The 42,610-nt window shown below is 72.8% G+C and carries 35 protein-coding genes and 1 pseudogene; 21 read left to right on the forward strand and 15 right to left on the reverse strand.

Features of this window, described 5'->3' with window-relative positions; all coding sequences use genetic code 11:
• The coding region (locus AB0N17_RS40115) for an NAD(P)/FAD-dependent oxidoreductase (RefSeq protein WP_366016610.1) at positions 1 to 1,668 on the reverse strand (1,668 nt) is incomplete at its 3' end.
• A gap of 215 nt (positions 1,669 to 1,883) precedes the next feature.
• Here AB0N17_RS40115 and AB0N17_RS40120 point away from each other — a divergent pair.
• A complete protein-coding gene (locus AB0N17_RS40120; RefSeq protein WP_366016611.1) occupies positions 1,884 to 2,840 on the forward strand; it encodes an LLM class F420-dependent oxidoreductase in 957 nt (318 codons plus the stop codon).
• Positions 2,841 to 2,938: 98 nt separating this feature from the next.
• On the opposite strand, the gene AB0N17_RS40125 is transcribed toward AB0N17_RS40120, so the two are convergent.
• On the reverse strand, positions 2,939 to 3,358 hold the full coding sequence (locus AB0N17_RS40125; protein ID WP_366016612.1) for a phage holin family protein: 420 nt from the start codon (positions 3,356 to 3,358) through the stop codon (positions 2,939 to 2,941).
• Between the two features lie 82 nt (positions 3,359 to 3,440).
• Here AB0N17_RS40125 and AB0N17_RS40130 point away from each other — a divergent pair, with 82 nt between their 5' ends.
• A complete protein-coding gene (locus tag AB0N17_RS40130; protein ID WP_366016613.1) occupies positions 3,441 to 3,788 on the forward strand; it encodes a VOC family protein in 348 nt (115 codons plus the stop codon).
• 5 nt (positions 3,789 to 3,793) lie between these two features.
• Here the strand turns inward: AB0N17_RS40130 and AB0N17_RS40135 are convergent, their stop codons facing one another.
• The 11 genes and pseudogenes from AB0N17_RS40135 to AB0N17_RS40185 form a co-directional block, all read right to left on the reverse strand.
• Positions 3,794 to 5,755, reverse strand: a complete 1,962-nt coding sequence (locus tag AB0N17_RS40135; protein ID WP_366016614.1) for a DUF5107 domain-containing protein — start codon at positions 5,753 to 5,755, stop codon at positions 3,794 to 3,796.
• An 81-nt stretch (positions 5,756 to 5,836) separates the two neighbouring features.
• Positions 5,837 to 6,385 carry a GNAT family protein gene (locus tag AB0N17_RS40140; RefSeq protein ID WP_366016615.1) on the reverse strand — a complete coding sequence of 183 codons (549 nt, stop codon included), beginning with the start codon at positions 6,383 to 6,385 and terminating at the stop codon, positions 5,837 to 5,839.
• Between the two features lie 59 nt (positions 6,386 to 6,444).
• Positions 6,445 to 7,158, reverse strand: a pseudogene (locus AB0N17_RS40145) (CocE/NonD family hydrolase C-terminal non-catalytic domain-containing protein); the annotation flags it as partial.
• Between the two features lie 4 nt (positions 7,159 to 7,162).
• Entirely contained in the window at positions 7,163 to 8,086 is a 924-nt protein-coding gene (locus tag AB0N17_RS40150; RefSeq protein ID WP_366016616.1) for an LD-carboxypeptidase, read from the reverse strand.
• A complete protein-coding gene (locus tag AB0N17_RS40155; protein WP_366016617.1) occupies positions 8,083 to 10,035 on the reverse strand; it encodes a prolyl oligopeptidase family serine peptidase in 1,953 nt (650 codons plus the stop codon). Before AB0N17_RS40155 ends, AB0N17_RS40150 begins: the two co-directional genes overlap by 4 nt.
• Before the next feature lie 95 nt (positions 10,036 to 10,130).
• Complete coding sequence (locus tag AB0N17_RS40160) at positions 10,131 to 11,447, reverse strand: M20/M25/M40 family metallo-hydrolase (protein ID WP_366016618.1); 1,317 nt, start codon at positions 11,445 to 11,447, stop codon at positions 10,131 to 10,133.
• Positions 11,440 to 12,273, reverse strand: a complete 834-nt coding sequence (locus AB0N17_RS40165; RefSeq protein ID WP_366016619.1) for a M55 family metallopeptidase — start codon at positions 12,271 to 12,273, stop codon at positions 11,440 to 11,442. Before AB0N17_RS40165 ends, AB0N17_RS40160 begins: the two co-directional genes overlap by 8 nt.
• Positions 12,274 to 12,393: 120 nt before the next feature.
• On the reverse strand, positions 12,394 to 13,113 hold the full coding sequence (locus tag AB0N17_RS40170) for a class I SAM-dependent methyltransferase (RefSeq protein ID WP_366016620.1): 720 nt from the start codon (positions 13,111 to 13,113) through the stop codon (positions 12,394 to 12,396).
• A gap of 137 nt (positions 13,114 to 13,250) precedes the next feature.
• A complete protein-coding gene (locus AB0N17_RS40175; protein ID WP_366016621.1) occupies positions 13,251 to 15,716 on the reverse strand; it encodes a SpoIIE family protein phosphatase in 2,466 nt (821 codons plus the stop codon).
• A gap of 143 nt (positions 15,717 to 15,859) precedes the next feature.
• Positions 15,860 to 18,277 (reverse strand): MFS transporter, encoded by a 2,418-nt coding sequence (locus AB0N17_RS40180; RefSeq protein WP_366016622.1) that lies wholly within the window; start codon positions 18,275 to 18,277, stop codon positions 15,860 to 15,862.
• 151 nt (positions 18,278 to 18,428) lie between these two features.
• Positions 18,429 to 18,872 carry an SRPBCC family protein gene (locus AB0N17_RS40185; protein WP_366016623.1) on the reverse strand — a complete coding sequence of 148 codons (444 nt, stop codon included), beginning with the start codon at positions 18,870 to 18,872 and terminating at the stop codon, positions 18,429 to 18,431.
• 135 nt (positions 18,873 to 19,007) lie between these two features.
• Between AB0N17_RS40185 and AB0N17_RS40190 the strand changes: the two genes are divergently transcribed.
• From AB0N17_RS40190 to AB0N17_RS40200, 3 genes are all read left to right on the forward strand, one after another.
• Positions 19,008 to 20,072: an Rv2578c family radical SAM protein gene (locus AB0N17_RS40190; RefSeq protein ID WP_366016624.1), complete on the forward strand. Its 1,065-nt coding sequence runs from the start codon at positions 19,008 to 19,010 to the stop codon at positions 20,070 to 20,072.
• A gap of 156 nt (positions 20,073 to 20,228) precedes the next feature.
• Complete coding sequence (locus AB0N17_RS40195; RefSeq protein WP_366016625.1) at positions 20,229 to 21,791, forward strand: alpha/beta hydrolase; 1,563 nt, start codon at positions 20,229 to 20,231, stop codon at positions 21,789 to 21,791.
• 57 nt (positions 21,792 to 21,848) lie between these two features.
• Positions 21,849 to 22,247, forward strand: a complete 399-nt coding sequence (locus tag AB0N17_RS40200; protein WP_366016626.1) for a RidA family protein — start codon at positions 21,849 to 21,851, stop codon at positions 22,245 to 22,247.
• 357 nt (positions 22,248 to 22,604) lie between these two features.
• On the opposite strand, the gene AB0N17_RS40205 is transcribed toward AB0N17_RS40200, so the two are convergent.
• On the reverse strand, positions 22,605 to 23,189 hold the full coding sequence (locus AB0N17_RS40205) for an adenylosuccinate lyase (RefSeq protein WP_366016627.1): 585 nt from the start codon (positions 23,187 to 23,189) through the stop codon (positions 22,605 to 22,607).
• A gap of 383 nt (positions 23,190 to 23,572) precedes the next feature.
• Here AB0N17_RS40205 and AB0N17_RS40210 point away from each other — a divergent pair, with 383 nt between their 5' ends.
• The 9 genes from AB0N17_RS40210 to pssA all read left to right on the forward strand — a co-directional run bounded on the left by AB0N17_RS40210 (position 23,573) and on the right by pssA (position 34,553).
• A complete protein-coding gene (locus tag AB0N17_RS40210; protein ID WP_366016628.1) occupies positions 23,573 to 25,387 on the forward strand; it encodes a 3-hydroxyacyl-CoA dehydrogenase family protein in 1,815 nt (604 codons plus the stop codon).
• Between the two features lie 136 nt (positions 25,388 to 25,523).
• Complete coding sequence (locus AB0N17_RS40215; protein ID WP_366016629.1) at positions 25,524 to 26,345, forward strand: TetR family transcriptional regulator; 822 nt, start codon at positions 25,524 to 25,526, stop codon at positions 26,343 to 26,345.
• 432 nt (positions 26,346 to 26,777) lie between these two features.
• Complete coding sequence (gene ccrA / locus AB0N17_RS40220) at positions 26,778 to 28,115, forward strand: crotonyl-CoA carboxylase/reductase (protein ID WP_366016642.1); 1,338 nt, start codon at positions 26,778 to 26,780, stop codon at positions 28,113 to 28,115.
• A gap of 18 nt (positions 28,116 to 28,133) precedes the next feature.
• Complete coding sequence (locus tag AB0N17_RS40225) at positions 28,134 to 30,182, forward strand: protein meaA (RefSeq protein WP_366016630.1); 2,049 nt, start codon at positions 28,134 to 28,136, stop codon at positions 30,180 to 30,182.
• Entirely contained in the window at positions 30,179 to 31,141 is a 963-nt protein-coding gene (locus AB0N17_RS40230; RefSeq protein WP_366016631.1) for a CoA ester lyase, read from the forward strand. The genes AB0N17_RS40225 and AB0N17_RS40230 overlap by 4 nt, the downstream gene beginning before the upstream one ends.
• Positions 31,142 to 31,146: 5 nt before the next feature.
• A complete protein-coding gene (locus tag AB0N17_RS40235; protein ID WP_067303517.1) occupies positions 31,147 to 31,674 on the forward strand; it encodes a MaoC family dehydratase in 528 nt (175 codons plus the stop codon).
• A gap of 2 nt (positions 31,675 to 31,676) precedes the next feature.
• Complete coding sequence (locus AB0N17_RS40240; protein ID WP_366016632.1) at positions 31,677 to 32,882, forward strand: acyl-CoA dehydrogenase family protein; 1,206 nt, start codon at positions 31,677 to 31,679, stop codon at positions 32,880 to 32,882.
• A 170-nt stretch (positions 32,883 to 33,052) separates the two neighbouring features.
• Positions 33,053 to 33,709 carry a phosphatidylserine decarboxylase gene (locus tag AB0N17_RS40245; protein WP_366016633.1) on the forward strand — a complete coding sequence of 219 codons (657 nt, stop codon included), beginning with the start codon at positions 33,053 to 33,055 and terminating at the stop codon, positions 33,707 to 33,709.
• 22 nt (positions 33,710 to 33,731) lie between these two features.
• Positions 33,732 to 34,553 (forward strand): CDP-diacylglycerol--serine O-phosphatidyltransferase, encoded by an 822-nt coding sequence (pssA, locus tag AB0N17_RS40250; protein WP_191872883.1) that lies wholly within the window; start codon positions 33,732 to 33,734, stop codon positions 34,551 to 34,553.
• Positions 34,554 to 35,382: 829 nt separating this feature from the next.
• Here the strand turns inward: pssA and AB0N17_RS40255 are convergent.
• On the reverse strand, positions 35,383 to 36,519 hold the full coding sequence (locus tag AB0N17_RS40255; protein WP_366016634.1) for a glycerate kinase: 1,137 nt from the start codon (positions 36,517 to 36,519) through the stop codon (positions 35,383 to 35,385).
• Between the two features lie 165 nt (positions 36,520 to 36,684).
• Between AB0N17_RS40255 and AB0N17_RS40260 the strand changes: the two genes are divergently transcribed.
• From AB0N17_RS40260 to AB0N17_RS40290, 7 genes are all read left to right on the forward strand, one after another.
• Entirely contained in the window at positions 36,685 to 37,773 is a 1,089-nt protein-coding gene (locus tag AB0N17_RS40260) for an ADP-ribosylglycohydrolase family protein (protein WP_366016635.1), read from the forward strand.
• A 28-nt stretch (positions 37,774 to 37,801) separates the two neighbouring features.
• Positions 37,802 to 38,296, forward strand: coding sequence for an NUDIX hydrolase (locus tag AB0N17_RS40265; protein WP_366016636.1), 495 nt, complete (start codon positions 37,802 to 37,804; stop codon positions 38,294 to 38,296).
• A gap of 144 nt (positions 38,297 to 38,440) precedes the next feature.
• Positions 38,441 to 38,752 (forward strand): hypothetical protein, encoded by a 312-nt coding sequence (locus AB0N17_RS40270; RefSeq protein WP_366016637.1) that lies wholly within the window; start codon positions 38,441 to 38,443, stop codon positions 38,750 to 38,752.
• A gap of 46 nt (positions 38,753 to 38,798) precedes the next feature.
• Entirely contained in the window at positions 38,799 to 39,542 is a 744-nt protein-coding gene (locus AB0N17_RS40275; protein ID WP_366016638.1) for a Sir2 family NAD-dependent protein deacetylase, read from the forward strand.
• Positions 39,543 to 39,722: 180 nt separating this feature from the next.
• Positions 39,723 to 40,373, forward strand: a complete 651-nt coding sequence (locus AB0N17_RS40280; protein ID WP_366016639.1) for an ATP-binding protein — start codon at positions 39,723 to 39,725, stop codon at positions 40,371 to 40,373.
• Positions 40,370 to 41,065, forward strand: coding sequence for a response regulator (locus tag AB0N17_RS40285; RefSeq protein WP_366016640.1), 696 nt, complete (start codon positions 40,370 to 40,372; stop codon positions 41,063 to 41,065). The genes AB0N17_RS40280 and AB0N17_RS40285 overlap by 4 nt, the downstream gene beginning before the upstream one ends.
• A 252-nt stretch (positions 41,066 to 41,317) precedes the next feature.
• Positions 41,318 to 42,610, forward strand: a 1,293-nt coding sequence (locus AB0N17_RS40290) for an MFS transporter (protein ID WP_366016641.1), incomplete at its 3' end; no start/stop codon positions are given.

Below are 42,610 nucleotides of genomic sequence, written 5' to 3' on the forward strand. Positions count from 1 at the left end.
CCTACGGGGCCGCGCCGGACCGCCCGCGACATCCGCCCGCTTGACCGGGCCAGGCGACGGATGATCCCCCGCCACGTGACCCCGCGCGGGGCGGACCGGGGCGGCGCCCCCCGGGCCCGCCGCGTGACCCCGCGCGAGGCGGGCCGGGGCGGCGCCCCCCGGGGCGTCTGCGCGTCTGACCCGGCCGGGGGCGGGCTTCGTCTGCTCTCCGTCCCGTGGGCCCCTGCCCGGCAGGCCCTCGTCCGGCAGGCCCTCGTCCGGCAGGCCCCTGCCCGGTCCGTCCCCCGGTCCGAGCTGTGCCGGCTCCCGGGAGCGCGGGCCGGTGTCGGAGGGCGGGCCCGGGGTGGCCGCTCGCCGCTCGGGGGCGCCCGGTACGCGGGGGAGTTCCGGGGAGGCCGTGTCCAGCGGGACCGACCAGGAGCGTACGAGGCCCAACTGGACGCCCTGGCGCGGCAGTACGGCGTCCAGCAGCCAGTCGGCGGCCACGCGGACACGGTTGCCGGGCAGCGCCGCCAGATGGTAGCCCCGCGTGACCGCACCGGCCGCCGGACCCGCCAGCGGGATACCGAAGGGATTGGCGGCGGCCCGGACACCGCCCAGGTCGACGGCGAAGCCCAGGTCGCGATGGCGGTACGCACGCCGGCGGCGGCCGAGGCCGAGCGAGGCGGCCACGTTCTCCCCCGCCACCCGTCCCTGCCGCCACGCGTGCTGGGCCGTCATCGGGCAGAACGACCCCGGCTCCTCGAGGTCCGGCACGGCGGCCGCGTCCCCGCACGCGAACACCTCGGGCCGCCCCGGCACCTGCAGATACGGGTCGACGATCAGCCGGCCGCGCTCCAGCGGCTGCCCGACGGCCTGCACCAGCGGATCCGGGCGTACGCCCACGCACCACACCAGCGTCCGCGACGGCACGAACTCCCCGTCGGTCAGCAGCACCCCGTCATGGGTGGCCTCCTTCACCGACGTGCCCGTCCGCACGTCGACGCCCCGGTCCCGCAGCACCCGGTCCGCCGTGCGCGACAGCCGCTCGTCCATCTCCGGCAGCACCCGCGGCGCCACGTCCAGCAGCGTCCAGCGCGGTCGCAGCCCGCCGGGCAGCGCTTGCCGGCGGGCCAGCCGGTCGGTGAGCATCTGCAGGTGCGCGGCGACCTCCGTACCGGTGTAGCCCGCGCCGGCCACCACGAAGGTGCAGCGGGCGGCGGCGGTCCTCGGGTCGTCGTTTCCGGCGAGTTCCACCTGCCGGGTCACGTGGTCACGCAGGTAGAGCGCCTCGGGCAGCCCCCGGAACCCGTGCGCGTGCTCGGCCACTCCCGGGACGGGCAGCAGCTTGTTGACGCTGCCGACGGCGAGCACCAGCCGCTCGTAGCCGAGGGTGCCGGTGCCGCCCTCGGGGTCGGTGTAGTGCACCGCGTTCCCGTCGAGGTCGACACCGTCCGCCTCGCCGAGCACCAGCCGCACCCCGCGCAGGGTGCCCGGCAGCGAGACGGTCACCCTGCGGGCCTCCAGGACACCGGCGGCGACCTGGGGCAGCAGAGGCAGGTACAGGAAGTAGTCGGTCGGATTGAGCAGCGTGATCTCGGCCCGGTTCCGGGTCAGCCGGGCCAGCGTGCGAGCAGCCCGGTACCCGGCGAAACCGGCGCCGACGATCACGACGCGAGGTCGACTCACGATGCGCCTCCGGCGGTGTGGCTCGTCCCAGGTTTTCCGCGTAACCGGGGCCGGGGCACCCAAACGCCGGACCGGTCACCCGGACGCCGGTCGGAGCACCCGAACGCCGCCCCCGGCCCGCCGTCCGCCCCGGCGTTTCGCCCTTTCGCCCCCGGTTACCCGGCCCGCGACCCGTCACACCGACACGAGCGGCACCCCGCGCGGAGGTACGTCCCATGCCCGAGTACGGCTATTTCCTGGCGAGCGAGGAACACGACCCCGCCGCGCTCGTCGAACAGGCCCGGATGGCCGAGCAGGCCGGCTTCCAGGCACTGTGGATCTCCGACCACTATCACCCGTGGAACGACGCACAGGGGCAGAGCGCGTTCGTGTGGTCGGTGATCGGCGCCCTGTCGGAGGCGGTGTCGCTGCCCGTCGAGACGGCGGTGACCTGCCCGACCGTGCGAATGCACCCGGCGGTGGTGGCGCAGGCCGCGGCGACGAGCGCGGTGATGACGGAGGGCCGCTTCCGGCTGGGCGTCGGCACCGGCGAGGCACTGAACGAGCACATCCTCGGCGACCGCTGGCCCCCGCTGCACGTGCGCCTGGAGATGCTGGAGGAGGCCATCCAGGTGATGCGCCGGCTGTTCACCGGGGAGGAGGTCAGCCACCACGGCACGCACTACACCGTGGAGAACGCGCGCCTGTACACCGTCCCCGACGAACCGGTGCCGATCGACATCTCCGGCTTCGGCCCCAAGGCGATCTCCCTCGCCGCCCGGGTGGGCGACGGGTACATCTCGATGATGCCGGAGGAGGAGATGGTCACCCAGTTCCGCAAGGGCGGCGGCGGGGCGAAGCCGGTCAGCGGCGGGACGAAGGTCTGTTACGGCGCCGACCGCGAGGCGTGCGTCCGTACGGTGCACCGGCTCTGGTACAACGAGCTGCTGCCCGGCGAGATGGGACAGGTGCTGCCCTCGCCCCGGCACTTCGAGCAGCTGCACGAGCTGGTCACCGAGGACATGGTGCGTCAGAAGGTGGTGTGCGGCGACGACGTCGAGCAGCACGTGTCCACGCTGCGGGCGTACGCCGACGCGGGGTTCGACCGCGTGTACGTGAACCAGATCGGGGACGACCAGCGGGGGTTCTTCGACTTCTACCGCACCAAGGTGCTGCCGCAGCTCACCGGATGAGGCGGCGGACCCGGCGGGTGGACGTGTCCGTACGTCAGGACACGTCCACCCGCCGGGTCGTGCGACCGCCGGGTCGTGCGGCGGCCCGGGCGGATTCGTCAGGCCCGGTGGTGCGGTGCCTCCGGGGGCTCCTTCGGCATCGGCGGGTACGGCACGCCGAGCCCGCTCGGCGGGGCGGCGGGGGCGTCGCCGCCGATCACGCGGTGCGGGGCGGACGGGTGGGGCCGGCTCGGGTGGGCCGCGCCGCGCAGGACGTAGGCCGCCACGGCCAGGACGGCCGCGGTGATCAGGGCGGACGCCCAGTCGGGCAGGCCGAGGGCGAGGGCCAGGCCGAGGGCGAGCGCCAGGGCGGCGCCCGCGTACAGGGCCAGCGCGCCGGACGCGGCGTAGAGCATGGCGGTGCGGCGCTGCTTGCGGCTCTGCTCGCGCAGCTCGTCGCGTACCGTCTCGCGTGCCACCTGCGCCAGTTCGTCGACCAGGTGCTTGTCGAGATGTTCCAGGTGATCCAAACGGTCCATACCCCTGCGGGTACCCTGCGAACACGGCGGGTAACGCCAGGGCCCCTGGGCCGCGCCGGGCACCCCAACTAGGCTCGGGCGCATGGAGATTCTGGGCGCCTCGCTGCGCATCTGCGTCGACGACATCGAGACCGCGGTCCCCTTCTACGAGCGGCTGGCGGGCGGCACGGCCCAGCGTTTCGAGCGCGGCGGGGTGCAGGTGGCCGCGATCGGCTCCTTCCTGCTGATGAGCGGACCCGAGGCGGAGCTGGAGATCCTGCGCAAGGTCGTCGCGACCATCGCCGTCGCGGACGTGGACGAGGCCCACCGGCTGCTGACCGGCCTCGGCGCCCACGTGATCGCGGGGCCGGTGCCGACGCCGGCGGGCCGGAACCTGATCGCGATGCATCCGGACGGGTCGGTGTTCGAGTACGTCGACCAGCGCGGCTGAGCCGGTCAGACCGCGTCGGGCCGCATCCGGAAGTCGTAGCGGGCGGGCAGCGGGTCGTCGGTGAGCCGGGCCCACAGCCTGCCGAGCACCTCCTCGCCCTCCCGCAGGTCGGCGACCTCGAACCCGGCGTCGAAGACGGCCCGGGCCTCGGCGCGCCGCCCCTCGGCGAGCAGCAGTTCGGCCTCCAGCAGCCGGAACCTGCCGCGCCGGCGGACGGCGGGCAGCAGCCGGTCCCAGGTGGCCCGGGCGTCCGCCGTGCGCCCCACCCGGAGCAGCGCCCGGAGGGTCTCGCGGCCGAGCGCGGCCACGGCGGCGGTCCATGTCTCGCCGTCGTCGCGCCGCTCGCGGCACAGGTCGTCGAAGGCGTCGGCGTAGCGTTCGGCGGCCCGCTCGTGATGGCCGGACTCCTGGTCGGCGACGGCCAGGCAGCGCAGCGACGGCCAGAGCGACGGGGCGAGTTCGAGGGCGCGCTCCCAGCTGCGGACGGCCTGGGCGCGGTCGCCGGCGTGCCACTGGGCGACGCCGAGGTGGTACTCGGTGTGCGGGGTGGCGGGCGCGGTCTCCAGCATGTCCCGCCAGTGCGGGGCGACGAGGGTCTCGCCGGGCGGCCGTACCCGGCGCGGCTCCGGCAGGGTGCCGGTGCGCAGCAGCTCCCGCCAGGGCGCCTGTGCCTCGCCGAGGGTGGACTCGGGGAACGGGGTGCCGGGCAGCTTCCGGTCGGCGCGCAGCACCTCGAGCGCGCCCCAGCCGGAGCCGGTGGCCAGGACCTCGCCGGGTTCGGTGTCGGCGTGCCGTGCCCAGGCCGCGTACGCCTGCTCGACCCCGGCGCGGGGCAGCACCGACTCCAGCCGCTCCTCGGCGCCCCGGACCACCTGGGTCCACTCCCCCTCGGGCGCGGCGTCGAGCGGTCCGTACGCCTCCAGCCAGGAGATCTCGCTCTCCGCCTCCAGCCGGACGTGTTCCAGCTGGGTGCGGGCGAGTCCGGCCTGGATCTCGCAGTAGCCGCCGGTGCCGGGCTCGGTGAGCCACTGCTGCCAGCGCCGGCCGCCGGGCAGATGGCCCCAGACGAACAGTTTGCGGCCGCGCAGGGCGTCGGTGGAGGTCTGCACCAGCCCGTGCCCGTCGGCGTCCAGCGCGGCGATCCAGCGGCGGCGGCCGTCCGGGACCTCGTAGAAGTAGTCGGCGGCGTAGGGGCCGGCGAGGGGGTGGGTGCGGTCGATGCCGTCGTGGGCCGGGACGGGGACGCGGCGCAGGCGGCGCTCGTAGCCGAAGTGCCAGGCCTCCTGCGCGGGGGCGAGGACGCGGACCTCCTCCGGTACGGCGATGTTGGACCACCAGTACGCCGGCACGGGCCGCTCGTGCGGGTTGCGGATGCGGACGCCGACGTGGAGGAAGTCGGAGCCGTCGGGCAGCCACAGGTCGACCTGGAAGGGCAGGTCGCGCAGCCGCTCCCACTCCCACAGGCGCAGCATCTCGCCGCCGTCCGGGGCGGGGACGCGGGCGGCGTGCACGGGGGCGCAGGAGAGGGTGGTGTGGCCGGTGGCGCCGATGTTCCACTCGATGCCGCCGGAGAACCAGGCGCCGTTGAGGGCGAAGTTGGCGGGCTGGAACACCGGGTTGCGGTAGAGGAGTTCGCGTCCGGTGGGCAGGTGGAGCAGGGAGGCGACGCGGCCGCCGAGGCCGGGCAGGACGGTGGCGCGCAGCCGGTCGTTCTCGATCACCAGGGCGTCGAGGGCGCGGGGTTCGCGGGTTCTGTCGTAGCCGTCGCGGACGCGGACCGGGAGCAGGCTGCGCAGCGGCTCGTGGCCGAGCTGACGGGCCATGTCCGCGGGCATGCCGTCCCGGTCGCGGTCGTCGATGCGGTGGACCTCGTCGAGGGGGCGCAGTGGGGGCAGGGGATCGTCCGGGCCCAACCGCGCGGCGGGCAGCGTCAGTACCTCACGTCGGATCCTGGTCACGATGACCATGGAACCCGGCGGAGGCCGACTCGGCCAGGGGAGGTGCCGGTCAGGATTGCGCAAAGGCCCCCGCCTGCGCGCCGGCCGGCCTCAGGTGGTGCGCATCTCGGCGGTGAGGGCCCAGCGTTCGTGGTCGCGCCAGGCGCCGTCGATGAACAGCATGGCCGGGGAGAACCCCTCCAGCCGGAAGCCGGCGCCCCGTGCCATCGCCACGGAGGCGACGTTCTCGGGCTGTACGTTGATCTCCAGGCGGTGCAGGCCGAGCGGGCCGAAGGCGTACCCGATGACCAGGTCGAGGCCCTCGCGCATCAGACCGCGTCCGGCGGCGTGGGCGAAGGCCCCGTACCCGAGCGCGCCGCACTGGAAGGCGCCGCGCACGATGTTGTTGATGTTGATGTACCCGGCGATGGCCCCGCCGTCCTTCTCGCACACCAGGAAACCGGCCTTGGCCGGGTCCTCGATCAGCGGGCGCGCGTAGGCGGCGTAGGCCTCGTCGCTGTCCGGCGGGAACAGCCAGGGCCGGTGCAGGTCCTTGCTCTCGCGGACCCCCGCGATGAACTCGGGTCCGTCGTCGAGGGTGAAGTGACGGACGGCCACGCGCGGGCCCTCGGCGAGGTAGTGGGGTGCGGTGTGCGGCATCCGGTCAGCGTACGGCGTCCCGCGCGTGCCGTCCCGCGGAAATCGCGCACCCGTGCGGCTCAGCCGCCGGCGACCGGCAGCCGCAGCACCCCGGTGTCCCCCGGCGAGCTGACCACCGCCACCGGTTTGATCCCGCGGTTGCCCAGGTAGGCGTCGTCGCCGGCCGCGACGACGAACCGCAGCCGGTGACCGGGGGCGAACCGGTGCACGATGCCCGGCAGCGTCACGGTGAAGCGCTGGGTCACGTCGGGAACCCGGACCGGGGCGACCAGCCGGTGCACCAGCGTCCGGGTGCCGTCGGGCGCGACGTCGTCGAGCTTGGCGAACAGCACCAGCCGGTCGGCCGCGTCGCCGGAGTCCTGGGTGCGTTCGGCCTTCGGGGAGACGACCTTGAGCGTGACCCGCGGGGCGCCGACGACGTCGACGGCGTGGCCGAGGGGTGCGCCGGTCCAGGCGAGGTAGGTGCCCTCGGTGTCGTGCGGCGCCGGGTCGGGCAGGCCAATGACGCCGGCCAGGGAGCTCTCCGAATGGATGGTCGGAACGGGCCAGTTGGTGTAGGTGCGGCGGCCGGGGGTCACCTCGGCGCGGGTGCCGACGAGCGTGCCGTCGCCGGAGAGGTACAGGGTCCGGCCGAGGGCGGGGACCCGGTCGGCGGTGGCGTAGGTGCGGACCGGGTCCGTGATCCAGTCCCGGTAGGAGGCGAAGGCGGGGCCGGTGCCGGTGCTCGTGTCCTTCCTCAGGTAGCGCTGGAACCAGGCGAGGACGCGCCGGCCGCGGTCAGCGCAGTGCGGGCTCGTCCAGCGTCAACGTCCCCGCACCGGCGTCGAGTTCGGCGCCGACGCCGAACGGCACCGTCACCGCGTCGTCGCAGTGCCCGAAGCGCAGCTCCTCGACGACCGGCACGCCGAGCCCGCCGAGCCGGTCGGCCAGGACGGCGCGCAGCTCCTCGTACCGGCCGCAGTCGCGCCAGGAGCCGAGCCCGATCCCGGCGACCCCGTCGAGCCAGCCGGAACGCAGCAGCTGGGTCAGCAGCCGGTCCACGCTGTACGGCGCCTCGGCCACCTCCTCGAGGAGCAGCAGCCCGCCCCGGGCGCCGGCCCGGGCGAACGGGGTGCCGAGGTCGGCGGCCAGCAGGGTCAGACAGCCGCCGAGGGTCACCCCGCGGGCCCGCCCCGGCGCCAGCGCCGACCCGGCCGAGGCAAGCGTCCGGGTCGTCTCCGGGGCGAACAGGGTCGCCCTCAGGTGCTCCTGCGCGCGGGCGCTCTTGATGAAGTCGACCCCGGCGGCCGCCGGCCCGTACAGGCTCACCAGGCCGAGCCGCGTGGCGAACGCCTGGTGCAGGACGGTCACGTCGCTGAAGCCGACGAACACCTTGGGTCCGGCCTCGCGCATGGCCCGCCAGTCGAGCAGGCCGACCATGCGCTGGGCGCCGTAGCCGCCACGGGCGCACAGCACCGCGGCCACGGACGGGTCGCACCAGGCGGTCTGCAGGTCGGCCGCGCGATCGGCGTCGCCGCCCGCCAGATAGCCCAGCTCGCCGTGGCGGTCCAGCACATGGGGCGCCACGACCGGGTCGAGGTCCCAGCCGCGCAGCACGTCGAGGCCCGCCTGGAGCCGCTCCTCGGGCACCGGGCCGCTGGGGGCGACGACGGCCACCCGGGCGCCGGGGGCCAGCCGCGGCGGGCGCGTCAGGCTCGTCACGTGTGCAGCTCCAGTCTCGGGACACCGGGCACGTCCAGCCCGAACACCTGAGCGTACAGGGACAGTTCGGCCTCCAGCGCCCGCACCATCGTCTCCGCCCGCCTGAACCCGTGCCCCTCCCCGGCGAACGTGAGGTAGGCGTGCGGCACGCCCCGGCCCTCGATCCGGGAGAGGAACGTCGCGCACTGGGCGGGCGGGCAGATGACGTCGTCCAGGCCCTGCAGCAGCAGGAAGGGCACGGTGAGCCGGTCGGCACGGGTGGTCGGCGAGCGGTCGGCGTACCGGGCGGGCACCTCGGCGAGCGGTCCGATCAGCGACTCCAGGTAGCGGGACTCGAAGTCGTGCGTCTCCCCCGGGCCCCAGGTGGTGAGGTCCAGGACGGGGTAGAGAATCGTGCCGCAGGCGTAGACGTCGGTCGTGGTCAGCGAGGCGGCGGTGGTCCAGCCCCCCGCGCTGCCGCCCCGGATCGCGAGCCGGTCCGGGTCGGCGGTGCCCTCCTCGGCCAGGGCCCGGGCGACGGCGGCGCAGTCCTCGACGTCGACCACCCCCCATTGCTCGCGCAGCCGCTCGCGGTAGGCCCGGCCGTATCCGGTGGAGCCGCCGTAGTTCACCTCGGCGACGCCGATGCCACGCGAGGTGAAGTAGGCGATGCCCAGGTCCAGCACGAGCGGCACCCGGCTGGTGGGACCGCCGTGCGCCCAGATGACGTAGGGCGGCAGCTCACCGTCGGGGGCGGAGTGTTCCGGGTGGTGCGGGGGATAGACGTGGGCGTGCACCTCGCGGCCGTCCGGGCCGGTGAAGACGCGGATCTGCGGCTCGGGGTAGTACGCGGGGTCGACCGGGTCCCGGTGCCGGGCGCCGATCGCGCGGGCGCGGCCGGTGGCGGTGTCCAGCTCCACCACCTCGTGCCCGCTCCGCGGACTGGCGCCGACCGCGACCACGCGGTCGCCGTGCACCGCGAGGGTGGCGGTGAACTCGGTCCAGGGGCCGGCGGCGTCGACGATCTCACCGGATTCGGGATCCAATATCCCGCATACGGTCGCCCCCCTACCGTGGACGACCGCGATCAGACCGCTCGCCAGCGGCGCGAACCAGCGCAGGCCCAGTTGCCAGAGGGGGCCGCCGAACTCCTCCTCGCGCGGGCACAGCGGGGTGCCGTCGCGGTAGAGGTTCCACCAGCCGCCGCGGTCGCTCGTATACAGGATCCTGCCGTCCGTGGACCATTCGACCTGCGCGATCGCCTCGTCCGGTCCACCGGCGACCGTCTGCACGTCCTCCAGCCGGCCGTCGTCCCGCACGTGCGCGACCAGCAGCTCCGTCCCCTCCCACGGCATCCGCGGATGGTCCCAGGCCAGCCACGCGGCCCGGCGGCCGTCGGGCGACAGGCGCGGACCGGTGACGAACCGGTGCCGTTCGCCGGTGAGTTCACGGACCGCGCCCCGGTCCTCGGCGGCCGAGCCGTCCAGCGGTACGGCGGCCAGGACGCGCCGCACGTCACCGGGGCCGTCCCCGGTGAACTCCTCCAGCACGCACCACACCTCACCGCGCGCGAGGTCCACCTGCGGCTCGGCCCAGCGCAGTCCCCCGCCCACCGCCGACACGGGCGTCAGCGGACGCGGCTCGCCGCCGGGCTCGTACCGGTACAGCCGCTGGTCGGCGAAGTGCGCGAAGACCACGAGGGGCCGGCCGTCCCGGACCACCCCGGCCCAGGGCCGGCCGCCGTACTCGATGACCCGGCTGCGCACGTTCCACGGCGCGGGCAGCACCGACTCCTCGCCGCCGTCGGCCCGGCGCCGGACCAGGGCCCGGCGCCCGCCCTCCTCGGGGCGTGGCTCGGTCCACCACACCTCGTCCCCGACGAACCCCGCCCACTCCGGCCGGCCGTCGTGCGCGGCGGCCAGCGCCGCGTCGACGGGCGACGGCCACGATCCGTACGGCGACCTCAGCACCTCGTCCCCCTCCTCCGTCGTCTGCCCGGGCTCCGCGGGACATCCGCGGAACCCGTCCTGCCTCCGCGCCTCCGCGCCTCCGCGCCTCCGCGCCTCTACACCGCGCGCAGGAAGCGGTCGAGGACCCGGACGCCGAAGTGCAGCGCCTCCACGGGCACCCGCTCGTCCACGCCGTGGAACAGCGCCTGGTAGTCGAGGTCCGCGGGCAGCTTCAGCGGGCTGAAACCGTATCCGGTGATGCCCAGCCGGGAGAACTGCTTGGCGTCCGTGCCGCCCGACATGCAGTACGGCACGACGTGCCCCTCGGGGGCGAACTCCTCGACGGCGGCCCGCATCGCCGCGAACGTGGGCGAGTCCACCGGCGCCTGCAGGGCCACCTCCCGGTGCGCGTACTCCCAGTCCACGTCGGGGCCGGTGAGCCGGTCGAGGGTGGCACGGAACTCGTCCTCGGTGCCGGCCAGGCAGCGTCCGTCCACGTAGGCGACGGCCTCGCCGGGGATGACGTTGAGCTTGTAACCGGCCTCCAGCATGGTCGGGTTGGCGCTGTTGCGCACGGTCGCCTCGACCAGCTTGGCCGCCGGCCCGAGCTTCTCCAGCAGCCGGTCCACGTCCCCGAAGTCGGCGTCGATGCCGTACAGGGCGGCGAGTTCGGTGAGCGCGGCCCGGACGGTCGGGGTGAGCCTCAGCGGCCACTCGTGCTCGCCGATGCGGGTGACGGCGGCGGCGAGCCGGGTGACCGCGTTCTCCTTGTTCACCTTGGAGCCGTGCCCGGCCCGGCCGCGCGCGGTGAGCCTGAGCCAGCCGGTGCCCCGCTCCCCCGCCGCGATCGGGTAGATCTGCCGGCCGGTACCGTCGTGGAAGGTGAAGGCGCCTGACTCGCTGATGCCCTCGGTGCAGCCCTCGAACAGCTCCGGGTGGGTGTCGGCGAGGAACCCGGAGCCGTCCTCGGCACTGGCCTCCTCGTCGGCCGTGAACGCGAGGACGATGTCCCGGCGGGGCCTTACGCCCTGCCGGGCCCAGCCGCGCACGACGGCGAGGACCATCGCGTCCATGTTCTTCATGTCGACGGCGCCGCGCCCCCACACGACGCCGTCGCGGACCTCACCGGAGAAGGGGTGCACGCTCCAGTCGGCGGCCTCGGCGGGCACCACGTCGAGATGACCGTGCACCAGCAGCGCGTCGGCGGACGGGTCGGTGCCCTCGATCCGGGCGACGACGTTGGTGCGGCCCGGGGTGCGTTCCAGCAGCAGCGGTTCCAGGCCCGCCCCGGCCAGGCGTTCGGCCGCGTACTCGGCGGCCGGCCGCTCCCGGCAGTCGCCGCCGCCCCGGTTGGTGGTGTCGATCCGGATCAGACCGGAGGTGAACTCCACGACCTCGGCCAGGGCCAGCTCATCGGCCTGCAGCTCAGCCATACTGCTCCTCCACGGCGGCGGAGACGATCGTGGTGACCGCCTTGAACGTCCGGATCCCCTCGTACATCGTGGCGCTGGTGTAGGCCACCTTGCGCTCCCCCACCCGCGCGACCCCGGGCACCACGGTGGCGGCCATCGCCAGGTGCTCGGCGTCGAACTCGACGGCGACCGTGAACGGCCCGGCGTGCACCGGTTCGTGCCGCACCGCCAGCCGCGCGGCCTCCTTGGCCGCCGCCCGGATGTCGGCGGCGGTACGGGCCGGGGTGCGGCAGACGGCCGCGTACCGCGACACATGGTCCTTGACCGCGACCTTCGGCGCCTCGGGCGCGTAGCCGAGCGCGTCCTCGCAGGCCACGTCGTCGCCGGTGACGAGGACGACGGGGACGCCGTACTCGGCGACGACGCGCGCGTTGAGCAGACCCTCGCTGGCGCGGACGTCGTCCAGCCACACCCCGGTGATCTGGTTGGCGAGGTAGGTGTGGGCGAGGACGCCCTCCATGCCGGCGGCCGCGTGGTAGCCGACGAACGCGATGCCGTCGACGTCGCCGTGCTGCACGCCCTCCACCATGGACAGCGCCTTGTGCCGTCCGGTGAGCATCTCGACCCGGTCGTCCAGCCGCTCCAGCAGCAGGTTGCGCATGCTCCAGTGGGCCTCGTTGACAAGTACGTGCTCTGCCCCGCCGTCGAAGAAGCCCTCGGCGGCGGCGTTCACGTCGGAGGTGAACATCGACCGGCACCGCTCCCACTGCGGCGTCCCCGGCAGCACGTCGGCCGGCCAGGTGACACCCGTGGCCCCCTCCATGTCGGCACTGATGAGGATCTTCATGCTCCGTCACGTTACGCGCCGGAAAGCGCCCAGGCTACGACCGCGGCGCGGGACGGGGCCGCCGGGCAGCCGTGCGTCCCGCGCTCCCCGGCGGGCCGGCGGGCGGAAAGGTGCGGCGGTCTACCGGCCGGCGAGGACGAACCAGCGGGCGGGCAGGTCGATGCGGGTGCCGTCGGTCAGGTGCTCGGTCTGCGGCAGGGTCGTCTCCCCCTCGGCGAGGATCTTCAGGCCGGCGTCGCCGAGCAGGCGCGGGATCTCCTCGTCGTCGGCGTCGGCGGGTTTGAGCCCGTGGTGGAAGACGCGCTGCAGTTTGGGGCCGGGCCCGCCCGGCTGGGCCGCGGCCTGCTTGAGGACGTCCCGGGAGCCGGAGGTGAGTTCGGCGACGAAGGCGCGTCCCTCGGTGCCGAGGAGCGCGGCGACGGCCGCGGCGACCGCGGGGCGTGCGGCGGGTTCGCTCTGGTGGATGACGGCACGCATGTAGACGTTGCTGTCGCCGAGCTGGTCGTGCAGGGCGTGGACGGCATCGGTGTCGGTGAGGTCGAGCTGCCGGAACTCGATGGAGGAGCCGTCGGCGGCGCGGCGGGCGTGCTCCACGGCGGCGTGCGAGAGGTCGACGCCGACGGCCCGGGCGAACCGGGTGGCCAGGTAGCGGGTCTGGGTGCCGTTGCCGCAGCCGAGGTCGACGATGGTGCGGGCAGGGTCCGCGTGGGGCAGCAGCAGTTCGCTGTGCGGGGCGGCGGACAGGGAGGGGTCGGCGTCCCAGATCGCGTCGCCCGTGGCGTCGGAGGTCTGGCTCCAGTAACTTTCCCAGGCGTTGCGGTAGTTGTCCGAGACGTTCATGCGATCTCCCCACGGTCGGTTCCGTGATCGGAATATCGCGGAGAGTCGGGCCGGGGCAAGAGGCCGGAAGTCACCTTCACCGGATGTACGGACCCCGGTCAACCGGCGGGGCGCGCGAGGGCCGGTCGCGCCCCTGGTCAGCGGTGTCCGGTGACCGCCTGTTCGAACCAGACGGTCTTGCGGTGTCCGCTGCCGCTGGCGCCCCACTCCCGGGCCAGCCGGCTCACCACGCGCAGCCCGCGGCCCGACTCGTCGAGGGGCCCGGCGGCGAGCATGGCCGGGAGGGCGGGTTCGTCGTCGGTGACCTCGAACAACAGCGCGTCGGTGCGCACCACCCGCAGCCCGATCCGGTCGCCCTCGGCGTGCCGTACAGCGTTGGTGACGACCTCGCTGACCAGCAGCTGGGCCGTCTCCACGGCCTGCGGCAGACCCCAGTCGAGGAGCTGCTCGCGGACCAGCCGGCGGGCCCGGGCCACCTCGCGCGGGTCGGCGTCGAGCGGCCATTCGGCGACGTGGTCCTGGGGGATGCCGTTGAGCCTGGCCATGAGCAGGGCGACGTCGTCCTTGCGACCGCCGCGGGTGTTCAGGGCGCGGATGATGGTGTCGCAGGCGTCGTCCATGGAGGCGGCGGGGTGCGCGGCGGACTCGCAGAGCGCGGCCAGGCCCTCGCCGATGTCGGAGCCGCGCACCTCGACCAGGCCGTCGGTGCACAGCACCAGCCGGTCGCCGGGCGCGACCTTGACCCGGGTCACCTCGAAGGGGACACCGCCGACGCCTATGGGCGCACCGGTGGGCAGGTCGAGGAGTTCGCTGCTGCCGTCCTCGGCGCGCACCAGCACGGGCGGGATGTGCCCGGCGTTGGCGAGGGTCAGCTCCCCGCGGATGGGGTCGTAGACGGCGTACAGGCACGTGGCGAGGTAGGTGTCGCCGAGCCTGCGGGCCAGGTCGTCCAGGTTGCGCAGCAGTTGGGCGGGCGGGGTCTCCATCGTGGCCATGGTCTGGACGGCGGTGCGCAACTGGCCCATCATCGCGGCCGAGTTCAGGCCGTGGCCCATCACGTCGCCGACGACGAGGGCGGTGCGCGAACCGGGCAGTTTGATGGTGTCGAACCAGTCGCCGCCGATCCGGCCGAGCCGGGTGCCGGGCAGATAGCGGGTGGCGACGTCGCAGCCGGCCATCCGCGGGGTGACCTGCGGGAGCATGCTGTCCTGCAGGGTGTCGGCGACGTTCTCCTGGTAGGTGTACATGCGGGCGTTGTCGAGGACGAGGCCCGCGCGGGCGGCGAGTTCGGCGCCGGTGGTGCGGTCCATGTCGTCGAACTGCGGGCGGTCGGGGCGGCGCATCAGCACCATGAAGCCGAGGACGACGTTGCGCGCCTTGAGCGGCACGATCAGCAGGGAGCGCCCGCCGATGAGCGGCCTGAGGTCGCGCTTCTCGAACTCGCCGGCGATGCGCTCGCTCAGTTCCTCGGTGACCCGCGGGACGAGGACGGGCTCGCCGGTGACCATGCACTTGTAGAACGGGGTGTGTTCGGGGAAGGCGAAGGCCTCGCCGACGGGCACGGTGTCGTCCCAGCGGCCGGGTTCGTCGTTGTGCTCGACCCACACCCGGAACATCACGGTGGTGGCGTCCGGCGGGCCGTCCGGGAAGCCCTCGCCCGCGAGGACGGCGGCGCGCAGGTGGGTGCCGGCGAAGTCCGCGAAGCGGGGCACGGCGGCACTGGTGACCTCGCGGATGGTCTCGCCGAGGTCGAGGGAGGTGCCGATGCCGGAGCTGACCTCGTTGAGGAACTCCAGCCGCTCGCGGACGGCCGCGTACTCCAGGTCCAGTTCGGCACCGGCCGGGACGACGGCCACCGCCGGCCGCGGCTGCCGCTGCGGCTGTGGCTGCGGCTCCTCGGCGCGGGCGCGGCCGGGGCGGCGGGGCACGCCCCAGTACGGGGTGACGGGCACCCGGTCGAACTGACTGAACTCCAGGACCGGATAGCCCAGTTCCAGCACCTGGGAGACGATCCGGCCGCTCAGCCCCGGGCCCATGTTGGGCAGGATCTCGGGCAGCCGCCGTTCGAGGTCGTCGGAGGCGGGCAGCTCGGTGTGGCGGGCGAAGCCGGGCGCGATGCGTTCCGCGGTCTCGTCGTCGTAGCCGCGCTCGTCGCGCAGCCGGGTGGCGTCGGCGGCGAGCACGAGCAGCCGGGACGGGCCGGGTCCGACCAGCGGATAGGCCCACCACAGCACGTCGAGCCGCTCGGCGTCGGCCGACTGCCGGTGCGCGGCGAGCCGGGCCCGGCCGGCCGTGGCGTAGGCGGTGTGCCTGCCGAGCGAGGCCTCCAGGTCGGGGCCGAGCCCGTCGTACGTCTCGTAGGCGTCCGGCATCGACTCGCCGTGCAGGTCGTGGGTGAGGGCGCCCGAGACCGGCAGCAGGTCGGCCGCGGGATGTCCGACGGCGTCCTCCCGGTCCACGCCGAACAGCCGGCGCGCGCCGCTGCTCCAGTGGGACACCAGTCCGTCGCGGTCCACGACGACCACGGCCAGCGGAATCCGGCCGGCCGCGGCGCTCCCGGCGCCGCGCTCGGGAGGTGTGTCCCGCTCGCTGCCACGGTCCATGGCCCAGGCCCTCTCTCCCCACGGCTGTACCCAAACGATCTGTGCCGCCCGCCACTACGGTAAGGCGGCGGCCGGTCGCGATGTGTGGCAATCCGGTAATTGGTTTCACCGGATCGCGACCGGCGCGCGAGCGAGCGCCGGCGTCAGTCCTCGTGCCCCAGCTGGAGGTCGCGCTCCGTGCGGCCACCGCCCGCGACCTGCAGCACCGTGGCGACCGGCGGGTAACCTGCGGCGATGACCGTGTACTCGCCGGAGGACAGGTCGACGAACCGGAACGTTCCGTCGGCACCGGTGGTGAGGGTGTCGACGACGTTGCCCGCGGCGTCGAGGAGCGTGACGCGCGCGTCCTCCACGGGGCGTCCGCCGCTCGCCCGTACGGTGCCCCGCAGCACGGCGCCGCCCGCGAGTTCGACGTCCTGCCGGGTCTCCCGGGAGGCCTGCACGGTGACGGGGAGGGCGGCGGGCCGGAAGGCGGGGGCGCTGGCGGCGAGGGTGTACTCGCCGGCGACCAGCTCGGTGATGACGTAGCCGCCCTCGCGTCCGCTGCGGGTGCTCGCGACGACCTCGCCGTGCACGTTGGTGAGGGTGACGGTGGCGTCCCGGACGGGGCTGCCGTCGGCGGTGAGGACGCTGCCGGCGAGGCGCCCGGCGCCGCCGAGGACGACGTCGAGCTCCACGGGCCGTTCGCCGACGGTGACGGAGACGGCCTGCGGCTGGTGCCCGCCGGCGGCGGCGATGAGCACGTACGCCCCGGAGCCGGGCGTGCTGAGGGCGTACCGTCCGTCCTCCCCGCTCGCGCCGCGGCCGATCTGCACGCCGGCGACGTCGATGAGGGTGAGCGCCGCGCGGGGCACCACGGTGCCGTCGGGGTGCTGCACCGTGCCGCAGACCGGGATCCCGGCGGGGTGGGGCGACCGGGCCTGCGGGATCGGGGCGGTCACCGGGGCGGTCTCCGGGTCGGTGGCGGGGGCGTTGTGGGACACCAGGGGTTTCTCCTTGAGGAAGAAGGCGATGACCAGGCCGAGGGCGAGCACCGGGACGAGGTAGAGGAAGATCCGGGGCATCGCGTCGGCGTAGGCGCGGATGTAGGCGTCGCGCAGGGCCGGCGGCAGCGCGTGGACGAGCTGTGGCGTGATCGCTTCGGGGTCGGGGAGCGCCGCGCCCGCGCGCGGGGGCAGCTCCCGGTGCAGCGAGGAGGTGAGCCGGTTCGCGAAGAGGGTGCCGAAGACGGCGGCGCCGACACTGCCGCCGATCTGCCGGAAGTAGTTGTTGGCGCTGGTGGCGGTGCCGAGGTCGGCGGGGGGCACGGAGTTCTGCACGGCGAGGACGAGGACGGGCATCACCATGCCGATGCCGGCGCCGAGGACGGCCATCCAGATGCTGTACTGCAGCCGGGGCGTGTCCACTTCGAGGCGGGAGAGCAGCCACATGCCGGCGGCGGAGACGGCGCCGCCGAGGACGGGGTAGATCTTGTAGCGGCCGGTGTGGCTGATGAGCTGTCCGCCGATGATCGAGGCGCCGACGATCCCGGCCATCATGGGCAGCATGAGCAGCCCGGACTCGGTGGCGCTGGCCCCGTCGACCATCTGCAGGAAGGTCGGCAGATAGCTGGCGGCGCCGAACAGGGCGACGCCGATCACGAGGCCGACCAGGCCGGAGACGTTGAAGACGGAGTCGCGGAACAGCCGCAGCGGGATGAGGGGTTCGGCCGCGAACCGCTCGGTGACCAGGAAGAGGACGACGGCGGCCAGCGCGCCCGCGCCGAGGCCGAGGATCTGCCGGGAGCCCCACGCGTACTCGGTGCCGCCCCAGCTGGTCAGCAGGACCAGGCAGGTGGAGGCGGCGGCGAGCAGCAGCGCGCCGAGGACGTCGAGGCGGCCACGCACCGCGGGCCTGGGGAGCTTCAGGACGACCGTGACCACGGCGAGGGTGACCGCGCCGAAGGGGACGTTGACGTAGAAGCACCAGCGCCAGGAGAGATGGTCGGTGAAGTAGCCGCCGAGCAGCGGGCCCGCGACGGAGGCGAGGCCGAACGCGGCGCCGATCAGGCCCATGTAGCGGCCGCGTTCCCGCGGCGGGACGATGTCGGCGATGATCGCCTGCACGCCGATCATGAGGCCGCCGGCGCCGACGCCCTGGAGGGCGCGGAAGGCGATCAGCTGGTCCATGGACTGGGCCCGGCCGGCGAGCGCGGAGCCGACGACGAAGACGGCGATGGCGAACTGGAAGACGCCCTTGCGGCCGACGAGGTCGCCGAGCTTGCCGTACAGGGGCAGGCCGATGGTGGAGGTGAGGAGGTAGGCGGTGATCGCCCAGGACATCCGGTCCAGGCCGTGCAGTTCGCCGACGATCCTGGGCAGGGCGGTCGCGACGATCATCTGGTCCAGCGCCGCGAGGAGCAGCGCGAGCATCAGCCCGACGAACACCAGCCGCACGCGGCGCGGCCCGAGCGGGGCGCCGGGCGGGGGCGGGGGCTGCGGGGCGGCGGTGTCCTCCCCGGGGGCCGGCGCCGGCGCCTGTGCCACGGCCGGCTCGTGCTTCACCAGAGTCGTCCCGCCCACGTACCGCTCCCCTCGTCACACCTGTCACAATTTCCGCACAAGGCGACAACTGCGAACAAGTTCGGCGAGTTACGGCACCATCCGGTTCGGCCCGGAGATCCACCCGAACCGGTGAAGGAGTCAACACCCCTTCACCGGTGGGTGGTTGTGTCTACTTCTCGACCTCGGCGGCGAGATTGGCGAGCACGGCGTCGTAGATGCGGCCGAGTCCCTTGGGGGCGAAGGTCTTCTCGAAGAAGCCGCCGATGCCGCCGGCACCCTTCCAGGTGGTGGTGACGACGACCCGGGACCGTCCCTCGCCGGCCGGGGTGACGCGCCAGGTGGTGACCATGGAGGAGTTGCGGTCCTTCTCGACCAGTTCGCCGTCGGTGGGCTCGGTGACCTCGAGCAGGCAGTCGCGCACCCGCTTGCTGGTGGCCTGGAGCTTCCAGTGGACGAGGGTGCCCTCGCCGTCGCCGCCCTCGCGCACCTCGTACTCGCTGAAGTGCTCGGGCAGCAGCCTCTGCCGGGTGCCGCTGTAGTCGGCGAGGGCGTCGAACACCTTCTCCGCGTCCGCCGCGACGACCCGCTCCGTAGTGGCCTCGACCTGCGCCATTGCGTTCCTCCAGGACCTGATTTCTCGGGGTTGGGGCAAGCCAACCACCCCGGCGCCCGGCCGCCCAAATCGGGGTCCGCACGATCATGGGAACAGATGTTCTATTGTGGGGCGCAGTGCTACCGAGGAGGCGTCATGCGCTGGGAGAACCTCGCCGTGGAGACCGGGCAGGACGGGGGTGCCGCCGAGCACGGCCGGGCCGCCGAGGCCGCACTGTTCGGCGCGGACGCCGTCACGGTGCGCACCTTCGACACACCCGAGTTCAGCGGCATCACCTTCCACGAGGTCCGGGCGCGCTCGGTGCTGAACCGGGTGCCGGGCGCCTCGCGCATGCCGTTCGAATGGACCGTCAACCCCTACCGGGGCTGCACGCACGCGTGCGTCTACTGCTTCGCGCGCAAGACGCACGGCTATCTGGACCTCGACACCGGCATCGGCTTCGACACCCAGATCGTGGTCAAGGTCAACGCGCCCGAGGTGCTGCGCCGCCAGCTCGGCTCCCGCCGCTGGCAGGGCGACCACGTGGCGATGGGCACCAACGTCGACTGCTACCAGCGCGCCGAGGGCCGCTATCGCCTCATGCCGGGCATCATCTCCGCCCTCACCGACCACGCGAACCCGTTCTCGATCCTCACCAAGGGCACCCTGATCCTGCGCGACCTGGACCTGCTCGTGCAGGCCGCCGAGGTGACGGACGTGGGCATCTCGGTCTCCGTCGGCTTCCTGGACGGCGAGCTGTGGCGCACGGTGGAGCCGGGCACGCCCGCGCCCGAGCGCCGGCTGGACGTCGTGCGCGCCCTGGGCGAGCACGGCATCGGCTGCGGGGTGCTGATGGCCCCGGTGATCCCGTTCCTGAGCGACCAGCCGGACCGGCTGCGCGCCACGGTACGGGCGATCGCGGCGGCCGGGGCCACCTCGGTGACCCCGTTGGTGCTGCATCTGCGCCCCGGTGCCCGGGAGTGGTTCATGGCCTGGCTCGGGCAGCACCACCCGCACCTGGTGCGCCGCTACGAGCGGCTGTACGCGCAGGGCGCCTACGCGCCCACGTGGTACCAGCGCCGGATCACCCGTCAGGTGCACGACCTGGCCCGGGAGTACGGCATCGGGCCCACGCGCGCGGGAACGGCCCGCCGGATCCCCCCGGCACGGCCGGCCGGCGCCCCGGCCGCGCCCGACCCCACCCAGCTCACCCTCATGTGAGGCCGCGCCGGGCGGTGACAGGGCGTTCGAGGGCATCTCGCGCGCGATCGGGTCAAGTATGGCCGCGGCAGGTTCTCCGGGGCCCCGCCTCCGGGACGGATGCGGCGAGAGACGCGGATCTCGCGGCTCGCCCAACCCTCCGTCCCGGGAGGACCCATGAGAAGACGCGCAGCCGTGCTGTGCGCAGCCGCCGCCGTGCTGGCGGGCTCGGTCGCGACGGCCCCCGCGCGGGCCACGCAGCCGGCCGCCGCGGCGGGGCTCGGCTGGAAGAAGTGCGGCACCGACGACTACCCCACGCTCCAGTGCGCCTCGCTGAAGGTGCCGCTGGACCACGCGAACCCGGCCGGCCGGACGATCACGCTCGCCCTGTCCCGGGTTCCGCACACCGCCCCGACCTCGCAGGGCCCGCTGCTGGTCAACCCCGGCGGGCCCGGCGGCAGCGGCCTGAAGCTCGCGGGGTTCGTCGCCTCCGCGCTGCCCCGGAGCGTGGCTGCCCAGTACGACGTCATCGGCTTCGACCCGCGCGGGGTCGGCAAGAGCACTCCCGCCCTCGACTGCGTGCCGGGCCACTTCCGGCCGGTCCGCGCGGACACCGTGCCGGCCACACCCGCCCTGGAGCGGGCCGGGCTCACGCGCGCGCGGACCTTCGCCGAGGCCTGCGTCCGCAAGTACGCCGACGTGCTGCCGTACATGGACACCGTCAGCACCGTGCGGGACCTGGACGCCGTCCGCCGGGCGCTCGGCGCGCCGCGGATCAGCTACTTCGGCTACTCCTACGGCACCTACCTCGGGGCCGTCTACGCGAAGCTGTATCCCGAGCGGGTGCGCCGGCTGGTGCTGGACTCGGTCGTCGATCCGACCGGGGTCTGGTACGGGGACAACCTCGGCCAGGACTACGCCTTCGACAGCCGTCACCGGGCGCTGATGGCGTGGATCGCCCGGTACGACGCGACCTACCGGCTGGGCAGGGACCCGGCGAAGGTCGAGGCCGAGTGGTACGCGATGCGGGCGGCGCTGGCGAAGAAGCCGGCGGGCGGCAGGGTGGGCGCCTCGGAGCTGGAAGACACGTTCATCCCGGGCGGCTACTACGACGGCTACTGGCCCCGTCTCGCCGCGGCGTTCGCGGCGTACGTGCACGACGGGAACACCGCGCCGCTGGTGGAGGCGTACGACGACTTCGGCGCCGTGGACCGCTCGGGGGACAACGGGTACAGCGTGTACACGGCGGTGCAGTGCCGTGACACCTCCTGGGCGCGGCACTGGGACCGGTGGCGCACGGACACCTGGGCGGTGTACCGGAAGGCGCCCTTCATGGCCTGGAACAACGCCTGGTACAACGCGCCGTGCGCCTTCTGGCCGGCCACCGCGCTGAAGCCGGTGGACATCGCCAACACCGCGCTGCCGCCGACGCTGCTGTTCCAGGCGACCGACGACGCGGCCACCCCCTACCCCGGCGGGGTCACGGCGCACCGGCTGCTGGCCCGCTCCAGCCTGGTGGTGGAGGAGGGCGGCGGCAACCACGGCATCACGCTCAGCGGGAACGCCTGCCTGGACCGCCATCTGGCCGCGTACCTGAAGGACGGCACGCTGCCGCACGGCACGGGCGTGGCCGACGCGGTCTGCGCGAAGTCACCGGACCCGAAGCCCCTGACGAAGAAGGCGGTCGTGGCGCCGTCCGCCGGCTCGACCCTGCACAGGCTGCTCGGTCACCGGCGGTGACCCGGTCTCTGACGGCCCGTCGGGGGCGTTGTCAGTGGGGTGGCCCATCATGGCCGCATGACTGAACCGACCCGCATCCCCGCCCCCGACGGCGTGGCCCCCGCGACCCAGTACAGCCATGTCGTCTCGGCGACCGGGCGCATCGTGGCCGTCTCCGGCCAGCTCCCCCTGGACGAAGACGGCAAGCTGGTCGGCGAGGGCGATCCGGCGGCCCAGGCCCGCCAGGTGTTCGAGAACCTGGCGCGCTGCCTGGCCGCCGCGGGGGCCGGCTTCGAGGACGTCGTGAAGCTGACGTACTTCGTCACGGACATGGCCCACATGCCCGCCATCCGCACGGCGCGCGCCGCCCACATACCCGACGACCGCCTCCCGGCGTCCTCGGCGGTCCAGGTGTCCGGCCTGGTGGCCCCTCAGTTCCTGATGGAGATCGAGGCGCTCGCCGTGGTGGCCGCCTGACGCCTCCCGCGGCGCGCCGACGCCCTGACCGACTGCCGCCGCGTCCGGGGATCCGCGGACGCGGCCGGCGGCAGGCCGGGCGTGGGCCTCACCGACAGGCGGTCACGGCTTGTCCTGCGGCGTCAGCCGGCTGCCGCGTGGAGCTGATGAAAACCTGGTAGCGCTCCGCCATCGTCCCCCCGTTGCGTCGGTGGGCCCCGACGCCGCCTCGCCGGTCGGCGCACGGGCAGGCTCGGTTGTACCCCCTCGGCACGCCTGTCACCGTCGAGGCGCCGAAGACACGTCTTTCGACGCAGCGCACATGAGCCACCGGCGGCTGTCCGGCCACGCCGCCGGCCCGGGGAGGGCGACTCCCCGTCAGGTGGCCTCCCTCTCCTGGGGAATGCGGGCCAGTGCGTGGACCGCGGCCTCCGCGAGGGGCGGGTGGGCCAGGGCCTCGTTGAGGACCCGGCGGGCGCGGGGGTCGGCGAGGGTGCCGAGGCCTTCCACGCACGCGAGGGCCACCCGCCGGTAGGGGTCGTGCGGGCGCAGCCGGCGCTCCAGGGTGGTGATCAGGGCGGGCACGGACTCGGGGGCGTGCAGCCGTACCAGGAGGCGCACCGGGTGCAGGGCGTAGGCGACGCGCAGTTCGTTGGTGGCGAGGGCGGCGGCGGCCCGGGCCGTGCGGGGGTCGCCGAGGCGGGCGAGGGCGTACGCGGCGCCGGCGCAGCGCGGTGGGTCCCGGTGGTTGAGGAGCAGCACCAGGGACTCGAAGGCGCGCCGGTCGCCCGCGACGCCGAGCCGGAACGCGGCCAGTTCCCTGGCCCACAGCGGCTGTCCGGGCGCGGTGAGCACCTCCGCCAGCTCGTCGTGGTCCTCGGTCGCCAGCAGCCCGTCGAACGCCGCCGCTCCGCGCGACTCCTGCCGTAAACGCTCCGTGAGCGATCGCAACTCTTCGTCCACGAGGCCAGCGTAGGCGGGGTGGGCGCGGGGAGGGAGCCAGATCACAAAGTCGAGTTCGGCCGCAGGGCTGGCGCGCTCGTTACCCGCCGGTTAAGCTCAGACGAGCGAGACACCCTCTCGCACTTTCGCTGGCGACGGTTTGGTGACGCGGCCGTCGCGGGCATCTGTCGGTTCGGTACGCCGCGTACCGCAGTACGACCCGGCTTCGGGACAGAGCCGGTCGGAATCCGCCGTTCCCGGGCGTGTGCACGCCCGTGGCACCGGCAGCACCGGGCGTGTGCGCTCGCAGCCCGGCAACACCCGCACTCCTTTCCGCTCCGTGGTGCGCCCCTCGGCGCACCCGGCGCGCTCCTCGTCGTCACCCTCATTCCTGGAGTCCCGCGATGGCCACTCCCCTGTCCCCCCAGTCCGGCACCCCTGTGTCCCCCTTCAAGACGATCGCCGTCGTCGGCCTCGGCACCATGGGCACCGGCATCACCGAGGTCCTCGCCAAGGCGGGCCGCGAGGTGATCGGCATCGACATCAGCGAGGCCCAGGCCGCGAAGTCCCTGGCCGCCCTGGAGGCCTCCACCGCCCGCTGCGTGGAGCGCGGCCGGCTCACCGAGCAGGCGCGCACCGACGCCCTGGCCCGGGTCCGCACCTGCACCGACCTCGCCGCGGCGGCCGACGCCGACCTGGTCATCGAGGTGACCCCGGAGTCGTACGAGGTCAAGCACCAGATCTTCCGCGAGCTGGACGGCATCGTCCGCCCGGAGACCATCCTCGCGACCGGTACCAACGCGCTGTCCGTCACCCGCCTCGCCGCCGACTCGGCCCGCCCCGAGCGCGTGCTCGGGCTGCACTTCTTCAACCCGGCGCCCGCGATGCGGCTGGTCGAGGTCGTCTCCTCGGTGCTGACCGCCCCGCAGGCCGTCGCCTCGGTCACGGACCTCGCGATCGAGCTGGGCAAGGAGCCGGTCGCGGTCGGCGACCGCCCCGGTTTCGTCGCGGACGGGCTGCTGTTCGGCTACCTCAACCAGGCCGCCGCGATGTACGAGGCCCGGTACGCCTCCCGCGAGGACATCGACGCGGCGATGCGGCTCGGCTGCGGACTGCCCATGGGCCCCCTCGCGCTGCTGGACCTGATCGGCATCGACACCGCGCGCACGGTCCTGGAGGCCATGTACGCCGAGTCCCGCGACCGGCTGCACGCCCCCGCCCCGATCCTGAAGCAGCTCAGCGAGGCGGGCCTGACCGGCCGCAAGTCCGGGCGCGGCTTCTACACGTACGAGGCGCCGGGCAGCGCCACGGTCGTGCCGGACACGCTGACCCCGGCCGACGGAGCGGCGCGGGCCGCCGGCCGTCCCGTCCGCTCCGTCGGCGTCGCCGGCTCCGGCACCATGGCCTCCGGCATCGCCGAGGTGTTCGCCAAGGCGGGCTACGACGTCGTCCTGGCCGCCCGCAGCGAGGAGAAGGCGCAGACCGCCAAGGCGCGGATCGGCAAGAACCTCGCCCGCTCCGTCGACAAGGGCCGGCTGACCGCCGAGGCCGCCGCGCAGACCCTGGACCGGATCACCCCGGCCGGCTCCTACGACGCCTTCGCCGACGTCGACCTGGCCGTCGAGGCGGTCGCCGAGGACCTGGAGGTCAAGCGGCAGCTGTTCGCCGCGCTGGACAAGGTCTGCAAGCCCGGCGCGGTCCTCGCCACCACCACCTCCTCGCTGCCCGTCGTCGCCTGCGCCCGCGCCACCTCGCGCCCGCAGGACGTGATCGGCATGCACTTCTTCAACCCGGCCCCGGCGATGAAGCTGGTCGAGGTGGTCCGCACGGTCCTGACGGCCGACGACGTCCACGCGACCGTCCGCGAGGTCTGCGCGAAGGTCAGGAAGCACGCGGTGGACTGCGGCGACCGGGCCGGTTTCATCGTGAACGCGCTGCTGTTCCCCTACCTCAACAACGCGATCAAGATGGTGCAGGAGCACTACGCCTCCCTGGACGACATCGACGCGGCGATGAAGCTGGGCGGCGGCTACCCGATGGGCCCCTTCGAGCTGCTGGACGTGGTCGGCCTGGACGTCTCGCTGGCCATCGAGAAGGTGCTGCACCGCGAGTTCCGCGACCCCGGGCTGGCGCCGGCTCCGCTGCTGGAGCACCTGGTGGCCGCGGGCTGCCTCGGCCGCAAGACCGGCCGCGGCTTCCGCGAGTATGCCCGCCGCTGACGGCGTCGGGGACTGGTTCCGGACGGAGCCGGACTGGGGCGGACTGCTCGACCCCGCCGGCTCTCCCCCGCCCCCCGCGGGCGGGGGAGAGCCCACACCTGCGCATCGAGCTGCACACATGCAGTACTTTCGGGTCATGTCCCAGCCCGCCAAGTCCTCACGTACACCAGCCACGCCCGACGCGCCGGAAAGTGCCGCAGGCAGTCGTGCCGCCGCCCAGCGGCTGAAAATGCGCCGGGAACTGGCGGCCGCAGCCATGGAGCTGTTCGCGACCAAGGGGTACGAGGCGACCACCGTCGACGAGATCGCGGCCGCCGCCGGGGTCGCCCGCCGCACCTTCTTCCGCCACTTCCGCTCCAAGGAAGAGGCGATCTTCCCGGACCACGACGACACCCTGATCCGCGCGGAGGCGGTCCTCAACGCCGCCCCCCAGCACGAGCATCCGCTCGACACCGTGTGCCGCGGCATCAAGGAGGTCATGAGGATGTACGCGGCCCGGCCGGAGATCTCGGTCGCCCGCTACAAGCTCACCCGCGAGGTGCCCACCCTGCGCGAGGCCGAGATCGCCTCGGTGGCCCGCTACGAGCGGCTCTTCACCCGCTATCTGCTCGGCCACTTCGACGAGCACGCGCACGCCGACGACGCCAACGACGACCCGTTGCTGGCCGAGGTCGCCGCGTCCGCGGTCGTCACCGCCCACAACCACGTGCTGCGGCGCTGGCTGCGGGCGGGCGGCCAGGGCGACGTCGAGGCGCAGCTGGACCACGCCTTCGCGATCGTGCGGAAGACGTTCGGCACCGGGATCGGGGCCGGACGCGGCACCGCCCCCGCGCCGGCCGCCGCCACGGCCCCGGCGACGGTCTCCGCGCACGGCGAGGTGCTGGTGACGGTGGCCCGCACGGACGCTCCGCTGGACGAGGTCATGCGGACCATCGAGGAGGCGCTGAAGGAGCGCTGAGCCCGCTTCGGCACTGTGAGGACGGCCACCCTTCGGGGTGGCCGTTTTGCCATGTCAGGGCCCGTTTTCCCGCACATTTCAGGGGCCGTTCGATCGATCATCGCTCATTTGTTACGTAAAGATTTCATCTGAGAGCAAGTCCTGGCACTCAGTGCCTTGCCGTATGACACGCGGTGTCATACGTTGAAGATGTCCGGGCGGCCGGCGAGCAGAGACCTTTCGTTCGCCGGCTGTCCCCGCAAGGCGATGGCCCTGCGCGCCCGGACGCCTGCGTCACAGGCACCCTCCCGCGCCACAAAGCGCTGCCGAAGCACCACCGAGCCGAACCGACGGCACTTCTCCACCCAACCCTCAGCAGCACTCACCGCAGCACCGACGAACCCTCAGCGCCCCTCCCTCAGGGCGCTCACCGCCGGAGGCAACACCGTGACCGTGAAGGACATCCTGGACGCGATCCAGTCGAAGGACGCCACGTCCGCCGACTTCGCCGCCCTGCCGCTCCCCGACTCGTACCGCGCGATCACCGTGCACAAGGACGAGACGGAGATGTTCGCGGGCCTGCAGACCCGCGACAAGGACCCGCGCAAGTCGATCCACCTGGACGAGGTCCCCGTGCCCGAGCTCGGCCCGGGCGAGGCCCTGGTGGCCGTCATGGCCTCCTCGGTCAACTACAACTCGGTGTGGACCTCGATCTTCGAGCCGCTGTCCACGTTCGGGTTCCTGGAGCGCTACGGCCGCACCAACGAGCTGGCCAAGCGCCACGACCTGCCGTACCACATCATCGGCTCCGACCTCGCGGGCGTCGTCCTGCGCACCGGCCCGGGCGTCAACGCCTGGAAGCCCGGTGACGAGGTCGTGGCCCACTGCCTCTCCGTCGAGCTGGAGTCCTCCGACGGCCACAACGACACGATGCTCGACCCCGAGCAGCGCATCTGGGGCTTCGAGACCAACTTCGGCGGCCTGGCAGAGATCGCACTCGTCAAGTCCAACCAGCTGATGCCGAAGCCGGACCACCTGAGCTGGGAGGAGGCCGCCGCCCCGGGTCTGGTCAACTCCACCGCGTACCGGCAGCTGGTGTCCCGCAACGGCGCCGGCATGAAGCAGGGCGACAACGTCCTCATCTGGGGCGCGAGCGGCGGACTCGGCTCCTACGCCACGCAGTTCGCGCTGGCCGGCGGCGCCAACCCGATCTGCGTCGTCTCCAGCGAGCAGAAGGCGGACATCTGCCGCTCGATGGGCGCCGAGTCGATCATCGACCGCAACGCCGAGGGCTACAAGTTCTGGAAGGACGAGAACACCCAGGACCCGAAGGAGTGGAAGCGCTTCGGCAAGCGCATCCGCGAGCTGACCGGCGGCGAGGACATCGACATCGTCTTCGAGCACCCCGGCCGCGAGACCTTCGGCGCGAGCGTCTTCGTCACCCGCAAGGGCGGCACCATCACCACCTGCGCCTCGACCTCGGGCTACATGCACGAGTACGACAACCGCTACCTGTGGATGTCGCTGAAGCGCATCATCGGCTCCCACTTCGCGAACTACCGCGAGGCCTGGGAGGCCAACCGCCTCATCGCCAAGGGCAAGATCCACCCGACCCTGTCGAAGGTCTACTCCCTCGAGGACACCGGCCAGGCCGCCCACGACGTCCACCGCAACGCCCACCAGGGCAAGGTCGGCGTGCTGTGCCTGGCGCCCGAGGAGGGCCTGGGCGTGCGCGACGAGGAGATGCGCGCCAAGCACATCGACGCCATCAACCGCTTCCGCAACATCTGAGGACACCCGAGGTCATAGATGACTGAGCGTCAGACCGCCGAAGCGAAGCGGGAGAAGGACCGGCCGTGGCTCATGCGCACGTACGCCGGTCACTCCACGGCCGAGGCGTCCAACGAGCTGTACCGGCGCAACCTCGCCAAGGGCCAGACGGGCCTGTCGGTGGCGTTCGACCTGCCGACGCAGACCGGCTACGACTCCGACCACATCCTCGCCCGCGGCGAGGTCGGCCGGGTCGGCGTGCCCGTCGCGCACCTCGGTGACATGCGCCGGCTGTTCCAGGACATCCCCCTGGAACAGATGAACACCTCGATGACGATCAACGCCACCGCCATGTGGCTGCTGGCGCTCTACCAGGTCGTCGCCGAGGAGCAGGGCGCGGACATCACCAAGCTCCAGGGCACGACCCAGAACGACATCGTCAAGGAGTACCTGTCCCGCGGGACGCACGTCTTCCCGCCGGGGCCGAGCCTCCGCCTGACGACGGACATGATCGCGTACACGGTCTCCCACATCCCGAAGTGGAACCCGATCAACATCTGCAGCTACCACCTGCAGGAGGCCGGGGCCACGCCGGTGCAGGAGATCGCGTACGCGATGTCCACCGCGATCGCCGTGCTCGACGCCGTGCGCGACTCCGGCCAGGTGCCGCAGGAGCGCATGGGGGACGTGGTCGCCCGTATCTCCTTCTTCGTGAACGCGGGCGTCCGCTTCGTCGAGGAGATGTGCAAGATGCGGGCGTTCGGCCGCATCTGGGACCAGGTCACGCGCGAGCGGTACGGCATCGAGAACCCCAAGCAGCGCCGGTTCCGCTACGGCGTCCAGGTCAACTCGCTCGGCCTGACCGAGGCGCAGCCGGAGAACAACGTCCAGCGGATCGTGCTGGAGATGCTCGCGGTGACGCTCTCCAAGGACGCCCGCGCGCGTGCCGTGCAGCTGCCGGCCTGGAACGAGGCGCTGGGCCTGCCCCGGCCCTGGGACCAGCAGTGGAGCCTGCGCATCCAGCAGGTGCTCGCCTACGAGAGCGACCTGCTGGAGTACGAGGACATCTTCGAGGGCTCGAAGGTGATCGAGGCGAAGGTGGACCAGCTGGTCGCGGACGCCCTCGCGGAGATCGGCCGCATCCAGGAGATGGGCGGCGCGATGGCCGCCGTGGAGTCCGGCTACCTGAAGTCTCAGCTGGTCTCCTCGCACGCCGAGCGCCGGGCCCGGATCGAATCCGGCGAGGAGAAGATCATCGGTGTCAACGCCTTCGAGGGCACCGAGCCGAACCCGCTGACGGCCGACCTGGACACCGCGATCATGACGGTCGACCCGGCGGTCGAGGCCCGCGTCATCGCCGGGCTGGAGAACTGGCGCGACACGCGCTACCAGCCGCCCTTCAACCACCCGCGCCCCTGCAAGGCGCTGGAGCGGCTGAAGGAGGCCGCCAAGGGCACGGAGAACCTGATGGAGGCCACGCTGGAGTGCGCCCGCGCCGGCGTCACGACCGGCGAGTGGGCCGGGGCCCTGCGCGAGGTGTTCGGCGAGTTCCGGGCGCCCACCGGGGTGTCGTCCGCGCCGGTGGCGGTGACCGCCGAGCCGGGCTCCGCGCTCGCCGAGGTCCGCGCCAAGGTGGACGCCACCGCCCGTGAGCTGGGCGTCGGCAAGCTTCGCTTCCTGGTCGGCAAGCCGGGCCTGGACGGGCACTCCAACGGCGCCGAGCAGATCGCCGTCCGCGCCCGCGACGCCGGCTTCGAGGTGGTCTACCAGGGCATTCGCCTGACGCCCGAGCAGATCGTGGACGCCGCCCTCGCCGAGGACGTGCACGCGGTGGGCCTGTCGATCCTCTCCGGCTCGCACGCCCAACTGGTGCCGGACGTACTCCAGCGGCTGCGTGTGGCCGGTGCCACAGATATACCGGTGATCGCAGGTGGCATCATCCCGAACGGTGACGCGGAGCAGCTCAAGCAGGCCGGAGTGGCCGCCGTGTTCACCCCGAAGGACTTCGACATCACCGGCATCATCGGCGCCATAGCCGACGAGATCCGGAAAGCGAACAAGCTCGACCCCCTGGAGGTCCCCGCATGACGACCGTCAACCGCCTTCGCCCGCGGCGCTCCTGCCTGGCCGTACCGGGCAGCAACCCGCGCTTCCTGGAGAAGGCGCAGGGCCTCCCGGCGGACCAGGTCTTCCTCGACCTGGAGGACGCGTGCGCGCCGCTCGCCAAGCCCGAGGCGCGGCACACCATCGTCAAGTTCCTCAACGAGGGCGACTGGACGGGCAAGACGCGGGTCGTGCGCGTCAACGACTGGACGACCGAATGGACGTACCGGGACGTCGTCACGGTCGTCGAGGGCGCCGGCCAGAACCTCGACTGCATCATGCTGCCGAAGGTGCAGACGGCCGAGCAGGTCGTCGCGCTGGACCTGCTGCTGACGCAGATCGAGAAGACCATGGGCTTCGAGGTCGGCAAGATCGGCATCGAGGCGCAGATCGAGAACGCGCAGGGCCTGAACAACGTCAACGCGATCGCGCAGGCCTCCCCGCGCGTCGAGACCATCATCTTCGGCCCGGCCGACTTCATGGCGTCCATCAACATGAAGTCGCTCGTCGTGGGCGAGCAGCCGCCCGGCTACCCGGCGGACGCCTACCACTACATCCTGATGAAGATCCTGATGGCCGCCCGCGCCAACAACCTCCAGGCGATCGACGGTCCCTACCTGCAGATCCGCAACGTCGAGGGCTACCGCGAGGTCGCGCAGCGCGCCGCGGCGCTGGGCTTCGACGGCAAGTGGGTGCTGCACCCGGGCCAGGTCGAGGCGTCCAACGAGATCTTCTCGCCGTCGCAGGAGGACTACGACCACGCCGAGCTGATCCTGGACGCGTACGACTACTACACGTCCGAGGCGGGCGGCAAGAAGGGCTCCGCGATGCTCGGCGACGAGATGATCGACGAGGCCAGCCGCAAGATGGCCCTGGTCATCTCCGGCAAGGGCCGGGCCGCCGGCATGCAGCGCACGTCGAAGTTCGAGATCCCGGAGGCCTGAGCGCGATGCAGTTCGGACGCACCTACGAGGAGTTCGAGGTCGGGGCGACGTACAAGCACTGGCCGGGCAAGACGGTCACGGAGTACGACGACCACCTGTTCTGTCTCCTCACCATGAACCACCACCCGCTCCACATGGACACGAACTATGCGGAGAAGACGACGGACTTCGGCAAGAACGTCGTCGTGGGCAACTACATCTACTCCCTCCTGCTCGGCATGTCCGTCCCGGACATCTCCGGCAAGGCGATCGCCAACCTGGAGATCGAGTCGCTGAAGCACGTGGCGCCGACCTTCCACGGCGACACGATCTACGGCGAGACGACCGTGCTGGACAAGTGGCCGTCGAAGTCGAAGAACGACCGCGGCATCGTCTACGTCGAGACCAAGGGCTACAAGCAGGACGGCACCCTGGTGTGCGTCTTCCGCCGCAAGGTCATGGTGCCCACCGAGACGTACATCAAGGAGCGCGGCGGCGAGCAGCCCGGCCGTCCAGAACTGACCGCACCTGCGGAAAAGAACACGGAGAAGTAGAGATGGCCCGTCTCGCCCAGACCGCCGGTCTGACCGACGTCCAGCAGGAGATCCTCTCCACCGTCCGGGACTTTGTCGACAAGGAGATCATTCCTGTCGCGACGGAGCTGGAGCACCGCGACGAGTACCCGCAAGCGATCGTCGACGGGCTCAAGGAGCTCGGTCTGTTCGGTCTGATGATCCCCGAGGAGTACGGGGGCCTGGGCGAGTCGCTCCTCACCTACGCGCTGTGCGTGGAGGAGATCGCCCGTGGCTGGATGTCGGTGTCCGGCATCATCAACACCCACTTCATCGTCGCGTACATGCTCAAGCAGCACGGCACGCAGGAGCAGAAGGACCACTTCCTGCCGAGGATGGCGGCCGGTGACATCCGGGGCGCCTTCTCGATGTCGGAGCCGGCCCTGGGCTCCGATGTGTCGGCCATCACGTCGAAGGCGGTCAAGGACGGCGACGAGTACGTCCTGAACGGCCAGAAGATGTGGCTGACGAACGGCGGCACGTCGTCGCTCGTGGCCGTCCTGGTCCGGAGTGACGAAGGACACCCCGAGGGCACGGCGCCCCACAAGTCCATGACGACCTTCCTGATCGAGAAGGAGCCGGGCTTCGGCGAGGTCCGCCCGGGCCTGACCATCCCCGGCAAGATCGACAAGATGGGCTACAAGGGCGTCGACACCACCGAGCTGATCATGGACGGCCTGCGCCTTCCGGCCGATCGGGTGCTCGGCGGCGTGACCGGCCGAGGTTTTTACCAAATGATGGACGGCGTCGAGGTCGGCCGCGTCAATGTGGCGGCACGCGGCTGCGGTGTCGCCCAGCGCGCCTTCGAGCTGGGGGTGGGCTACGCCCAGCAGCGGCAGACCTTCGGCAAGCCGATCGCCCAGCACCAGGCCATTCAGTTCAAGCTGGCGGAGATGGCCACCAAGGTCGAGGCCGCCCATGCGATGATGGTCAACGCCGCACGCAAAAAGGACTCCGGGGAGCGAAACGACCTGGAGGCGGGCATGGCGAAGTACCTCGCCTCCGAGTACTGCAAGGAGGTCGTGGAGGACGCCTTCCGCATCCACGGCGGCTACGGCTTCTCCAAGGAGTACGAGATCGAGCGCCTGTACCGGGAGGCGCCGATGCTGCTCATCGGTGAAGGTACCGCCGAGATCCAGAAAATGATCATTGGTCGCAGGTTGCTCGAAGAGTATCGGTTCCAGGGCTGATTGTCCGGGTACGGGGTGTTTTCTTCGAGAAGAAGATCACACCCCGTAGGCGGTCTTCGGCCGCCGACTCGGCTGACTGGCTTGCCCAGTTGTGGTCCGTGACCGGTACGATCCCGGGAAAGCCGCCGTCCCCCGTCAGAGTGCGGCATCATCCGCTACGAAGGTCATCCATGCCCCACAGCCTCACCTCTGCACCTCGCGACAGCCGAGCCGGCGTACGCCTCGCGCGCGGAGCATCGCCGTGGCTTCTCCCGACCGTCGCCACCGCAGCCCTCAGCCTGGCCCGTGCCCGCCGCTCGGGCGCCGCCAAGGCCGTGGCCGTGCCCGCCACCGCACTCGCGGCGGGCATGCTGTGGTTCTTCCGCGACCCCGAGCGCGAGATCGCTTCCGGCCGGGTCATCTCCCCCGCCGACGGCGTGGTGCAGAGCATCATGCCGTGGAAGGACGGGCGTACCCGCGTCGCGATCTTCATGAGCCCGCTCAACGTCCACGTCAACCGCGCGCCCCTCGCGGGTACGGTGACGTCCGTGGAGCACATCCCCGGCGGCTTTGTTCCGGCTTTCAACAAGGAGAGCGAGAACAACGAGCGCGTAGTCTGGCATTTCGACACCGAACTCGGCGACATCGAGATGATCCAGATCGCCGGCGCGGTGGCCCGCCGCATCGTGCCCTACCTGCCTGAGGGCACGAAGGTCGAGCAGGGCGACCGTATCGGTCTGATCCGCTTCGGCTCGCGTGTCGACCTCTACCTGCCCGAGGGCGTGGAGGTCGCGGTCGAGGTCGGACAGAAGACCGTGGCTGGGGTGACTCGCATTGACCGTGATTGATCCGGAGACCCAGGCGGGCTGGGTGCCCGAGGCCGATGAGGTGGACGACGAGGAGGAGATGCCCCTCTCTCTGCGCCTGTCGATAGCGGACACCCTCACCCTGGGCAACGCCACGTGCGGCTTCATGGCGGTGTACTTCACCACCACCGGCATCCTGATCCCGCATCTGACGGGCAACGACGAGTCCGCGGGCATGGCCCGGCACAGTGCCGCCACGGCCGTCATCCTGATGCTCTGCGCGGCCGTCTTCGACCTGTTCGACGGACTGGTGGCGCGCAAGCTGCGCTCGTCCCCGATGGGCGCGGAGCTGGACAACCTCTCCGACCTGATCAGCTTCGGGCTGGCGCCCGCGTACTTCGTCCTCGTCTACGGCATGGTCGCGGACGACGCGCACCAGAGAGTCGCGGCGCTCGGGGCGATCGTGGTGCTCCTGGCCGTCGTACTGCGTCTGGCGCGCTTCAGCTGCGTGACGATGAAGGACGGCATGTTCCAGGGCATGCCGTCGCCGTTCGGCGCGCTGACGGTCGTCTCGATCGTGCTGCTGGAGCTGCCCTTCGTGGCGACGCTGCTGGCGATCCTGGGGACGGCCTGGCTGATGGTGAGCCGGGTGGAGTACCCCAAGCCGCGCGGCCGGCTGGCCGGCGCCATGCTCTCCTGGATCGTGCTCTCCATGGGCCTGCTGGCGGCGTGGGCCTTCGACGCCCCGAGCGGCCAGCTGCTGCTGCAGACGGGCTGCGCGCTGCAGCTGGTCATGGGCGCGGTGATTCCGCTGTTCGCCACGGCGCGTCGCGTGAACAACTTCCGCGACAACCGCCGGGAGGCGCGCACGGCGCAGCTGCCGTAGGCGTACCTGCCGAAAGGGCCCGCACCCGGTTGGGGTGCGGGCCCTTTCGCCGTGTACCCGGATCGCCCGGCCGAGCGCCCGGGAGCGCTGCCGGGCCGGGTCGTCACGCAGCCGGCCGAGGCGCCCGCCGGCCCGGCGCGGAGACGGACGGCCGTCGCCGAACGCCCGGCGGCAGCCGAGCCGCCTCCTCCTGCCGCCGCCCGGCGTCGATCAGGAGGTTCCCCGGGGTGCCCCGGGCACGGAGGGTGCCGGGGTGGACGCCGACGGGCGCCGCCGTGCCGCCGGGGGGTACGTGAGGCCGCGTCCGGCCTCACCGCCCGGGGTGGGCGCCAGTGGGCACCGCCGCACTGCCAGGGGGCACGAGACCGCGTTCGACTTCACCGACCGGGGTGGGCGCCGGCGGGCACCGCCGCACTGCCAGGGGGCACGAGACCGCGTCCGGCTTCACCGACCGGAGTAGGCGCCGGCGGGCACCGCCGCACACCCGGGGGGGGCACGAGACCGCGTCCGGCTTCACCGACCGGAGTAGGCGCCGGTGGGCACCGCCGTACACCCGGGGGGCGCGAGGCCGCGTTCGGCTTCGCCGACCGCGCCTAGGCCGTCGACGACCCGCGCGGCGAGGAACTTGCCGTGGCCCTCGGCATCCTCCGCGACGGCGGTCTCATCCGGGAGGTGGGCGCGGAGGTCACGCGTGTTCCTGCGCGAGGACGTGGATCAAGCCGGCCGGGGAATGCCCTGGGGGGGGCTCCGCTGCCGGACTCCGGGCGCCGGACGGTGGCTCTCCGTCCGGCGGACACACGGGGTCCGGGGGCGGAGCCCCCGGGAGGTCTCAGCTCAGCCGGTCCTCGGCGATGCGGGCGGCGACCTGCTCCAGGATCGGACCCGCGTCCGCGATGCACCTGGCGACGTCCGGCTCCACCGAGGTGAGGGGGTAGGCCCGCTCGATCCCGGCCCCCAGCAGCGCCTCCTGCGACAGTGCCAGCCGTCCGCACACCGCGACCACGGGCCTGCCCGCGGCCCGAGCTGCGGCGGCCACGCCGGCCGGCGCCTTCCCGTGCAGCGTCTGCTCGTCCAGCGAGCCCTCACCGGTGATCACCAGCGAGGCCCGCTCCAGCGCCGGCGCGAAGCCGAGGACGTCCAGCATGACCTCGATGCCGGGCCGGAACCGGGCACCGAGCAGCAGCGCGCCGTAGCCGATGCCGCCCGCCGCGCCCGCACCCGGCGCCGCCGCGTATGCGGCGGCACGCGGGCCGGCCTCGGCCTCCAGCACCTTCGCGAAGTGGGCCAGCGCCGCGTCCAGGGTGTCCACGTCGTCCGGCGAGGCCCCCTTCTGCGGGCCGTACACCGCCGGGGCACCCTTCGGCCCGGTCAGCGGATTGTCGACATCGCTGGCCAGTACCAGTTCCACCGAGGACAGCCGCGGGTCGAGCCCGGACAGATCCGCCCGCGCCAGGCCGGCGAGGCCTCCGCCGCCCGGCGGCACCGGCTCGCCCTCCTCGTCGAGGAACCGCGCGCCCAGCGCCGACAGCATGCCCGCGCCGCCGTCCGTCGTGGCACTGCCGCCCACCCCGAACACGATCGTGCGCGCGCCCGCGTCCAGCGCGGCGCGCAGCAGCTCGCCGGAGCCGTACGTGGAGGCCGTGAGCGCGGCGAAGACACCGGCCGGCAGCCGCTGCAGGCCGCTCGCCTCGGCCATCTCCACGACCGCGGTGTCGCCGCGCAGCGCGAAAGCGGCCGTGACCTCCTGTCCCAGCGGCCCGGCGACCTTGATCTCCCGCCGCTCGAAGCCGGCCGCGACCGCCGCGTCCACCGTGCCGTCGCCGCCGTCGGCCACCGGCAGCGCCTCGACCGCGAGGTCGGGCACGATCCGGCGCAGCCCGGCCGTCACCCGCTCGGCGACCTGTACGGCCGTCAGCGAGCCCTTGAACTTGTCCGCGGCGATGAGCACCCGACGGGTCTCGTTCACTGCAGCGTCCGCCACCTTGCTTTCCCCTTGCTCTCCGGGCCCTGCGCACGTCAGGGCCAGTCGCGCCGCTGCGACCATAACCGCAAGCGGCCCCCGCCGTCATGCCCCGCCCGAAGGCTGGGAAGCCGCTGAGAGGCCGCCGGGGAAAACGGGTACATCCCAGCCATGACCACCCTGCCCCTGACCGTCCCGCGCGCCGCGCCCGACCTCGCCGACCGCATCCACGGCGGCTGGCTCGGGCGGATCGCGGGCAACATGCTCGGCAAACCGGTCGAACAGGGCGAGGTGTGGACCCGCGACCGCATCGACCGCTATCTGCGCGGGGCCGCGGCGCTGCCGCTCACCGACTACCTGCCCGAGCCCGCCGACGCGGCCGAGACCGCCGTGCTGCGCCCGGAGTGGCGCCAGTGCGTGCGCGGCCGGATCCACGGCAGCTGCCGGGACGACGACGTGGACTACGCGATCCTCGGCCTGCACCTGCTGGAGACCCGCGGCTTCGGCTTCAGCACCGAGCAGGTCGGCGACCTGTGGCTGCTGCGGCTGCCGTACCTGCAGACGTTCACCGCGGAGCGGGCGGCGTACCGGAATCTCGCGAACGGGCTGAAGCCGCCGCTGACGGCGACGTACGACAACCCGTACCAGGAGTGGATCGGGGCGCTGATCCGCGCCGACGTCTTCGGCTGGACGTGTCCCGGCGAGCCGTCCCGGGCGGCGGGGCTCGCGCGCCGGGACGCGGTGCTGTCGCACACTGGCAACGGCGTCTACGGCGCGATGTTCGCGGCGGCGCTGATCGCGGCGGCCTTCACCGCCCCGACCGTGCGCCAGGCGCTGGAGACGGCGCTCGGCGTGATCCCGGCGAGCAGCCGGCTCGCCCGTACCGTGCGCCGGGTCACGACCCTGCACGAGACCCGGCTGCCCTGGGAGGAGACCCTGGCCACGCTGGCCGAGGAGACCGCCGGGCTCGGCTGGATCCACACGGTGCCGAACGCGGCCGTGCTGACCGCCGGGCTGCTGTACGGCGACGGCGACTTCACCCGGACCATCGCGCTGACCGTGCGGGGAGGGCTGGACACCGACTCCAACGGGGCGACGGCCGGCTCGGTGGCCGGGGTCCTCACCGGCGCGGACGCGATCCCCGCCCAGTGGAAGGACCCGCTGCAGGACACGGTGCGCAGCGCGGTGTTCGGGTTCGACGGCGTACGGATCAGTGCGCTGGCCGAACGCACCCTGCGCCTGGCGGCCGCCGGGCCGTAGCCGCGCGCGGGCTGGTTACCCTTCCTGGATGACCACCACGCCAGACTTCGCCACGTACATCGCGAGCCTCCCCCGGGTTCTCGCCGGTGCCGCCGCGCTCTTCCGGGACGCCGAGGGGCGGGTGCTGCTCGTCGAGCCCAACTACCGCGAGGGCTGGGCCCTTCCGGGCGGCACGATCGAGTCGGACGACGGCGAGACCCCGCGGCAGGGCGCACGCCGCGAGACGCTGGAGGAGATCGGCCTGGACAGGGAGCCCGGCCGGCTGCTGGCCGTGGACTGGGTCCGTGGCCAGGCCCACCCGCCGCTGGTGGCCTACCTGTACGACGGCGGTGTCCTCACGGACGCCGACCTCAAGGCCATCCGCCTGCAGGAGGAGGAACTGCTGTCCTGGCGCCTGGTCCCCCGCGAGGAGATCACCGACCACCTGCCCGGCGCCCTCGGCCGCCGTGTCCTGACCGCGCTCGACACCCTCGACGCCGGCTCCGGCCCGGCGGAGCTGGAGAACGGTCACCGGGTGGCGTGAACCGGCGCGGTCACCGGGTGGCGTGAACCGGCGCGGCCGGCGGACCCGGGCGCGGCCGGCCTCACGGCTGCCCTCGCGGATTCCCGCCGGGTCCGGAATCCGGCAGCTCCCACATCCCGCAGCTCCCAGGAGGACACCACGCCGATGCCCCGCACGCCCCGCCCCACCGGCCCGGACGACGGCCGCCGTGCGAACCGGGTCCTCGCCGTGCCCGTCACCCTGCTCACGCTCGTCACCGCGTTCTTCTGCTGGGCGGCGCTCGTCACGCGCCCTGCCGGTCCCTGGGACGACGGCGCCTACGCCGGGATCGCCGTGGCCTGTCTCGTCGCCCTCGTGGCCGCGACCGGCGCACTGGGGCTGTGGCTGCTGTCCCGGCGGGCCCTGGGCTGGGCGTGGGCGGCCCCGGCCCTGATCCTGGCCGCCGTCGCCGCGGTGCGCTGGGCGTCGATCGCCTGAGATATGCGTTCGCGGCGCCCGGCCGGCCCGGCCTACGCTCGGCTCCATGACCAAGCCACTCGTCGCCGTGCTCAGCGGGGCCGGTATCTCCACCGACTCCGGGATCCCCGACTACCGCGGTCCGGGCGGGCTGTGGCGGCAGGACCCCGAGGCCGAGAAGCTCGTGACGTACGAGTACTACATGGGCGATCCGGAGATCCGGCGGCGCTCCTGGCGGATGCGGCTCGGGAACCAGGCCCTCGGGGCGGAGCCGAACGCCGCGCACCGTGCCGTGGCCGAGCTGGAGCGGTCCGGCATCCCGGTGCGGGTCCTCACCCAGAACGTGGACGGGCTGCACCAGCTCGCCGGGATGCCCGCCCGCAAGGTGCTGGAGCTGCACGGCAGTACACGCGGGGTCGTCTGTACCCGGTGCCATGCCCGCGGGCCGATGGAGGACGCCCTCGCCCGGGTCGAGGCCGGCGAGGACGACCCGCCGTGCCTGGAGTGCGGGGGCATCCTGAAACCGGCCACGGTGATGTTCGGCGAGCGGCTGGACCCGGTGGTGCTCGGTGAGGCCGCGGCGATCAGCAAGGCCTGCACCGTGTTCCTCGCCGTGGGCAGCAGCCTGCAGGTGCATCCCGCCGCCGGGCTGGCCGGTGTCGCCGCCGAGCACGGCGCCCGTCTGATCGTCGTCAACGCCGAGCCGACGCCGTACGACGAGCTGGCCGACGAGGTCATCCGGGAGCCCATCGGCACCGCCCTGCCCGCCCGCCTGCGCCGGCTCGGCGAGGAAAACGACACGGAGAAGTAATTCGAGTTCGCCGTGAAGTCCGCACGGCTTACCGATTACCCGGGAATCCGCTTTCCCTTTACTCGGCCGACATTCCGGTCGCCCCGCTTTTTACTGAAACATTAATTGCTGTGTCCAAATGATTCGTGATACACAGGTTGACGACCTGACGACACAATCACACACAGGACAAAACGGGGCATGAGGTCGGAAACAAGCCGAGTTCTCATAACAACGGCGCGCGCTCAGCACCATGAGTTTGCCAACTGTCTGCACACCGTGGCCGGGCTGCTTCACATGGAAATGTACGACAGGGCGACTGAGTTCATCGCGGAATTGACCCGCGCACGGACCACGAAAACCCGTCGCGCCGACCACGTCCGGGAACCGGTGCTCAGCGCGCTGCTCGTGGGCAAGAGCGCCGTCGCCGCGGAGCGCGGGGTGGCCCTGCACATCGGAGCGAGCACCAGCCTGCCACGCCGGGCGCTGGTCCCCCACGACCTGATGATGGTGCTGGGCAACCTGATCGACAACGCCCTGGACGCCGTGGCCGCCCACCCCGTCCCGGATCCCCGCGTCGACGTCGACGTGTGGGCGGAGGGCGACACCGTGGTCCTGCGGGTCGCCGACAACGGACCCGGTGTCCCGCCCGGCGCCCGCCCCCACGTCTTCACCGAGGGCTGGTCCACCAAGCAACCGCACCCCGGCCGGGGTGTGGGACTCGCGCAGGTCCGGCGCATCGCCGACCAGTACGACGGCGCGGCCGCCCTGGACGAACGCGCCGGCGGGGGCGCCGTGTTCACCGTACGGCTGCCGCGGGCGCTCGCCCCCGAGGCGGTGGCCGGCCGGTGATCGACGTGCTCGTGGTGGACGACGACTTCCATGTGGCCGAGGTCAACGCCGCCTACGTGGCCAGGGTCCCCGGCTTCCGGGTGGCGGCCCGGGCCCACACGGCCGGCGAGGCGCTCGCCGCGGTCCAGCGGGGCGGGATCGACCTGATCCTCCTCGACCAGTACCTGCCGGACACCACCGGGCTGCGGCTGGTGCACCGGCTGCGGCAGCGCGAGTACCCCGTCGACGTGATCATGGTGTCGGCCTCCCGGGACGCCGCGTCGGTGCGTGCCGCCCGGCGCTACGGCGTCCTGCACTACCTCGTCAAGCCGTTCTCCTTCCCCGCGCTGCGCGCCAAGCTGGAGTCGTACGCCGCCCTGCGGGGCATGCTCGACGAGGCCGACCAGCTGGAACAGGAAGGCCTCGACAGCGTCTTCGGCGCCCGGGACGCCGCGGCGGCTCCGGCCTCCGCCTCCCGGGGCCTCGCCGGGCCGACCACCGAGCTGATCCGCCGGGTCCTGCGCGAGGCCGACCGGCCGCTGTCGGCGCACGAGGTGGCCGAGCGGGCGGGAGTGAGCCGCTCCACCGCCCAGCGCTACCTCAAGCGCCTGGAGGAGCGCGGCGGCGTCCATCTGAGCCTGAAGTACGGCGACGCGGGCCGCCCCGAGCATCACTACGGGCTGCGCACGGTGTTGGCAGAAGGCGCAGAATGAGGTTTCCGCACGGAATTCCCAGTGCGCTCTAAACCACGTCCGCCGGTCCGGCCCGATCTAACGTCTTCCCCGAGCCGATGCGCACGAACGGGTGGGTGAGGAAAAGCTCTCCGGAGAAAGGGGAGCCGGCCCTCCGGCGAGAAACCGACGGCGAATGGCCGGATTCTTTCGCCGTCCGCCGGGGTGAGTCCCCGCGCCCGTTCACCATCGCGAGCAGATTCGAACACCGAGTGGGGCAGGGGACGGAGCGGGATGAAACTGACCGCGGGGGGCCGGAAGCTGGTGGTCGCCGCACTCGTGCAGTCCCTCGGCATCGGCCTGTTCATGGCCAGTTCCATGGCGTACTACACCCGGCAGGTCGGGCTGACGCCCAACCAGGTCGCCACCGGACTGGCCACGGCCGGCGGGGTCGCCCTGCTGGTCTCCCTCTACGGCGGTGTGCTCGCCGACCGGTACGGGGCGCGGCGCGTTCTGGCCGTCGTGTACGTGGGCCGGGGGGTGTGCTGCGGGGCGTACGCCTTCGTCACCACCTTCTGGCAGTTCATGGCGCTGACCCTGTGCGCGGTCGCCTGTGACCGGGCGGGGCCGCCGGTGCTGCAGGCGCTGGTGGCGAACGCCGTCCCGGACCAGCAGGACCGCACCCGGCTGCTCGCGGTCGTCAACGTCGTCCGCAACTGCGGGCTCGGCGTCGGCGCCATGGGGGCGGGCGCGGCCCTGGTCTCCGACACGGCGACCGCCTACCGCGTCGTCCTGGCGGCGATCGCCTGCGCGTTCTTCTGCGGGGCCGTCCTGGTGCTGCGCGTCCACGAGGACCGCGACGCGGGGACAGCCGTCCGGTCGTCCCGTGCGGAGCCGGCACAGCGGCAGCGGGCCCTGCCGGACGCCCGTTACCTGGCGCTGACCGGGCTGAACTTCCTGCTGTCGTTCTTCGACGCGCTGCTGCTCGTCGCCATGCCGGTGTGGGTCCTGGACTACACGGACGCCCCCCGGGTGATGGTGTCGGTCCTGTTCGCGGCCAACACGGTGCTCGTGGTGGTCCTGCAGATCCCGGTGAGCCGGTTCGCCGACGGCCTGCGCCGCACGAGCCGGATGCTGACCTGGACCGGCGGGGTCCTCGCCGTGGGCAGCCTGTGCTTCGCCGCGGCGGGCGCGACGCCCGGCTGGACCTCCGTGGCCTGGCTGAGCGCGGCCGTGCTCGCCCTCTCCCTGGGCGAGGTGATCGCCAACGCCGCGGTGTGGGACCTGTCCATCGCCCTGGCCCCGCCCGAGGCGCGCGGCCGCTATCTGTCCGTCTTCAACCTGAGCATCAACGGCCAGCGTGTGCTCGGACCCATCGCCGTCACGGGGCTGCTGCTCGGCACCGGGAGCGCCGGCTGGATCGGCGCCGCCCTGGTCTTCGCCGCGGCCGGCGTCACGGCGGAGCGGGTCGCCCTGAGCGCGGGCAGCCGCGGTGGAGCAATCCCGGCAGTTCATCGCAAAGGTGGCCAAGAAGTACGCCGAATGAACAGCCGTCACAGAGGGCGCCGGATCGTACACCGTCAGTCG

It is taken from the genome of Streptomyces sp. NPDC051133 (genome assembly GCF_040682635.1).
In the GTDB taxonomy this organism is placed as follows: Bacteria; Actinomycetota; Actinomycetes; order Streptomycetales; family Streptomycetaceae; genus Streptomyces.

Bases quoted from the DNA above. Each gene is read 5' to 3' on its own strand.
- AB0N17_RS40235 (WP_067303517.1), top strand. From the start codon at position 31,147: ATGCAGTTCGGACGCACCTACGAGGAGTTCGAGGTCGGGGCGACGTAC.
- AB0N17_RS40175 (WP_366016621.1), bottom strand. From the start codon at position 15,716: ATGGACCGTGGCAGCGAGCGGGACACACCTCCCGAGCGCGGCGCCGGG.
- AB0N17_RS40170 (WP_366016620.1), bottom strand. From the start codon at position 13,113: ATGAACGTCTCGGACAACTACCGCAACGCCTGGGAAAGTTACTGGAGC.
- AB0N17_RS40200 (WP_366016626.1), top strand. From the start codon at position 21,849: ATGACTGAACCGACCCGCATCCCCGCCCCCGACGGCGTGGCCCCCGCG.
- AB0N17_RS40280 (WP_366016639.1), top strand. From the start codon at position 39,723: ATGAGGTCGGAAACAAGCCGAGTTCTCATAACAACGGCGCGCGCTCAG.
- AB0N17_RS40210 (WP_366016628.1), top strand. From the start codon at position 23,573: ATGGCCACTCCCCTGTCCCCCCAGTCCGGCACCCCTGTGTCCCCCTTC.
- AB0N17_RS40185 (WP_366016623.1), bottom strand. From the start codon at position 18,872: ATGGCGCAGGTCGAGGCCACTACGGAGCGGGTCGTCGCGGCGGACGCG.
- AB0N17_RS40135 (WP_366016614.1), bottom strand. From the start codon at position 5,755: ATGGTCATCGTGACCAGGATCCGACGTGAGGTACTGACGCTGCCCGCC.
- AB0N17_RS40270 (WP_366016637.1), top strand. From the start codon at position 38,441: ATGCCCCGCACGCCCCGCCCCACCGGCCCGGACGACGGCCGCCGTGCG.
- AB0N17_RS40260 (WP_366016635.1), top strand. From the start codon at position 36,685: ATGACCACCCTGCCCCTGACCGTCCCGCGCGCCGCGCCCGACCTCGCC.
- AB0N17_RS40225 (WP_366016630.1), top strand. From the start codon at position 28,134: ATGACTGAGCGTCAGACCGCCGAAGCGAAGCGGGAGAAGGACCGGCCG.
- AB0N17_RS40140 (WP_366016615.1), bottom strand. From the start codon at position 6,385: ATGCCGCACACCGCACCCCACTACCTCGCCGAGGGCCCGCGCGTGGCC.
- AB0N17_RS40265 (WP_366016636.1), top strand. From the start codon at position 37,802: ATGACCACCACGCCAGACTTCGCCACGTACATCGCGAGCCTCCCCCGG.
- AB0N17_RS40195 (WP_366016625.1), top strand. From the start codon at position 20,229: ATGAGAAGACGCGCAGCCGTGCTGTGCGCAGCCGCCGCCGTGCTGGCG.
- AB0N17_RS40160 (WP_366016618.1), bottom strand. From the start codon at position 11,447: ATGGCTGAGCTGCAGGCCGATGAGCTGGCCCTGGCCGAGGTCGTGGAG.
- AB0N17_RS40245 (WP_366016633.1), top strand. From the start codon at position 33,053: ATGCCCCACAGCCTCACCTCTGCACCTCGCGACAGCCGAGCCGGCGTA.
- AB0N17_RS40240 (WP_366016632.1), top strand. From the start codon at position 31,677: ATGGCCCGTCTCGCCCAGACCGCCGGTCTGACCGACGTCCAGCAGGAG.
- AB0N17_RS40230 (WP_366016631.1), top strand. From the start codon at position 30,179: ATGACGACCGTCAACCGCCTTCGCCCGCGGCGCTCCTGCCTGGCCGTA.
- AB0N17_RS40165 (WP_366016619.1), bottom strand. From the start codon at position 12,273: ATGAAGATCCTCATCAGTGCCGACATGGAGGGGGCCACGGGTGTCACC.
- AB0N17_RS40190 (WP_366016624.1), top strand. From the start codon at position 19,008: ATGCGCTGGGAGAACCTCGCCGTGGAGACCGGGCAGGACGGGGGTGCC.
- AB0N17_RS40275 (WP_366016638.1), top strand. From the start codon at position 38,799: ATGACCAAGCCACTCGTCGCCGTGCTCAGCGGGGCCGGTATCTCCACC.
- AB0N17_RS40215 (WP_366016629.1), top strand. From the start codon at position 25,524: ATGTCCCAGCCCGCCAAGTCCTCACGTACACCAGCCACGCCCGACGCG.
- AB0N17_RS40130 (WP_366016613.1), top strand. From the start codon at position 3,441: ATGGAGATTCTGGGCGCCTCGCTGCGCATCTGCGTCGACGACATCGAG.
- AB0N17_RS40120 (WP_366016611.1), top strand. From the start codon at position 1,884: ATGCCCGAGTACGGCTATTTCCTGGCGAGCGAGGAACACGACCCCGCC.
- AB0N17_RS40125 (WP_366016612.1), bottom strand. From the start codon at position 3,358: ATGGACCGTTTGGATCACCTGGAACATCTCGACAAGCACCTGGTCGAC.